Source organism: Streptomyces sp. URMC 127, from assembly GCF_051386535.1.
Taxonomy (GTDB): Bacteria; Actinomycetota; Actinomycetes; order Streptomycetales; family Streptomycetaceae; genus Streptomyces.
In genome coordinates this window covers 1-55,794 of the sequence record NZ_JBPQTW010000022.1, presented here as the reverse complement: position 1 = coordinate 55,794, position 55,794 = coordinate 1, and the positions used below count along the sequence as shown (strand labels likewise).

General features: G+C 72.9%; 53 protein-coding genes and 1 riboswitch (1 of these 54 only partly in view). Of the genes, 22 read left to right on the top strand and 31 right to left on the bottom strand.

Annotation, left to right across the window (positions count from 1 at the left end):
* Window positions 1–350, bottom strand: partial view of a lysophospholipid acyltransferase family protein gene (locus ACSNOH_RS08210; RefSeq protein WP_436720551.1) — the 5' portion only. The gene continues 409 nt to the left of window position 1, outside the view; only the first 350 of its 759 coding nucleotides appear in the window; the start codon lies at window positions 348–350; its stop codon lies beyond the left edge, outside the window.
* 137 nt (window positions 351–487) lie between these two features.
* Between ACSNOH_RS08210 and ACSNOH_RS08205 the strand changes: the two genes are divergently transcribed.
* Window positions 488–1,267, top strand: coding sequence for an alpha/beta hydrolase (locus tag ACSNOH_RS08205; protein ID WP_436720550.1), 780 nt, complete (start codon window positions 488–490; stop codon window positions 1,265–1,267).
* Window positions 1,260–1,820: a hypothetical protein gene (locus ACSNOH_RS08200; RefSeq protein WP_436720549.1), complete on the top strand. Its 561-nt coding sequence runs from the start codon at window positions 1,260–1,262 to the stop codon at window positions 1,818–1,820. The genes ACSNOH_RS08205 and ACSNOH_RS08200 overlap by 8 nt, the downstream gene beginning before the upstream one ends.
* 63 nt (window positions 1,821–1,883) lie before the next feature.
* On the opposite strand, the gene ACSNOH_RS08195 is transcribed toward ACSNOH_RS08200, so the two are convergent.
* The 6 genes from ACSNOH_RS08195 to ACSNOH_RS08170 form a co-directional block, all read right to left on the bottom strand.
* A complete protein-coding gene (locus tag ACSNOH_RS08195; protein WP_436720548.1) occupies window positions 1,884–2,660 on the bottom strand; it encodes an endonuclease/exonuclease/phosphatase family protein in 777 nt (258 codons plus the stop codon).
* Between the two features lie 197 nt (window positions 2,661–2,857).
* The gene (locus tag ACSNOH_RS08190; protein WP_302860117.1) at window positions 2,858–3,799 is read right to left on the bottom strand and encodes an ROK family glucokinase; all 942 of its coding nucleotides are present in this window, start codon (window positions 3,797–3,799) and stop codon (window positions 2,858–2,860) included.
* 57 nt (window positions 3,800–3,856) lie between these two features.
* Window positions 3,857–4,318: a DUF5304 domain-containing protein gene (locus ACSNOH_RS08185; protein ID WP_436720547.1), complete on the bottom strand. Its 462-nt coding sequence runs from the start codon at window positions 4,316–4,318 to the stop codon at window positions 3,857–3,859.
* A 95-nt stretch (window positions 4,319–4,413) separates the two neighbouring features.
* Window positions 4,414–5,742: an ArsA family ATPase gene (locus ACSNOH_RS08180; protein ID WP_436720546.1), complete on the bottom strand. Its 1,329-nt coding sequence runs from the start codon at window positions 5,740–5,742 to the stop codon at window positions 4,414–4,416.
* Between the two features lie 99 nt (window positions 5,743–5,841).
* Window positions 5,842–6,291: an SRPBCC family protein gene (locus tag ACSNOH_RS08175; protein WP_436720545.1), complete on the bottom strand. Its 450-nt coding sequence runs from the start codon at window positions 6,289–6,291 to the stop codon at window positions 5,842–5,844.
* 68 nt (window positions 6,292–6,359) lie between these two features.
* Window positions 6,360–7,121 carry a metallophosphoesterase family protein gene (locus ACSNOH_RS08170; protein ID WP_436720544.1) on the bottom strand — a complete coding sequence of 254 codons (762 nt, stop codon included), beginning with the start codon at window positions 7,119–7,121 and terminating at the stop codon, window positions 6,360–6,362.
* 292 nt (window positions 7,122–7,413) lie between these two features.
* On the opposite strand from ACSNOH_RS08170, the gene ACSNOH_RS08165 reads away from it, so the two are divergent.
* Window positions 7,414–9,210: an AMP-dependent synthetase/ligase gene (locus tag ACSNOH_RS08165; protein ID WP_436720543.1), complete on the top strand. Its 1,797-nt coding sequence runs from the start codon at window positions 7,414–7,416 to the stop codon at window positions 9,208–9,210.
* A gap of 49 nt (window positions 9,211–9,259) precedes the next feature.
* Here ACSNOH_RS08165 and ACSNOH_RS08160 read toward each other — a convergent pair whose 3' ends face one another.
* Window positions 9,260–10,402: a glycosyltransferase family 4 protein gene (locus ACSNOH_RS08160; protein ID WP_436720542.1), complete on the bottom strand. Its 1,143-nt coding sequence runs from the start codon at window positions 10,400–10,402 to the stop codon at window positions 9,260–9,262.
* 145 nt (window positions 10,403–10,547) lie between these two features.
* On the opposite strand from ACSNOH_RS08160, the gene ACSNOH_RS08155 reads away from it, so the two are divergent.
* Window positions 10,548–11,795, top strand: coding sequence for a glycosyltransferase 87 family protein (locus ACSNOH_RS08155; RefSeq protein WP_436720541.1), 1,248 nt, complete (start codon window positions 10,548–10,550; stop codon window positions 11,793–11,795).
* A gap of 114 nt (window positions 11,796–11,909) precedes the next feature.
* On the opposite strand, the gene ACSNOH_RS08150 is transcribed toward ACSNOH_RS08155, so the two are convergent.
* The 5 genes from ACSNOH_RS08150 to ACSNOH_RS08130 form a co-directional block, all read right to left on the bottom strand.
* Window positions 11,910–13,223, bottom strand: a complete 1,314-nt coding sequence (locus ACSNOH_RS08150; RefSeq protein WP_436720540.1) for a hypothetical protein — start codon at window positions 13,221–13,223, stop codon at window positions 11,910–11,912.
* Window positions 13,224–13,273: 50 nt separating this feature from the next.
* Window positions 13,274–14,344 (bottom strand): NlpC/P60 family protein, encoded by a 1,071-nt coding sequence (locus tag ACSNOH_RS08145; RefSeq protein WP_436720539.1) that lies wholly within the window; start codon window positions 14,342–14,344, stop codon window positions 13,274–13,276.
* Between the two features lie 243 nt (window positions 14,345–14,587).
* Window positions 14,588–15,655, bottom strand: coding sequence for an NlpC/P60 family protein (locus tag ACSNOH_RS08140; protein WP_436720538.1), 1,068 nt, complete (start codon window positions 15,653–15,655; stop codon window positions 14,588–14,590).
* A 239-nt stretch (window positions 15,656–15,894) separates the two neighbouring features.
* A complete protein-coding gene (locus ACSNOH_RS08135) occupies window positions 15,895–17,274 on the bottom strand; it encodes an NYN domain-containing protein (RefSeq protein ID WP_436720537.1) in 1,380 nt (459 codons plus the stop codon).
* A 19-nt stretch (window positions 17,275–17,293) separates the two neighbouring features.
* Window positions 17,294–17,533 (bottom strand): hypothetical protein, encoded by a 240-nt coding sequence (locus ACSNOH_RS08130; RefSeq protein ID WP_436720554.1) that lies wholly within the window; start codon window positions 17,531–17,533, stop codon window positions 17,294–17,296.
* 152 nt (window positions 17,534–17,685) lie between these two features.
* Between ACSNOH_RS08130 and ACSNOH_RS08125 the strand changes: the two genes are divergently transcribed.
* Entirely contained in the window at window positions 17,686–18,396 is a 711-nt protein-coding gene (locus ACSNOH_RS08125; protein WP_436720536.1) for a rhomboid family intramembrane serine protease, read from the top strand.
* A complete protein-coding gene (locus ACSNOH_RS08120) occupies window positions 18,393–18,674 on the top strand; it encodes an Lrp/AsnC family transcriptional regulator (RefSeq protein WP_030364653.1) in 282 nt (93 codons plus the stop codon). The genes ACSNOH_RS08125 and ACSNOH_RS08120 overlap by 4 nt, the downstream gene beginning before the upstream one ends.
* A 229-nt stretch (window positions 18,675–18,903) precedes the next feature.
* Here the strand turns inward: ACSNOH_RS08120 and ACSNOH_RS08115 are convergent, their stop codons facing one another.
* The 6 genes from ACSNOH_RS08115 to ctaE form a co-directional block, all read right to left on the bottom strand.
* Window positions 18,904–20,262 (bottom strand): aminotransferase class V-fold PLP-dependent enzyme, encoded by a 1,359-nt coding sequence (locus ACSNOH_RS08115; protein ID WP_436720535.1) that lies wholly within the window; start codon window positions 20,260–20,262, stop codon window positions 18,904–18,906.
* Window positions 20,263–20,411: 149 nt separating this feature from the next.
* Window positions 20,412–20,528, bottom strand: a riboswitch (SAM riboswitch).
* A 107-nt stretch (window positions 20,529–20,635) separates the two neighbouring features.
* On the bottom strand, window positions 20,636–21,700 hold the full coding sequence (gene trpD / locus ACSNOH_RS08110; RefSeq protein WP_436720534.1) for an anthranilate phosphoribosyltransferase: 1,065 nt from the start codon (window positions 21,698–21,700) through the stop codon (window positions 20,636–20,638).
* A gap of 165 nt (window positions 21,701–21,865) precedes the next feature.
* Window positions 21,866–23,509 carry a cytochrome bc1 complex cytochrome b subunit gene (qcrB, locus tag ACSNOH_RS08105; protein WP_436720533.1) on the bottom strand — a complete coding sequence of 548 codons (1,644 nt, stop codon included), beginning with the start codon at window positions 23,507–23,509 and terminating at the stop codon, window positions 21,866–21,868.
* Window positions 23,506–24,561, bottom strand: a complete 1,056-nt coding sequence (gene qcrA / locus ACSNOH_RS08100) for a cytochrome bc1 complex Rieske iron-sulfur subunit (RefSeq protein ID WP_436720532.1) — start codon at window positions 24,559–24,561, stop codon at window positions 23,506–23,508. Before qcrA ends, qcrB begins: the two co-directional genes overlap by 4 nt.
* Window positions 24,558–25,367 (bottom strand): cytochrome bc1 complex diheme cytochrome c subunit, encoded by an 810-nt coding sequence (gene qcrC / locus ACSNOH_RS08095; protein WP_436720531.1) that lies wholly within the window; start codon window positions 25,365–25,367, stop codon window positions 24,558–24,560. The genes qcrA and qcrC overlap by 4 nt, the downstream gene beginning before the upstream one ends.
* A gap of 67 nt (window positions 25,368–25,434) precedes the next feature.
* Window positions 25,435–26,055, bottom strand: a complete 621-nt coding sequence (gene ctaE, locus ACSNOH_RS08090; RefSeq protein ID WP_436720530.1) for an aa3-type cytochrome oxidase subunit III — start codon at window positions 26,053–26,055, stop codon at window positions 25,435–25,437.
* Window positions 26,056–26,292: 237 nt separating this feature from the next.
* Between ctaE and ACSNOH_RS08085 the strand changes: the two genes are divergently transcribed.
* Window positions 26,293–26,694: a hypothetical protein gene (locus ACSNOH_RS08085; RefSeq protein ID WP_436720529.1), complete on the top strand. Its 402-nt coding sequence runs from the start codon at window positions 26,293–26,295 to the stop codon at window positions 26,692–26,694.
* A gap of 10 nt (window positions 26,695–26,704) precedes the next feature.
* Here ACSNOH_RS08085 and ACSNOH_RS08080 read toward each other — a convergent pair whose 3' ends face one another.
* From ACSNOH_RS08080 to ctaC, 4 genes are all read right to left on the bottom strand, one after another.
* Window positions 26,705–27,952: an Ig-like domain-containing protein gene (locus tag ACSNOH_RS08080; protein WP_436720528.1), complete on the bottom strand. Its 1,248-nt coding sequence runs from the start codon at window positions 27,950–27,952 to the stop codon at window positions 26,705–26,707.
* A 147-nt stretch (window positions 27,953–28,099) separates the two neighbouring features.
* On the bottom strand, window positions 28,100–28,498 hold the full coding sequence (locus tag ACSNOH_RS08075; RefSeq protein ID WP_436720527.1) for a cytochrome c oxidase subunit 4: 399 nt from the start codon (window positions 28,496–28,498) through the stop codon (window positions 28,100–28,102).
* A complete protein-coding gene (ctaD, locus tag ACSNOH_RS08070; RefSeq protein WP_436720526.1) occupies window positions 28,495–30,222 on the bottom strand; it encodes an aa3-type cytochrome oxidase subunit I in 1,728 nt (575 codons plus the stop codon). Before ctaD ends, ACSNOH_RS08075 begins: the two co-directional genes overlap by 4 nt.
* Window positions 30,219–31,190 (bottom strand): aa3-type cytochrome oxidase subunit II, encoded by a 972-nt coding sequence (gene ctaC / locus ACSNOH_RS08065; protein ID WP_436720525.1) that lies wholly within the window; start codon window positions 31,188–31,190, stop codon window positions 30,219–30,221. Before ctaC ends, ctaD begins: the two co-directional genes overlap by 4 nt.
* Window positions 31,191–31,469: 279 nt before the next feature.
* Between ctaC and ACSNOH_RS08060 the strand changes: the two genes are divergently transcribed.
* Window positions 31,470–32,861, top strand: coding sequence for a cysteine desulfurase/sulfurtransferase TusA family protein (locus tag ACSNOH_RS08060; protein WP_436720524.1), 1,392 nt, complete (start codon window positions 31,470–31,472; stop codon window positions 32,859–32,861).
* 66 nt (window positions 32,862–32,927) lie between these two features.
* Here ACSNOH_RS08060 and ACSNOH_RS08055 read toward each other — a convergent pair whose 3' ends face one another.
* The gene (locus tag ACSNOH_RS08055; protein WP_436720523.1) at window positions 32,928–33,902 is read right to left on the bottom strand and encodes a carbohydrate kinase family protein; all 975 of its coding nucleotides are present in this window, start codon (window positions 33,900–33,902) and stop codon (window positions 32,928–32,930) included.
* Window positions 33,903–34,065: 163 nt separating this feature from the next.
* Here ACSNOH_RS08055 and ACSNOH_RS08050 point away from each other — a divergent pair, with 163 nt between their 5' ends.
* On the top strand, window positions 34,066–34,290 hold the full coding sequence (locus tag ACSNOH_RS08050; protein WP_436720522.1) for a hypothetical protein: 225 nt from the start codon (window positions 34,066–34,068) through the stop codon (window positions 34,288–34,290).
* Window positions 34,291–34,413: 123 nt separating this feature from the next.
* On the top strand, window positions 34,414–35,940 hold the full coding sequence (locus ACSNOH_RS08045; protein ID WP_436720521.1) for a hypothetical protein: 1,527 nt from the start codon (window positions 34,414–34,416) through the stop codon (window positions 35,938–35,940).
* 80 nt (window positions 35,941–36,020) lie between these two features.
* Here the strand turns inward: ACSNOH_RS08045 and erpA are convergent, their stop codons facing one another.
* Window positions 36,021–36,377, bottom strand: coding sequence for an iron-sulfur cluster insertion protein ErpA (gene erpA, locus ACSNOH_RS08040; RefSeq protein ID WP_004946545.1), 357 nt, complete (start codon window positions 36,375–36,377; stop codon window positions 36,021–36,023).
* A gap of 248 nt (window positions 36,378–36,625) precedes the next feature.
* Here erpA and nadA point away from each other — a divergent pair, with 248 nt between their 5' ends.
* A complete protein-coding gene (nadA, locus tag ACSNOH_RS08035; protein ID WP_436720520.1) occupies window positions 36,626–37,813 on the top strand; it encodes a quinolinate synthase NadA in 1,188 nt (395 codons plus the stop codon).
* Between the two features lie 90 nt (window positions 37,814–37,903).
* On the opposite strand, the gene ACSNOH_RS08030 is transcribed toward nadA, so the two are convergent.
* Window positions 37,904–38,635 carry a response regulator gene (locus tag ACSNOH_RS08030; protein ID WP_436720519.1) on the bottom strand — a complete coding sequence of 244 codons (732 nt, stop codon included), beginning with the start codon at window positions 38,633–38,635 and terminating at the stop codon, window positions 37,904–37,906.
* 22 nt (window positions 38,636–38,657) lie between these two features.
* Window positions 38,658–39,875 carry a bifunctional adenosylcobinamide kinase/adenosylcobinamide-phosphate guanylyltransferase gene (locus ACSNOH_RS08025; protein WP_436720518.1) on the bottom strand — a complete coding sequence of 406 codons (1,218 nt, stop codon included), beginning with the start codon at window positions 39,873–39,875 and terminating at the stop codon, window positions 38,658–38,660.
* 127 nt (window positions 39,876–40,002) lie between these two features.
* On the opposite strand from ACSNOH_RS08025, the gene ACSNOH_RS08020 reads away from it, so the two are divergent.
* Window positions 40,003–40,212: a hypothetical protein gene (locus tag ACSNOH_RS08020; RefSeq protein WP_436720517.1), complete on the top strand. Its 210-nt coding sequence runs from the start codon at window positions 40,003–40,005 to the stop codon at window positions 40,210–40,212.
* A gap of 49 nt (window positions 40,213–40,261) precedes the next feature.
* Here ACSNOH_RS08020 and ACSNOH_RS08015 read toward each other — a convergent pair whose 3' ends face one another.
* The 3 genes from ACSNOH_RS08015 to ACSNOH_RS08005 all read right to left on the bottom strand — a co-directional run bounded on the left by ACSNOH_RS08015 (window position 40,262) and on the right by ACSNOH_RS08005 (window position 43,221).
* Window positions 40,262–41,341: a S1C family serine protease gene (locus ACSNOH_RS08015; protein ID WP_436720516.1), complete on the bottom strand. Its 1,080-nt coding sequence runs from the start codon at window positions 41,339–41,341 to the stop codon at window positions 40,262–40,264.
* Window positions 41,342–41,812: 471 nt separating this feature from the next.
* On the bottom strand, window positions 41,813–42,520 hold the full coding sequence (locus ACSNOH_RS08010; RefSeq protein WP_436720515.1) for a class I SAM-dependent methyltransferase: 708 nt from the start codon (window positions 42,518–42,520) through the stop codon (window positions 41,813–41,815).
* Window positions 42,521–42,606: 86 nt separating this feature from the next.
* Window positions 42,607–43,221: a DUF3043 domain-containing protein gene (locus ACSNOH_RS08005; RefSeq protein ID WP_436720514.1), complete on the bottom strand. Its 615-nt coding sequence runs from the start codon at window positions 43,219–43,221 to the stop codon at window positions 42,607–42,609.
* A gap of 277 nt (window positions 43,222–43,498) precedes the next feature.
* Between ACSNOH_RS08005 and ACSNOH_RS08000 the strand changes: the two genes are divergently transcribed.
* From ACSNOH_RS08000 to ACSNOH_RS07975, 6 genes are all read left to right on the top strand, one after another.
* Entirely contained in the window at window positions 43,499–44,299 is an 801-nt protein-coding gene (locus tag ACSNOH_RS08000; RefSeq protein WP_436720513.1) for a PspA/IM30 family protein, read from the top strand.
* A gap of 41 nt (window positions 44,300–44,340) precedes the next feature.
* On the top strand, window positions 44,341–44,619 hold the full coding sequence (gene pspAA / locus ACSNOH_RS07995) for a PspA-associated protein PspAA (protein ID WP_436720512.1): 279 nt from the start codon (window positions 44,341–44,343) through the stop codon (window positions 44,617–44,619).
* A gap of 108 nt (window positions 44,620–44,727) precedes the next feature.
* Window positions 44,728–45,942: a sensor histidine kinase gene (locus tag ACSNOH_RS07990; protein ID WP_436720511.1), complete on the top strand. Its 1,215-nt coding sequence runs from the start codon at window positions 44,728–44,730 to the stop codon at window positions 45,940–45,942.
* A 167-nt stretch (window positions 45,943–46,109) separates the two neighbouring features.
* Window positions 46,110–47,156 (top strand): nicotinate-nucleotide--dimethylbenzimidazole phosphoribosyltransferase, encoded by a 1,047-nt coding sequence (locus ACSNOH_RS07985; protein ID WP_436720510.1) that lies wholly within the window; start codon window positions 46,110–46,112, stop codon window positions 47,154–47,156.
* 74 nt (window positions 47,157–47,230) lie between these two features.
* Window positions 47,231–48,997: a phosphatidylglycerol lysyltransferase domain-containing protein gene (locus ACSNOH_RS07980; protein WP_436720509.1), complete on the top strand. Its 1,767-nt coding sequence runs from the start codon at window positions 47,231–47,233 to the stop codon at window positions 48,995–48,997.
* The gene (locus ACSNOH_RS07975; RefSeq protein WP_436720508.1) at window positions 48,994–49,749 is read left to right on the top strand and encodes a hypothetical protein; all 756 of its coding nucleotides are present in this window, start codon (window positions 48,994–48,996) and stop codon (window positions 49,747–49,749) included. The genes ACSNOH_RS07980 and ACSNOH_RS07975 overlap by 4 nt, the downstream gene beginning before the upstream one ends.
* On the opposite strand, the gene ACSNOH_RS07970 is transcribed toward ACSNOH_RS07975, so the two are convergent.
* Window positions 49,716–50,453, bottom strand: a complete 738-nt coding sequence (locus ACSNOH_RS07970) for a hypothetical protein (RefSeq protein WP_436720507.1) — start codon at window positions 50,451–50,453, stop codon at window positions 49,716–49,718. The genes ACSNOH_RS07975 and ACSNOH_RS07970 overlap by 34 nt on opposite strands.
* A gap of 85 nt (window positions 50,454–50,538) precedes the next feature.
* Here ACSNOH_RS07970 and ACSNOH_RS07965 point away from each other — a divergent pair, with 85 nt between their 5' ends.
* From ACSNOH_RS07965 to ACSNOH_RS07950, 4 genes are all read left to right on the top strand, one after another.
* On the top strand, window positions 50,539–51,336 hold the full coding sequence (locus tag ACSNOH_RS07965) for an adenosylcobinamide-GDP ribazoletransferase (RefSeq protein ID WP_436720506.1): 798 nt from the start codon (window positions 50,539–50,541) through the stop codon (window positions 51,334–51,336).
* 476 nt (window positions 51,337–51,812) lie between these two features.
* Window positions 51,813–53,342, top strand: a complete 1,530-nt coding sequence (locus ACSNOH_RS07960; RefSeq protein WP_436720505.1) for a leucyl aminopeptidase — start codon at window positions 51,813–51,815, stop codon at window positions 53,340–53,342.
* A 345-nt stretch (window positions 53,343–53,687) separates the two neighbouring features.
* Window positions 53,688–55,076, top strand: coding sequence for a dihydrolipoyl dehydrogenase (lpdA, locus tag ACSNOH_RS07955; RefSeq protein ID WP_436720504.1), 1,389 nt, complete (start codon window positions 53,688–53,690; stop codon window positions 55,074–55,076).
* 48 nt (window positions 55,077–55,124) lie between these two features.
* Window positions 55,125–55,794: biotin/lipoyl-containing protein (locus ACSNOH_RS07950; RefSeq protein ID WP_436720503.1), on the top strand; the 670-nt coding region annotated here is incomplete at its 3' end.

Sequence of the window (55,794 nt, the reverse complement as noted above, 5' to 3'; positions counted from 1 at the left end):
TAGATGCCGAACAGCTCGCCGCGCGCCAGCACCTCCAGGCCGCTCTTGACCGCGGCCTCACCCGCGCCGCGGGCACCCGAACGGTCCACGGGCAGCTGGCCGACGCCCTTGAAGAACGCCGCCGTCAGCTTTCCCTTGACTCCGGGGGAGGTGAAGTACTCCTGCTTCGCGATGAACGTGACCTTGCGGTCCAGGACCGCCGGGAGGAAGAAGGAGTCCGAGAACGACAGGTGGTTGCTCGCGAGGATCGCGGGCCCCTCGGCCGGGATGTTCTCCAGGCCCTCCACCCACGGCCGGAAGGCAAGCTTCAGCGACCCGCCGATGGACACCTTCATAGCGCCGTAGAACAACCGAGAACCTCCTGTGTGTGACGAGGAGACCTTAACCTGCCTACCCGCCGTGCGGCGCTCCGCGTACGCTGAGGACCGGACCACCTGTGTCCTCCTGTGCCCTCCCCCAGCCCCCGCATCCCCGATCGGAGATCCCGGTGCCGCTCCTCCCCGGAGCCGAGCCGTTCCGCCACGAAGGCGGAGAGGTAGGCGTCCTCGTGTGTCACGGCTTCACCGGTTCCCCGCAGTCCGTGCGGCCCTGGGCGGACCATCTGGCGGAGCGGGGCCTGAGCGTCTCGCTGCCGCTGCTGCCGGGGCACGGCACCCGCTGGCAGGACATGCAGCTCACCGGCTGGCAGGACTGGTACGCGGAGGTCGACCACGCGCTGCGGGAGCTGCGCGAGCGCTGCTCGCAGGTCTTCGTGTGCGGCCTGTCGATGGGCGGGGCCCTGGCCCTGCGGCTCGCGGCCCGCCACGGCGACGCGGTCAGCGGCGTCGTCCTCGTCAACCCCGGCAACAAGGTCCACGGCGTCGCCGCGCGGGCGCTGCCCGTCGTGCGCCACTTCGTGCGCTCCACCAAGGGCATCGCCAGCGACATCGCCAAGCCGGGCTGCGAGGAGGTCGGCTACGACCGGGTGCCGCTGCACGCCGCGCACTCGCTGCGCCGCTTCTTCCGGCTGGTCGACGCCGAACTTCCCCAGGTGACCCAGCCGTTGCTGCTCATGCACAGCCCCGAGGACCACATCGTCCCGCCCGCCGACTCGGCCCGCATCCTGGCCCGGGTCTCCTCGCGGGACGTCACCGAGCGGCTGCTGGAGCACAGCTACCACGTGGCCACCCTCGACCACGACGCGGAGCGCATCTTCGCGGACACCTACGCGTTCATCGGCCGGCTCTCCGGCGTCGGCTCCCAGGAGGGGACGGCCGCCCGTGGCTGAGCGTGACGCCGGCCGCGACGAGAGCCGCGACCCGCTCGACGAGGACGCGGCCTGGGCGGAGCTCGTCGCCTCCTACGGGGAACAGCCCGACCCGGAGAAGGGCCGCTGGCCCGCCACGGGCGACGACGCCGCGCCCGCCGAAGGCGGCGAGACCGGGGCGGGGAAGGACGCGCCCCCGGCGCCGTCCCCCTCGCGGGAGGAGCCGCCGGGCAGCTTCATCGTCTACGCCCCGGGCGTCGGCCCCCGCGACTGGAGCACGCCCGAGACGCCCGACGACGAGGCGGTCGAGGCGGACGCGGACGACGAGGGCCACTTCGTCCCGCCCGAGCCGCCGCCGCTGCCCACCGGCGACGTCACGGCCCGCTTCGCCTGGATCGCCGTGCTGGGCGGCCCGCTGCTGCTCCTGGTCATGGTGCTGCTGCAGCAGCCGCTCACGTGGTGGCTCACCACCATCGGGATCGGCGGCTTCCTGGGCGGCTTCGCGACGCTCGTCCTGCGGATGAAGGACGGCGACGACGAGGACGACGACCCGGGCCGCGGAGCGGTCGTTTAGGGCTCAGAAAAAAAATAGAGCCGTCCGGCGATTGAGGACCGGGGTCCGGGGCGGAGCCCCGTGCTACGCGCCCGGCACCCGCAAAGCCGCCAGCACCGGCAGGTGATCCGTGGCCGCCCGGAGGTCCCGCTCCGAGACCCCGGGCAGCCCCATCGGCACCCCGCACCCCAGCACCTCCACCCCCTCCGTCGCGAAGACCGCGTCGATCCGCTGCAGCGGATCACCCAGCCGGGTGGTGTGCTCCCGCCCCCACGGCTTCGTCGCCCAGCCGTCCTGCAGGGCGTCCGCGAGCAGGCCGAAGGTGCGGCCGTCGGGCCGGTCGTTGAGGTCGCCCGCGGCGACGGCGTACGGCACGTCCAGGGCGGCCAGCCGGTCGAGGAGCAGCCGGCCCTGCTCGTAGCGCTCCCAGTCCTTGATGCTCAGGTGACAGCTGAGCACGCCCAGCCGGGCCCGGCCGAACCGCAGCACGGCGGTCGCGAAGCCGCGCTGGTGAAGGCCGGGGGTACGGGGCAGCAGGACGTCCTCGGTGCGCTCCACGTGGGCGCGGAGCGAGGAGAGGATCATGGGGCCGGAGGCGGTGGCGCCGCCGGTGACGTGGACGAGCCCGGAGGTGCGGGCGAGGCGGGCGGCGGCCTTGCGCCAGCGGAAGAACCGGGGCGCCTCCTGAACGCAGACGACGTCGGGCCGGCAGGCCCGGATCACCCGGGCGAGGGCCGCGACGTCGTCGCGCATGGAGCGGATGTTGTAGCTGAGGACGCGGACGACGACGGAGCCGTCGGGCTCCGTCCGGGACGCCGGAAGATCCGGCAGGGTCGCGCCCGTTCCGGCTTGTGAACCCATTCCGCTCCGTCACCTCTCTCCGCCGCGACGGCGGGACGCGGGACGGCGGTGTCCGGCGGTGCCGAATCCACGTGAGCCGGGTTCGGCACCGCCGGCGTGCGCCGTCGTGGTGGATGTCCGCTGCGGCGGAGAAGAACGCCCGGCGGCGGACGGAAACGGGGGCACCCCCGGCAGCGGGGGCACCCCGGACCGCGGGGTTACCCCTGCCGGGCCAGGTCCGCCGCGCCGACCAGGCCCGCCTTGCCGCCCAGCTGGGCGGCCAACACCTGCGCGTGCGGGCGCCACTGGCCGCCGATCAGCCAGCGCTTGAAGGACTTGCGGATGGGGTCGAGGACGAGGTCGCCCTCGTCCGAGACGCCGCCGCCGACGATGAACGCGGAGGGGTCGAAGAGCGAGGCCAGGTCGGCCAGGCCCGCGCCCGCCCAGCGGGCCAGCTCGCGGAAGGAGTCGATGGCGACCGGGTCGCCCTGCCGGGCCGCGGCGCTGATGTGCTTGCCCTCGATGCCCTCGACCGTGCCGTCGCCGAGGCCCAGCAGGATCGCGGCGTTCTCCGGGGTGGCGTTGGCGCGCTGCTTGGCGTAGCGGACGAGCGCGCGCCCGGAGGCGTACTGCTCCCAGCAGCCCTGGCTGCCGCAGCCGCAGAGCAGGCCGTCCGGCACGACCCGGATGTGGCCGAACTCGGCGGCCACGCCGAAGCGCCCGCGCCGCAGCTTGTTGCCGATGATGATGCCGCCGCCGAGGCCGGTGCCCAGCGTGATGCAGATGACGTCGTCGTGGCCCTGGCCGGCGCCGAAGCGGTACTCGCCCCAGGCCGCGGCGTTGGCGTCGTTCTCGACGACGACGGGGAGGCCGACGCGCTGCTCGACCTTGTCCTTGAGCGCCTCGTGGCGCCAGTTGATGTTCGGGGCGAAGAGGACGGTGGCCCGCTTGTCGTCCACGTAGCCCGCGGCGCCGATGCCGACGGCCTCGACCTCGAAGCCCTCGCTGACCGTGCGCACCGCGTCCGCGATGGCGTCGATGACGCCCTCGGGGGTCGGCGGGGTCGGCACCTTGCACGTCGCGAGGATGCTGCCCGCTTCGTCGACCACACCGGCCGCGATCTTCGTGCCGCCGATGTCGACGCCGATGGTGAGTCCCATGTGTCCCTCAGTTTTTCGCTCGAACCCCGCCGCGACCCACCGTACCGGAGCCGGAGATCAGTCGAGGTCGATGCGCTCGCTCCCGCCCTTGCCCCCGTCGTCGTCGCGGGGGCCGGCGGGCCGTCCGGGGCCGCGCGGGGGCTCCTCGCGCGTCCAGCGGGCCTCCTGGCCCTGGACGGCGGCGCGGTAGGCGGCCAGGAGTTCGGAGCCGGCGGAGGCGAGGTGGTCGAAGACGTCGGGGTTGCGCTCGATGACGGGTTCGACGACGGCCTTGGCCTGGGCGATGACCTGCTGGACGACGCCCTGTGCGGTGCCGCCGCCGGGCAGCTGGATGCCGGAGACCTTGCCGGCGACGGCGTCGACGAGCTTGCGCAGCTCCTCGGCGGCGCTGCCGGGCGGCGGGCCCGCCTGCGCGCGGCGGCGGGCGCGCTCCGCCGCGAGGTCCTCGGCGCAGGCCTGCTCCCAGGCATCGGGGTCGGGCGCCGCCTCGGGTGCGGGGCGCTCGGTGTGGTCGCTCATGGCAGCGGCTCCTGGCTCCTGCGACAGGGGTTTCCTCCGACGTTACCCGAACGGCAGGGTGCCGTTCAGGGCAGTGCTGTTCGGGGCAGTGCCGTTCAGGCGGGCCTCGGCCAGAGATCCGGGTCGGGGGTGAAGCGCACGCACAGTGCCCCGTCCCGCAGTCCGGCGCCCGAGACGGTGCAGCGGCGCAGCGCGGAGGGCAGGGGCAGGACGCGGCGGAAGGGGCCGATGCCGACGATGAGTTCGTCGCCGCGGCGCAGGAGGTCGAGCTCGTCGCGGCGCGCGCCGGGCAGGGGGAGGCGCCACAGCAGCACGCCGTCGGTGGCGAGGCGGTCCTCGACGGTCCGGTCGCCGTCGGCGCTGCCGGTGCCCTGCCAGCCGTCGAGCTCGTCGGTGAGGCCGCCGCCGGGTATGACCCCGACGCCGCCGGCGGAACCGTTTCCGCCCCCGATGGTGGTCGAACGGGCGGCGAGGGAGAGCTCGGCGAGGTCGTGCGCGCCGCGCGGGGCCCGCCCGAGGTGCGGCAGCTCGCAGACGGTGACGCCGTCGGTGAGGAACTCCTCGTGCAGGGTCTTGCGGGCGTCGAGCTGCTCGGCGACGAGACCGGCGAGCCAGGGATCGCCGGGGGCGGCGGGAGAGCTGCCGCCGTCGGCTCCGGGCAGGAGCCGGTTGGCGACGAGGGCGTCGACGCGGCAGCCCTGGAGGGCGAGCGCGGCGCGGGCCAGGCGCAGTTCGGCGACGGCGAGGGGGCCGGGTTCGGCGACGAGCCGCACGGTCGTGCCGTCCTCTTCGAGGACGTCCTGGACGGCGGCGAGCTCGGCCTCCCAGCGCTCGGCGGTCTCGTACAGCCGCTGGGCGGGCATGGGCACGCCGGCGAGCTGGGCGAGCATCGGGCGCAGGGCGCGGGCGGCCTGCCGCTCGGCGGGCAGCAGCCGGCGCAGGTAGCGGCGCAGCTGTTCGGGCAGGCCGAGCAGCCGGACCGTGGCGTGCAGGGGCGGCATGTCGGCGACGAGCAGGTCCCAGGCGCGCTCCTCGTGCGCGGCTCGCAGGGCGGTGAGGAGCGCGAGGGGCTCGGCGCCGGGCAGCTCGGTGAGCTCCTCGGGGTCGAGCGGGGTCGCGCCGAGCAGGTCGAAGAGGGAGGCGCCGCGCTCCTGCAGGTCGCGGGCGCGGTCCTGGAAGTGCTCGCCGGTGGCGATGCGGGCGGCGTGCAGCCCGGGCGCGGCCTCGGCCGGCGGTCCCCAGAGCGCGGCGTCACCCGGCTTGGGCGCGGGCAGAGCGGTGCCGAGCACGGCTTCCGGGGCGGGGCCGCGGTCGGCCGTCAGGAGCAGGACGCGCCGCCCCTCGCGCGCCGCGGCCAGAGCCGTGGCCGCCGCGGCGGTGGTGCGGCCCGCGCCGCCGGGACCGGTGACGAGGACCGTGCGCAAGGGGGGAGCCTCCAGCGGTGACGTAGCGCGTACGGGAGCGGCCGGTGCGCACCCGGGGCCGGGAACGCTCCCGGCGCCGGGAACGGGAATGCCCCGGGGTCAGGAAGCGGCGCCGCTCTCGACGCGCTTCTTGAGGCCGTCGAGGGCGCGGTCGATGATGACCTTCTCCGCCTTGCGCTTGATCATCCCGAGCATGGGGATCTTGACGTCGACGGTGAGCCGGTAGGTGACCTCGGTGTGCTTGCCGCCGGCGACCGGGGCGAGGCTGTAGGAGCCGTCGATCTGGCGCAGCATCTGCGACTTGACCAGCGACCACTTGACCACGTTCGGCTCGGGCCACTCGTAGGCGAGGACGTGGTCGTCCTTGATGGCGCCCGCGTCCAGCACGAGGCGCACCTGCGTGGCGCGGCCCTGCTCGTCCGTCTCCAGCACCTCGGCCTGCTTGACCTCGCCGGTCCACTCGGCATAGCGGCCGAAGTCGGCGATCACGGCCATCACCTCGGCAGGGGTCGCCTCGATCGTGATGCTCGAGCTCGTGTGTTCCGCCATCTCCGTGGCTCCTCCGTACCGGTCCGCCGCCTGGGTGTCTGCCGCTGAAGGCTACCTCGCGCTGCCCGTCACCACTCCAGCACCCAGGGTGTGCCCGTGGAGGCGAAGTGGCCGACGTTGACGCATTCCGTCGCCCCGATCCGCATCCGTCGGGCCAGCGGCTGGTGGACGTGGCCGAAGAGCGCGTAGCGGGGCGAGGTGGCGCGGATGGCGTTAAGGAGGGCCGCGCTGCCGCGCTCGAAGCGCCGGGCGACGGTGTCGTAGCAGAGTTCGGGCACGTCGGGAGGGATGTGCGAGCAGAGCACGTCGACGTGGCCGAGGGCCGCGACCTTGGCCGCGTACTCCTCCTCGGAGACCTCGTACGGCGTGCGCATGGGCGAGGGGAGGCCGCCGCCGACGAAGCCGAAGACGAGACCGCCGATCTCGACGCGCTCGCCGTCGAGGACGGTCGTGCCGTCCTGCGCGAATTCCGGCCACAGCCGGGGAATGTCGACGTTTCCGTAGGTGGCGTACGTGGGGGCGGGGAAGGCGGCGAAGAGCTCGGCGTACTGCTTGCGGACGGCGCCCTCGATCGCGGCGTCCCGGTCCATGCCGTGCCACAGGCTGCGGGCGAGCTCGCGGGCCTCGGCGAAGCGGCGGGCGGTGCGCAGCTCGACGATCCGGTCGGCGTTCTCCACGCCGAAGAGCTCGGGGAAGATGCCGCGCGAGTGGTCCGCGTAGTCGAGGAAGAGGACCAGGTCGCCCAGGCAGACCAGGGCGTCGGCGCCCTCGCCCGCCCGTGCGAGAGCCGTGCTGTTGCCGTGCACGTCGCTGACCACGTGAACCCTCATAGCGCCTCCATACGGATCACCCTAGGCGCTGCGGCCGGGCCTCCGGTAGGGCTGCGACCTGCGGTTACGCCGGTGGTTACTTCCGGGTCACCGAACGGAGGGGCTAGGGTGCGTCGGAGCAGTCCCGCGGCATGTGACGCAGAGAACATCTGGGCGCAGCCCCCTATTCGAAAGCCGTACTGGTGGGTAACGTCCGGGCAGTCCACTACCCCCCTTGCCTGATCATGGACCGCAGCCGAGCAGCGCCCCTCGAAGACGCGGCGGCGCCGGCGCCCGACGAGGAGCAGCAGTCTTGCGCGAGTTCAGCCTTCCGGCCCTCTATGAGGTCCCTGCGGACGGAAACCTGACGGATCTGATCCGCCGCAACGCCGCGCAGCGCCCCGATGTCGTCGTCATAGGCCGCAAGGCCGGCAACCGCTGGGAGGACGTCACCGCCGCCGCCTTCCTCGCCGAGGTCCGCACGGCCGCCAAGGGCCTGATCGCCTCCGGTGTGCGGCCGGGCGACCGGGTCGCGCTGATGTCCCGCACCCGCTACGAGTGGACGCTGCTGGACTTCGCGATCTGGAGCGCCGGCGGCGTGACCGTGCCGGTGTACGAGACCAGCTCGGCCGAGCAGATCCAGTGGATCCTCAGCGACTCCGGCGCGGTCGGCTGCATCGTCGAGAGCGCCGCCCACGAGGCGGCCGTCGAGTCCGTGAAGGACCGGCTGCCCGAGCTCGCCCACGTCTGGCAGATCGAGGCCGGCGCCGTCGAGCGGCTGCGCGAGGCCGGCGCCGGCGTCACCGACGAGGAGGTCGACGAGCGCAGCGCCCTCGCGAACGCCGACTCGCCCGCGACCATCGTCTACACCTCCGGCACCACGGGCCGCCCCAAGGGCTGCGTCCTGACCCACCGCGCGTTCTTCGCCGAGTGCGGCAACGCCGTGGAGCGGCTCAAGCCGCTGTTCAACACGGGCGACTCGTCCGTCCTGCTCTTCCTCCCCACCGCCCACGTCTTCGGGCGCCTGGTGGAGATCTCCGCGATGCTCGCGCCGATCCGCCTGGGCTGCGTGCCCGACATCCGCAACCTGACGGACGAGCTCGCCTCCTTCCGCCCGACCCTGATCCTGGGCGTGCCCCGCGTCTTCGAGAAGGTCTACAACGGCGCCCGCGCCAAGGCCCAGGCCGACGGCAAGGGCAAGATCTTCGACAAGGCCGCGGACACCGCCATCGCCTACAGCCGCGCCCTGGACGCCCCCTCCGGGCCGGGCCTCGGCCTGCGCCTGAAGCACGCCGTCTTCGACAAGCTCGTCTACGGCAAGCTGCGGGCGGTCCTCGGCGGCCGGGCGACCCACGCCATCTCCGGCGGCGGGCCGCTGGGCGAGCGCCTGGGCCACTTCTACCGCGGCATCGGCTTCACCGTCCTGGAGGGCTACGGCCTGACCGAGTCCTGCGCCGCGACCGCGTTCAACCCCTGGGACCGGCCGAAGATCGGCACGGTCGGGCAGCCGCTGCCCGGCTCGGTGGTGCGCATCGCCGACGACGGCGAGGTGCTGCTGCACGGCGAGCACCTCTTCCAGGGCTACTGGAACAACGAGGCGGCCACCGAGGAGGCGATGTCCGACGCCTGGTTCCACACCGGCGACCTCGGCACGCTCGACGAGGACGGCTACCTCACGATCACCGGCCGCAAGAAGGAGATCATCGTCACCGCGGGCGGCAAGAACGTCGCCCCGGCCGTGATCGAGGACCGCATCCGGGCCCACGCCCTGATCGCCGAGTGCATGGTCGTCGGTGACGCCCGCCCCTTCGTCGGCGCGCTCATCACCCTCGACGAGGACTTCCTGCCGCGCTGGCTCGCCGACCACGGCAAGCCGGCCGGGACGACGCCGGCCGAGCTGGCCGAGGACCCCGACCTGCTGGCGGACGTGCAGAAGGCCGTCGACGACGGCAACGCGGCGGTGTCGAAGGCGGAGTCGGTGCGCAAGTTCCGCATCCTGCCCGCGCAGTTCACGGAGGCGTCGGGACACGTGACGCCGTCGCTGAAGCTGAAGCGGAACGTGGTGGCGAAGGACTTCGCGGACGAGATCGAGGCGATCTACCGCGCGTAGCGCGGGGCGGCCACCGGGCTTCCGGTGGCCGCGGTCGCCCGTACAGCGGCTACAGCAGTTCCTTCAGGCGCTCGGCCAGGAGGTCCCAGCGCCACTTCTCCTCCACCCACTGCCGGCCCCGCGCGCCCATGCGCGCGCGCAGCTCCGGGTCGCGCAGCAGCGTCACGATGCGGTCCGCGGCCTGGGCCGGCGAGCCGCCCTTCACCACATAGCCCGTCTCGCCCTCCAGGACCGCGTCCGGCGCGCCGCCCGAGTCGCCGGCGACGACCGGCAGGCCCGTCGCCGACGCCTCCAGGTAGACGATGCCGAGCCCTTCGACGTCGAGGCCGCCGCGGCGCGTGCGGCAGGGCATGGCGAAGACGTCGCCCGCCCCGTAGTGCGCGGGCAGCTCCTCCCACGGCACGGCGCCCGTGAAGCGCACGGCGCGGGCGACGCCCGTCTCCTCGGCCAGCTTCCGCAGGTCGTCCTCGTACGGGCCGCCGCCGACGACGAGCAGCACCGCGTCGGGTACGGCCGCCAGGATCCGGGGCATGGCGAGGATCAGCGTGTCCTGGCCCTTGCGCGGCACGAGCCGCGAGACGCACACCACCACGGGCCGGTCCGCGAGACCGAGCCGGGCCCGGACCTCGTCGCCGCCGGAGCCCGGGTGGAAGGTCTTCTCGTCCACGCCCGGCGGCAGTTGCACCATGCGGGACGCCGCCTCGTCCGTCAGCGCGGAGGCGATCCGCGAGCGGGTGTACTCGCCCAGATAGGTGAGGGTGTCGGTGCCCTCGCCGATCCGCCGCAGCAGTTGCCGTGACGCGGGCAGCTGCGCCCAGCCGGCCTCGTGCCCGTGCGTCGTTGCGACCAGGCGGCGCGCGCCCGCCTTGCGCAGGGCCGGGGCCATGAGCCCGAGCGGGGCCGCGGCCCCGAACCACACCGAGGTGCAGCCGTGTTCGCGCAGCAGGCCGGTGACGCGCCGCGTTATCCGGGGCGTCGGCAGCAGCATGGTGGTGCGGTCGCGGACGACCGTGAACGGCTGCTCGGCGTCGAAGCGCGCGGTGGCCTCCGCGCCCTCCTGGCCGCGCTTCCAGGTGGAGGCGTAGACGACGATGCCCGACGGGTCCAGGCGCAGCGCCATGTTGTGCAGGAACGCCTGGATGCCGCCGGGGCGGGGCGGGAAGTCGTTGGTGACGACGAGGGTCTTGTCCATCGCCGTCCGACAGTACCGGGTGCGATCGGGGGCAGTCGGGGGCCCGTCCCGCCACGTCACCGCACATGGACCCGCCGGGGCGGCATCATGCCTTGCAGTAGCGGCGCGTGTACGGCGTGTAGTCACCGTGAAGGGCGAGGTGGATATGGCGGGCAGGGGTTTGCGGCTCTCGGTCGCGGTGTGGGCCGTCACCCGGGCCGTGCTGCTGATGTGCGTGCTGCGGATGTGGGTGATGCCCGGGTCGGACGTCTCCGTCGACATCGAGGTGATCTACCAGGGCTGGTACGGGGTGCTGCGCACCGGCACCTTCCCGTACGACGACGTCACCTGGCAGTACCCGCCGGCCGCCGCCCTCGCCGTGCTCGCCCCCGGCCTGCTGCCGTTCCTCGACTACGCCCCCGCCTTCTTCGTCGTGTGCTTCCTCGCGGACGCCGCGGTCTACGCGCTGCTGCTGTACGCGGTGCGGGGCGGGCGGCGCCCGGCCGCCGGGGTGTGGGCGTGGGTGGCCGGCGTCCCGCTGCTCGGCCCCATCGTCTACGCCCGCTACGACGTGATGGTCACGGCCGTCGCGGTGGCCGCCCTGCTCGCGGCGGGCCGCCGGGCCCGGCTCTCCGGCGCCCTCACGGCCTTCGGGGCGCTGCTGAAGGTGTGGCCGGTGCTGCTGCTCGTCGGCACGGAGCGGGGGCCGCGCACGCGCTCGGCGTGGAGCGCGGCGGCGGTGACGGCCGCGGTGCTCGGGCTGCTGTTCGCCGCGGCGATGCCGGGGGCGCTGGCCTTCCTGACCTTCCAGCGGGACCGGGGCACGGAGGTGGAGTCCCTGGGCTCGCTCGTCTTCCACCTGGGGCGGCACGCCGGCTGGCACGGGCACGCGCGGCTGCACTACGGCTCTGTCGAGTTCCTCGGCCCGTACGTCCACACCGTGAGCCGGCTCGCGCTCGCGCTGAGCGTGCTGGCGTTCGCCTGGCTGCTGCTGTGGCGCGTGCGCGCGCGGCGGTTCACGGCGTGCACGCCGTACGAGGCGGCGTTCGCGGCGGTGCTGCTGTTCACCACGACCAGCCGGGTGATCAGCCCGCAGTACGTGGTGTGGCTGCTCGGGCTGGCGGCGGTGTGCCTGACGATGGGTACGACGCGGCAGCGGCTGCCGATCGCTCTCGTGCTGCTGGCCGCGCCGCTGACGCAGCTGGAGTTCCCGATCTGGTTCTCCCACGTCGTCGCCAGCGACAAGCTGGGCGTGGCCACGCTGACCCTGCGGAACGGGTTGCTGGTCGTGGCGACGTGGATCGCGTGCGCGCGGCTGTGGCGCGAAACGGTGTCCGTACCGGGGACGCGGGACGCCCCCGACGACCCCCCTTCGGAACAGGAACGGGTACCGGTCCCGGTCGGAGGCGGCTGATCCGCCGCCGGGCGTGCACCTTGCCGCAGGCAAGAAAAATCCGCCGCGACGGCGCGCAACCCCCACCGGAGGTGTCCGGCGGTGCCGGGCCCCGCTCAAGCCGGACGTACCGGATCAACCCGCCCGCAGCTGCTCCGCCATGAAGCCGCGCCAGCGGGCCGTGAACTCGGACGGTGAGACGCCGAGGACGGCGCGCAGCGCATCCTCGACCGCGCCGTCGCGGCGGCCGTGCTCCCCCACCGCGCGGTAGAACGCGACGAGTTTCTCCTCGCTCCACCGCTCGGCGATCAGACGGCAGGCCAGCCACCCCTCCTCGTACGCGCGGGCGAGCTTCCCCGCCTCCCCGGCGAAGCCGAAGTCGGGGTCGCCGGGGAGCTCCCCGGGGAGCCGGCCCGCCGCGGCCGCGCGGGCGAGCTCGGGCGCGGCCTGGCGCGCGGTGCGGCCCGTGCCGCGGTAGGCGGCCCAGTCGGCGAAGCCCTCGGACAGCCACAGCGGCGTGGCCTTCGTCGTCTTGGCGCGCGTGGCGACGTGCGCGGTCTCGTGGGTGAGGACGATGCGCCGCCCGAACTCGCCGAGGACGCCGTACGCCTCGGGGTTGACGATGATGCGGTCCGCCGGCGCGGCGGCGCCCGTGCCGCCCGCCTCGCCGGTGGTGACGGCGGCGATGCCCCGGTAGTTGGAGACGGGCGAGTCCAGGAGCGCGGCCATCCGCTCCAGCGAGGCCGGCATCTCGACGACGACCCGCCCCGGCCACTCGCGCGGCCCGGCGTGCCAGGCGGCGCCCACGGCGGGCACGGCCTTGTCGGCGAGGCCGGCGAGGGCGCGCAGCCGCTCGCGGTCCTGGCCGACGCCGAGGACGAGGCTGCGCTCGCCGCGGACGACGGTGACGGGGCCCTGCTGCCACAGCTGCCGGCCGCCCCGCTGGGCGGCCTCCGCGGCCACGTACCACTGCCCGCCCCGTTCGACGAGGGTGAGCCGGGTGCGGGTCGTGACGGGGACGCCGTCGTAGCCGGCCAGCCGGTACCGCAGCTCGGCGTCGACCGCGACCCGCCGCCCGCCGCCGTCGCCGCGCTCCGGGGTGAAGCCGCCCGTGCGCAGGAGCCGGTAGTCCCAGGAGGCGAGCGGCACGGCGGCGAGGTTGGCGAAGACGCGGCGCTGCTCGGCGCGGTAGCCCTCGGCGTCCGGGTCGACGGCGGCCAGGAAGGCGCTCTCGTCGCGGTTGCGGACGCCGGCGGCCCACCGGTCGAGGGCGCCCTGCAGGGCCCGGTCCCGGGCGCCGGATCCGCCGGTGAGGCCGGAGCAGCCGGTCAGGCAGCCGAGGACGGCCTGGAGGGCCAGCAGGGCGCACACCACGCGGCGGCGGGCCGGCCCGCGGCCGCCGCCCGCCCGCGCGCTCCCGCGTCCGCTCCTCCGCCACCGGCCCGTCACGTCCCGCATCGTACGAGCCGCGCGGCCCCCGGCGTGTGTTCAGGGCCGGGTCACGGCCGGGTCACGGAGGAAATCGGCATCATGTTGGCCGGGTCGTAGCGCACGCGGGCGCCGGGGTAGGGCGCGTGCACGACCTGTCCGTTGCCCACGTACATGCCCACGTGGCTGGCGTCGTCGCGGTAGATGACCAGGTCGCCGGGGCGGGCCTCGGACAGCGGGACGTGCCGCCCGGCGTTGCGCTGGGCCTGGGAGGTGCGCGGCAGGCCGACCCCGGCCCGGCCGTACGCCCACTGCATGAGCCCGGAGCAGTCGAAGGCGCCGGGCCCGTTCGCGCCCCAGGCGTAGGGCGAGCCGACGGCGGAGCGGGCGGCCATGGCGGCCGCGGCGCCGCGGCCGGAGAAGGCGGTGAGGTCCTGCGGCCCGCCGCCGGGCTCCCCGCCGGGGTGGTCCAGGGTGCGGGCGCCGCCGGAGCGGGAGGCGCGCGCGTAGGCCCGGCGGTCGGCCTCGGGCAGGGCGTTCAGCAGCCGGCGGGCCGTGGCGAGCTTGCTCTCGACCTCGCGCTTGTGGTGCTCGACGGCCTTGCGGGTCTCCTCCAGCTCGCCCAGCATCCGGGCGGCTTCGGTGCGCTCCTGGCGGAGCGCCCGCTGGGCGCCCAGGAGGGCCTTGAGCTGTTCGCCCTGGCGGTCGGAGACCCGGTCGAGGGTGGCGGCGCGCTCCAGGTAGCCGTCGGGGTCGGAGGAGAGGAGCAGCTGGAGGGCGGGGTCGACGGCGCCGCTGCGGTACTGCGCGGCGGCGAGCATGCCGAGGGCGGTGCGCATGTGGTTGACGCGCTCCTGGCCGCGGGCCACGCGGTCGGTGGCCTCGGCGACCTTGCGGCGGAGCTCGCCGGCGCGCTCGCCCGCTTCGTTGAACTTCTCGGTGGCCCGTTCGGCCTGTTCGTAGAGCCGGTCGACCTGCGACTTGACGGTGCCTCGCGACCGGTCGCCGGGGGCGGTGTCGCTCGGCCGCGCTCCGGCCGGGGGTGCCATGGCGGCCGCCGCCGTGGCCACGGCGGCGGACAGGACGGTGACCCGGACGGTCTGGGTGAGACCGGACTGCGAAGAACGGCGGTGGGACGCCACGGGTTGCCGCACTCCCTTCGTTGCTGCGCTGCGGGCGCGGTCGGGACGTGCCGCCGCAGCGCCAGACAGTAGCGGCGCGCTCACCCCGCGTTCAAAGACCGCCGGGGGTGGGAATGGGACGGGAATGCGGACGCCCCGCCGGAGACGCAGGTCACCGGCGGGGCGTGGAGTCAGCGCGGGCCCCCGCGTTTCGCCCGAACGGGCGGCGCGGTCAGCCGTTCGGCCCAGTGGCGGGCCGGTCCGTCAGCCTATGCGGACGCCGAACTGGAAGGGCATGTTGCCCATCGACTCGTAGCGCACGTTGGCGCCCGGCTTGGGGGCGTGCAGGGTCATGCCGTTGCCCGCGTAGAGGCCGATGTGGTGCAGGTCGCCGTAGAAGAGCACCAGGTCGCCGGGCTTGAGCTGGCTCTGGTCGTAGATGCGGGTGCCGGCGTTGGCCTGGTCCTGGGAGATCCGCGGGAGGGTGACGCCGGCCTGGGCGTAGGCCCAGCCGGTCAGCCCGGAGCAGTCGAAGGAGCCCGGCCCGGTCGCGCCCCACACGTACGGGGCGCCGATCTTGCCCTGGGCGGCGGCGAGCGCCGCGGCGGCGCGGCCCGAGGTGGGCACGTCCTTGCCGAGGTCGGGGCGGGAGCTGTCGCGGCCGGCGCGGGCGCCGTCGCCGCCCTTGCCGCCGCCCTCGGCAGCCTTCTCCTTCTCCCCCATGACCTCGGCGCGCTCGGCGGCGGTGAGGGTGTTGAGCTGCTCCTTGGCGGCGGCGAGCTTCTCCTGGACGGCCTCCTTCTGCTCGCCGAGCACCTTGCGGGTCTCCGCGAGGTCCTTGAGCTTGCCGGAGGCCTCCTGGCGCTGCTGCTTGAGCACGCGCTGCTTCTCGGAGATCTGCTTGAGGGTGCCGGCCTGCTTGGCGCTCACCTGGCTGAGCGTCGAGGCCTTGTCGAGGTAGCCGTCCGGGTCGGAGGAGAGGAGCAGCTGCAGCGAGGGGTCGACGGCGCCGCTGCGGTACTGCGCGGTGGCGAGCGAACCGAGGCTGTTGCGCAGCTTGTTGATCTCCTCCTGGCCGCGGGCGACCTTGTCCTGGAGATCGGTGACCTGCTTGTCGAGCTTGTCCTGCTTCTCCTTGGCCCCGTTGTACTTCTCCGTGGCCTGCTCGGCCTCTTCGTAGTACTTGTCGACCTTCTCCTTGACCTCCGCCTTGGAGGCCTTCGGGTCGGCGTGTGCGGCCTGCGAGGTGAGGGCGACGGCGGCGGCTGCGGTCGCCGTCAGGACGGTCACCCGGGCGCGGCCCGGCTGCTTGGGTCGACGGTGGGACGCCACGGAGACGAGCTCCTTCTTCCTCGGCCGCCACCCCACGCCGAAGTAGGCGGTTCGGGCGGGACCTTCACCGTCACCCCTATTGGATGATCAACCGGGCGAAGGTTCGAGGCCCGACCTTAGTGACACCGGAGTGATCCGTTCAAATCCTCATCAGAAAAATCTCGCGCCCCAAGCGAAGCTTTACCAACATGACACATCCGGTGACGGCCGCTTGACCGTCGGACACCGGCGCGTGACCGTCAGGTACGGGCAAGTCGCTTGAGGAGCAGGGCCGATGCCACCGGGCGGGCGCCCGCCTTCGCGACGCCGTCGGCGACCTCGCGGTCGGTGGAGACCACCACGACCGGCCGGCCCGGCGGCTCGGCCCGCACCAGCTGGCGGATCAGCTCGTCGGCGGTGACCCCGGGCTTGCTGAAGAGCACGCGCACGCCGCGCGGCGGCGCGAGCAGGACGGGCGCGGCCAGCTCGGCCCCGTCGAAGACGCACGTGACCTCGGCGCCCGTCTGCGCGGCCAGCATGGCGAGCCCGCCCAGCAGCCGGAGCCGCTGCTTGTCCAGCGGCATCGTCGGATAGCCGGTCTTGGTGACGTTGTAGCCGTCGACCACGAGATGGGCCTGAGGCAGCGCCAGCAGCTGGTCCAGGAGGGCCGGGTCGGTCTCGGACAGAGCGCGCGTGGCGATGTCCTTCGGCGTCATCCGGCCGGGCTCCACGGCGTCGACCGTGTCCGCCGGGTGGACGGAGACGGGCGGCAGCGCCAGCTCGCGCCGCAGCCCCTGGGCCGCGTCCAACACGGTGTCGAGCAGGAGGCGCAGGCGCATGTCCTCCACGCTGCGGCCCTCGCGCACCGCGCGGCGGCTGGCCTCCAGCGCGGCCTCGGCCTCCGACAGCCGCGTCTTCAGCCGCCGCGCCTCGCCCAGCGCCGCCGCCTTCTCGGCCGCGCCGGCCGCGCGCGCGGCCTCCAGCTCGGTCTCCGCCTTGCGCAGCGCGGCCTCGCCGCGCCGCACGTCGGCCAGGGCGCTGCGCAGCTTGCGCTGCAGCGCGTCCGTCTCCCTGCGGACGGCCTCCAGCTCGGCGCGGATCCGCTCGGTCTCGGCGCGGGCCGCTGCCCGCGCCTCCGCCAGCTCCTCGCGCAGCCGCCGCAGTTCGCGCTGGGCCTCCTCGCCGGCGCGCTCCGCGGTCGCCCGCTGCGCCTCCTCGCCGGCCGCCGTGACGAGCTTGACCCAGCCGGCGGGCCGCAGCACGTAGGCCATGGCCGCGACGTCCTCCGGGTCGGCGGCCGCCGGCGGCGAACCCGCGTCCAGCGCCTCGGCGAGCTCCGAGCCCGTCTCGCGCAGCCGGGCCGAGACGCGCTGGCGGAAGGCGGGGTCGTTCTCCACCGCCGCCGCCATCGCGTTGCCCGCGAACTTGGCCCGCCGGCTCGGCGTGAACCGGGAGTACTGCCGCAGCGCCGCCGGGAGTTCGGCCACGGTCAGGCCGCCGAACGCCTCCGCCACCAGGCCGATGACCCGGCGCCGCACGCCCTCCGGCAACGGTCGGTCGAGCACCTCGGCAGCGCCGTCGGTCCCACCGGTGTCACCAGGCCCACCGGCCGCCTCCGCGCCACCCGTGTGCTCCACCACCGCTCACCGCTCCCGTTCTTCAGGCCTTCGCGCCCGGCCGGTCCACCAGCTCGACCTGGTCGACCGCGTTGCACCAGCGGCAACGCACGGACTCGATGGTCTCACTGACCACCTCGCGTTCCTCCACGCGCGGCTCGCCGGCGAGATCGAGGTGCACGAATTCCACGGCTTTGGTCGTACGCGTCACATCGAACCGGGTGAGATTGCCGCACAGCGCGCAGCGCCACCGGGTCCCGGCTGTCGGCTGGGGAACGCCCATCGTGTCGTCCGTCCTCGTCAAGTCCATCGAACTGCGGGTGTGCTTCCCGTAACCCTACGGCCTGATGGTCATGCGGCGCGGAGCGCGGGCCCGCTTCGGCGGCCCGGCGAGGCACTCTGTGGGCTTTGCTGCCCGTACGTCATGATCTGGTCATGTTCGGAAAGGCGGGCAAGGCTCCCCTCGTCACCTACGGCCTCATCGGCGCCTGCTCGGTGGTGTTCGCGCTCGGCCCCGCGTCGGGGCTCACGGCCCCGCTGACCGGCGGCAGCGGCAGCGGCCTCCTGGCCGCGCAGGCCGCCTACTTCGAGCGGTGGGGCGTGGTGCCGGAGGAGCTCTGGAACGGGCCCGCGGCGGAGCTGATCACCCCGCTCACCGCGCTCTTCGTGCACGGCAACTGGCTGCATCTGCTCGGGAACATGCTCTTCCTCTACGTCTTCGGCGCGATGGCCGAGGACCGCATGGGCCGGGGGGCCTTCGCCCTCTTCTACCTCGCCGCCGGGGTGCTGGCACTGCTCGGCTACGCCGTCGTGCACGCCGGCTCCGACCGGACGCTCGTCGGCGCCTCCGGGGCGATCTCCGGCGTGCTCGGGGCCTTCCTCTACCTCTTCCCCCGGGCCCGCGTCACCAGTCTCTTCCCGTTCCTCTTCTTCCTGCCGCTGCGCTTCCCGGCCTGGGCCGTGCTGCTCTTCTGGTTCGCCCTGCAGTGGGCCGCCGCCCGCTCGGCGGGCGACCGGCCCGGCGTCGCCTACCTCGCCCACGTCGTGGGCTTCGCCCTCGGCTTCCTGTACGCGTGGGCGAGGTACGGGCGTACGACTAGAGTGAAGCGGGGCTGCCCCCCGACCCCCGATAGGAGCCCGCCGTGATCACTTCGATCGTCCTGATCAAGACCGACGTCGACCGGATCCCCGAGATCGCCGAGCAGATCGCGGCGATCGAGGGCGTGAGCGAGGTGTACTCGGTCACCGGGGCGCACGACCTGATCGCCATGGTCCGGGTGGCCCGCCACGACGATCTGGCCGACGTCATCCCCGGGCGCATCAGCAAGGTGCCGGGGGTTGCGTCGACGGAGACGCACATTGCGTTCCGCACGTATTCGCAGCACGACCTGGAGGCGGCGTTCGCCATCGGCCTCGAAGCGTAGGCCGGGGCCAGGGTTTGTCCGGCACCGCCGGTCAGCCCGGTGGGGGTTGCCCGCCGCTGCGGCGGAGGAGAAGGCCCCGGTCCCACCCTTTCGCCGTTTCCCCCTGCGGGGGGCCGGGGGGCTTGCCCCCCCGTTTCGGGAAGGGGCGGGTCAGGGGAATCACCCCCGCCGCAGCGGCGATCAGCCACAGCGATCGTGACCGGCGGTGCCGGACCGGCGCGGCCCGCCGTCAGGCGACCGGCACACACCGCCCACCCTCCGTCCGGTAGGACCACTTCGCTCCGTCGCGGACGAGCTCACCGACCGCCGTCACGAAGCGCTCGACGTGCTCGTCGGGCGTGCCCGCACCGAAGCTGACCCGGATCGCGTTGAGGGGCGCCCCCTCGTCGGAGCCGCACCCGCCGTCCGCCGAGGACGCACCGCCCACCAGCGTCCGCACCAGCGGATGCGCGCAGAAGAGGCCGTCCCGGACGCCGATCCCGTACTCCGCGGAGAGCGCCGCCGCGAAGTGCGAGCTGTTCCAGCCGTCGACGGTGAACGAGAGCACGCCCACGCTCGGGGCGTCCGGCCCGAACAGCGACAGCACCCGCACCCCCGGCACCGCCGCGAGCCCCTCCCGCACCCGGGCGATGAGCTCCCGCTCCCGCTCGGCGAGCCGGTCGAAGCCCGCCTCGGTGAGCGCCTTGCAGGCGGAGGCGATGGCGTAGGCGCCGATGACGTTGGGCGAGCCGGCCTCGTGCCGGGCGACGCCCTCGTGCCAGTCGACCTCCACCTCGCCGGCGGCGCCCCGGGCGACGCGCCGGCTCGCGCCGCCGCCCGCCAGGTAGGGCTCGGCGTCCCGGAGCCAGTCGGCGCGCCCGGCGAGCACGCCCGCGCCGAAGGGGGCGTACAGCTTGTGCCCGGAGAAGGCGACCCAGTCCGTGTCCAGCTCGGCGATGTCCACCCGCTGGTGGGGCACGAGCTGGGCCGCGTCGACCACGATCCGCGCGCCGTGGGCGTGCGCCGCGGCCGCCAGCTCCCGCACGGGCCACAGTTCGCCGGTCACGTTGGACGCGCCGGTCACGCACACGAGCGCCGTCCCGTAGGGCTCGCGGGCCGCAAGCGCCCGCTCCAGCGTCTCGACCGCCTGCGCCGGGGTGCGCGGGGCGGCCAGGTAGGTCACGGCGACGTCCGCGCGCCGCTCCCAGGGCAGCAGTGCCGCGTGGTGCTCGGTCTCGAAGACGAACACGCGGGTGCCGGCGGGCAGTACGGCGGCGAGCAGGTTGAGGGAGTCGGTGGTCGAGCGGGTGAAGACGACCTGGTCGTCGTCCCGGCAGCCGAGGAACTCCGCGACGTCCGCCCGGCTGTTCTCGAACAGCTCGGTCGACAGCTGCGAGAGGTATCCCGCGCCGCGGTGCACGCTGCCGTAGTAGGGCGCGTACGCCGCCACGTCGTCCCAGACGCGCTGCAGGGCGGGCGCGCTGGCCGCGTAGTCCAGGGCCGCGTAGGTCACCTCTCCCCCGGTGACCAGCGGGACGCGGACATCACACCCCAGAACCGGCAGAGGGGTGCAAACGGGGCGGTCGGTGGCAAGGGTGGGGACGGACATGGCGAACTCCCGTAAGAAGGCAGGCGAATTCCACCGCGCGACGGCGCGGGAAGGGGAAGGAAGGTATGCGGAAAAGGGGCTCTTCGAGCCCTATCGCATTCGCTGAACCACGGAAGGAACTCCCTCGGCAACCAGGATCCCTGGCGAGGGATCCGCGCTTGCCGCAGACCTCGCTGCCTGCGACCTGGTCATCACCCGGGGCACCCCGCCACGGAAGGAGGGTTGCCGGACAGCGGGCCGGGGCCGTGTCGCTGTCACTCGTGACCTTGGCCAGGAGTATGGCACAGCTGATCGCCGTGCGAAAAGGGCGTCCGCATCACGGACGCCCCCTTCCCGCACGGCCTCAGGCGTTACGACCTCAGGCGTTACGACCTCACGCGTTGCTGGCCGCGACCCAGCGTTCGAGCGCCCGCCGCGCCGCACCCGAGTCGACGGACTCGGCGGCCCGCTCCAGGCCCGCGGCGATCTGCTCCGTCAGCGGCGCCTCCGTGGGCGCCAACGCCACCAGCGCCGCCGCGGAGTTGAGGAGCACCGCGTCCCGTACGGGACCGGTCTCGCCGGCCAGCACCCGCCGCGCCACGTCCGCGTTGTACGACGCGTCGGCCCCCCGCAGCGCCTCCACGGGCACCAGGCCGATGCCCACGTCCCGCGGGTCGAAGGCCTCCTCGCGGACCGTGCCGCCGGAGACCACCCACACCCGGGAGGTCGCGGTCGTGGTGAGCTCGTCCAGGCCGTCGTCGCCGCGGAAGACCAGCGCCGAGGAGCCGCGCTCGGCGAGCACCCCGGCGAGGATCGGCGCCATCCGCGGGTCGGCGACGCCGGTCGCCTGCGCCCGCACCTTGGCGGGGTTGGTGAGCGGGCCCAGCACGTTGAAGGTGGTCCGGATGCCCAGCTCGCGCCGCGCCGCGGCCACGTGCCGCAGCGAGGGGTGGAACTTCACGGCGAAGCAGAAGGTGATCCCGGCCTCCTCGGCCACCTCCACGACCCGCCGCGGGGTGAGGTCGAGGTTGACGCCCAGCTTCTCCAGGACGTCCGAGGCCCCGCTGGCGGAGGACGCCGCGCGGTTGCCGTGCTTGACGACCTTCGCGCCGGTGCCGGCCACGACGATCGAGGACATGGTGGAGATGTTGACGGTCTTGGCGCCGTCGCCGCCGGTGCCGACGATGTCCACGCTCGGGCCCGGCACCTCGATCAGCCGGGCGTGCTCGTACATCGCGCGCACCAGGCCGGAGATCTCGGCGACCGTCTCGCCCTTGGCGCGCAGGGAGACCAGGAAGCCCGCGATCTGCGCGTCGGTGGCCTCGCCGCGCATGATCCGGTCCATGGCCCAGGCGGTGTCGTCGGCGGTGAGGTCGCGGCCGGTGAGGAGGGCGTCCAGCAGACCCGGCCAGGAGGGGGCCACCGCGCTGTCGCCGCCTGCCGGGGTCACAACGTTCATGGTCCACGCTCCTGGTGGTCGGTCCGGAGGGCCGGGGTCCTCCCGGGGGCCCTGCCCGCCCAGCCTATCCACCCCGCAGGACAGCGAAGAGCCCCGTCCAGGGCCTGGACGGGGCTCTCGCTGTGGCGATCAGCGATCAGGGTGGATCAGCGGGTGATCCGGAGATCAGTGGTGGCCGTGGCCGCTCGTGATCTCCTCGTACTCCTCGCGGGTGGCCTTGGGGATCTGGGTCCCCTCGCCGTAGAAGCCCTTGGAGAGCTTCACCCGCAGGCGCTGGCCGGCGCCGGCCTTGCGGGCCACGCCGTTCTCGTCGTACTCCGGCTCCAGCTCGAGCGGCCTGGGCTGCTCGTGCGCCGTGAGGGTGTGCAGCTGCTCCTGCGAGAGCGGCTCGTGGACCTCGACGAACTCACCGTGCGGCAGCCGCTTGATGATGCCGGACTCGCGCCCGTGCAGCACCTTGTCGCGGTCGCGGCGCTGCAGGCCCATGCAGATCCGGCGGGTGGCGATGAACGTCAGGACCGGGATCACGAAGAAGCCGATGCGGACGAACCAGGTGATGGCGTTGATCGACAGGTGGAAGTGGGTGGCCCACAGGTCGTTTCCACCACCGACCAGCATCACGAAGTACGCGGCGATCCAGGCGGCACCGAAGGCGGTGCGCGTCGGGGCGTTGCGCGGGCGGTCCAGCAGGTGGTGCTCGCGCTTGTCACCGGTGACCCAGGACTCGATGAACGGCCAGACGGCGATCGCACCGAGCACCAGCGGGAAGATGACCAGCGGGATGAACACGCCCAGGACGAGCGTGTGGCCCCACAGGTTGATCTCCCAGCCCGGCATGACACGGATCAGACCCTCGGCGAAGCCCATGTACCAGTCGGGCTGGGCGCCGGTGGACACCTGGTCCGGGCGGTACGGGCCGATGGCCCAGATCGGGTTGATCGAGGCGATCGCCGCGATGGCCGCGATGATGCCGAAGACCAGGAAGAAGAAGCCACCGGCCTTGGCCATGTAGACCGGCATCAGCGGGAGGCCGACGACGTTCTTGTTGGTCCGGCCCGGGCCGGGGAACTGCGTGTGCTTGTGGTAGATCACGAGGATCAGGTGGGCCACGAGCAGGCCGAGCATGATGCCCGGCAGCAGCAGGACGTGGATGGAGAAGAACCGCGGCACGAAGTCCGAGCCGGGGAACTCGCCGCCGAAGAGGAACATCGAGATGTACGTGCCGACGATCGGCACGGACAGGATCGCGCCCTCCATGAAGCGGACACCGGTGCCGGAGAGCAGGTCGTCCGGGAGCGAGTAACCGGTGAAGCCGGTGAACATGCCGAGGACGAACAGCAGGAAGCCGAACAGCCAGTTGACCTCACGCGGCTTGCGGAACGCGCCGGTGAAGAACACGCGCATCATGTGCACGAACATGCCCGCGAGGAAGATCAGGGCAGCCCAGTGGTGGATCTGCCGGATGAGCAGACCGCCGCGCACGTCGAAGCTGATGTTCAGGGTGGAGGCGAAGGCCTCCGACATCCGCATGCCCTGCATCGGGACGTACGGACCGTGGTAGACGACCTCTTCCATGCTGGGGTGGAAGAACAGCGTCAGGTACACACCCGTGAGGATGATGATGACGAAGCTGTAGAGGCAGACCTCGCCCAGCATGAAGGACCAGTGGTCCGGGAAGATCTTCCGCATGTTGGCCTTGGCCAGGGAGTAGATCCCGAGGCGGCCGTCGGCCCAGTCGGCTACCCGCTCGCCTGCGGGCGCCTTGCGGCGGCCCGGCGCACCGGGCTGGTTGGTGGTCGTAGTGCTCATCCGCGCTCCCAGTAGGCAGGACCGACGGGCTCGGCGAAGTCGCCCATGGCCTCAAGGTAGCCCTTGTCGTTGACCTTGATCCGCAGCTGCGGAAGGGCGTGGCCGGCCGGGCCGAAGATCACGCGTCCGCCGTCGGAAAGGTCGAAGGTGGACTGGTGGCAGGGGCACAGCACGTGGTGCGTCTGCTGCTCGTAGAGGCTGATCGGGCAGCCGACGTGGGTGCAGATCTTGGAGAACGCGACGATGCCGTCGGCCGACCAGTCGAGCTCGCGCTTGTCCTTGATGTTCTCCGGGCGGAGCCGGACGATCATCAGGGCTGCCTTGGCGATCTCCTTCTGGAAGTCGTGGTCCTCCTCCTTCATGCCCTCGGGCATGGCGAAGGTGAGGGAGCCGACCTGGATGTCCTCGGGACGCAGCGGCTGCAGCGTGTTCTGGTTGATCAGCATCTTGCCCTCGGACCAGGCGGTCTTGCGGAGCTTGGTGCCCGGCAGCGGTCCGAGGTCGCGCAGCAGCATCACGCCGGAGAGCGGCACCAGGGCCAGCGCACCGAACATGGTGTTGCGGATCAGCTTGCGGCGGCCGAAGGCCGACTCCTCCGCGCCCTGCTTGAAGTCCGCCAGGACCTTGGCCTTGACGTCGGGCTCGGCGGAGATGGCGTGGCGCTCGTCGGCGACCTCCACGTCGGACATCAGGGTGCGGGCCCAGTGGACCGCGCCCGCGCCGATGCAGAACAGCGCCACCGCCAGGGTGAGCCCCAGCGAGAAGTTCAGGGCGCTGATGTGGCCGATCGGGAACACGTAGATGTTCTTGTCGACCGGCACGCTCACGTAGGAGGCGATGAAGCCGACGGTGGCCAGCATCGAGAGCAGGAACAGGAAGGCGACCACGCGCTCGGAGCGCTTGGCGGCCCGCTCGTCGATGTCCTGGATGCGGGGCTCGTGCGGCGGCAGGCCGGGGTCGGCGAACGGGTCGCCGGCCGTCTTCGTCACGGCACCGCCGTGCGCGTCCTGCGTGCTCGGCAGGTTCTCTTCTGGAATGTCTTGGCTACTCATGACTTCTTGGCCTTAGCGGTGTGGGCCGCGACCCAGATGGCTACTGCGATCAGCGCGCCCAGGCCGAAGATCCAGGCGAACAGACCCTCGCTGACCGGGCCGAGCCCGCCCAGCTCCAGGCCGCCCGGGCTCTCCGACTTGCTGCTGTTGACCGTGTCGAGGTACGCGATGATGTCCTTCTTGTTCTTCTCCGACATCGTCGTGTCGGGGAAGGAAGGCATGTTCTGCGGGCCGGTCTGCATGGCCTCGTAGATGTGCTTGGGGTTGACGTCCTCAAGCGTGGGGGCGAACTTGCCGTTGGAGAGCGCGCCGCCCTTACCGGTGAAGTTGTGGCACTGGGCGCAGTTGGTGCGGAAGAGCTCCCCGCCCTTGGCGATGTCCGCGCCGTCCGGGCTGTACTGATCCTTGGTCGGGACCGAGGGGCCGGCGCCCAGCGAGGCGATGTACGCGGCGAGCTGGTCGATCTCGGCCTGCGAGTAGATCGCCTTCTTGCGGGGGGCCTGGGCACCCTGCTGCTGGAGCGGCATGCGGCCGGTGGCGACCTGGAAGTCGACGGCCGCGGCGCCCACGCCGACGAGGCTCGGGCCGTCGGTGGTGCCCTGACCGCCGGTGCCGTGGCAGCTTGCGCAGCCCACGGAATAGAGCTTCTTGCCCTCCTCGATGGCGAGGGACTGGGCGGTTTCATCGGCCTTGGCCGTGTCCGCCGGCGCGAACGCGGCGTACAGCCCCCCAGTGACCGCCAGCGCGAAGAGTAGGACGACGACCGCCGCCAGCGGATGGCGTCGTCGTGCGGAGAGCTTTTTCACGGATTACCCCGGTGTCAGGATCTTCTGCGTCGATCTGGACTGTTGGTCCGGTGCGGGACGGGACCGATTACTTGATCAAGTAGATCGTGGCGAAGAGGCCGATCCACACCACGTCGACGAAGTGCCAGTAGTAGGACACGACGATGGCCGCCGTCGCCTGGTGGTGGGTGAACCTCTTGGCCGCGTACGTCCTGCCCAGAACCAGCAGGAAGGCGATCAGACCGCCCGTCACGTGCAGGCCGTGGAAGCCGGTCGTCAGGTAGAACACCGAGCCGTACGGGTCGGAGGAGAGCGAGAGCCCGTCCTTCTTCACGAGGTCGGTGTACTCGAAGACCTGGCCGCCGATGAAGATGGCACCCATCACGAAGGTGATCACGAACCACGTGCGCAGCTTCTTCACGTCGCCGCGCTCGGCGGCGAAGACGCCGAGCTGGCAGGTGAGGGAGGAGAGCACCAGGATCGTGGTGTTCGTCGCCGAGAACGGAAGGTTCAGCGCGGACGCCTTTTCCGACCAGAACTCGGTGCCGCTCACCGATCGCAGGGTGAAGTACATCGCGAAGAGGGCCGCGAAGAACATCAGCTCGGAACTCAACCAGATGATGGTTCCGACGCTGGTGAGGTTCGGTCGATTGACCGACGGGTGTGCGTGCCCGGTATCTGTTGCTGTTGCAGTCGCCACGACCGACATTATGTCGGTCGCTTATCTCGTGCTCACTCCGGGGGGTGCCGTTCGGTGTGTCAAGAGCATGTGCGCTGCTCGTACGGCCCAGTGCGGGGGTCCCCCAAAGGGGGGAACCGGACGTTCCGGGGTGCCCGGCGGCCCTGACGGGCCCTCCTCCGGAAGGGTGTTCGCGGAGTAGAGTCCGGCCATCGATCAGCTCCACGTCAGATCCACAGCTGTGCCGAACACAAGCCTGGAGGAACGATGCAGCCGACGGCCACCGTGCTGGTCTACAGCGACAACGCGGACACCCGCGAGCAGGTCCGGCTGGCCGCCGGACGCAGGCCCGCCGCCGACGTGCCGCCGGTCGTGTACGTGGAGTGCGCGACGCTCCCGGGCGTGCTCACGGCCCTGGAGGAGCACCACGTGGACGTGTGCGTGCTGGACGGCGAGACGGCGCCCGCGGGCGGCATGGGGGTGTGCCGGCAGCTGAAGGACGAGGTGTTCCGCTGCCCGCCCGTGCTGCTGCTGATGGGCCGCCCGCAGGACGCCTGGCTGGCCACCTGGAGCCGGGCGGACGCGGCCGTGACGCATCCGCTGGACCCGGGCGTGTTCGCCGAGGCGCTGGCGGGCCTGCTGCGCAGCCGGAAGGCCGTGGACGCCTGAGGGGCGGCCGCTAGAGCTCGGGGCGCAGGCGGGCGGCGTCGGCGGGGCCGCTCCCCTGCTTCTTGCCCCCGACGAGTGCACTGCCCTTGCGCCATTCGTCCCAGTCCATGTTCCAGTCGCCGAAGCCGTTGTCGAAGGGCGTCATGGTGGCGCCCGCGCTGCCCACGACCTTGACGATGTCGCCGACGTGGACGGTGTCGAAGAACCACTTGGCGTTGGCGGTGCTCATGCCCGTGCAGCCGTGGCTGACGTTCTCCCAGCCCTGGGAGCCCTCGGACCAGGGGGCGGCGTGCACGTACTCGCCGCTCCAGGTGACCCGGGTGGCCCAGTAGACGGGCAGGTCGTAGGAGTCCGCGCTGCCCTCGGCGATGCCGATGCTGGTGCCGCGCATGCGTACGAAGGATTCCCGGCCCAGGATCACCTTGACCCCGTTGCGGGTGGCGTAGCCGGGTTTGCCGGTGGTCACCGGGATGGAGCGGATCTCCTTGCCGTTGCGCAGCACGGTCATGCTGTGGGCGCCGGCGTCGGTGACGGCCTCGATGCGGTCGCCGGTGGTGATCCGGACAGGCTTGGAGGGCCCTCCGTAGAGGCCTCCGCCGACCTTGATCCCGTCGAGGGTCGCGTGCACCTCGACGGTTGCGTTGGCCGGCCAGTACTCCTTGGGCCGGTAGTGCAGGGTGCGGTTGTCCACCCAGTGCCAGGCGCCCTCGACGGTGGGCTGCGACTCGACCCTGAGCGTGCGTTCGACGACGGCGCGGGCGGCCGGGTCCTGGACGGGGGTGCTCAGCTCGGCGGTGATGGGCTGTCCCACCCCGTAGGTGCCGCTCTGCGGGCCGAAGCTGACGCGCAGGAGGCGGTCCGCCGGGTTGGTGTCGAAGCCGATCGTGCGGCGCCCCTGGGCGCCGTTCTCGTCCTCGGTGGTGACGCGGACGGTGTAGTGGGCGCCGGCGGCCAGGGCGCCGGTGCTGTGCCAGCGGGAGCCGTCGGCGGAGAGCTCGCCCTTGACGTAGCGGCCGGCGGCGTCCGTGGCGGTGACGTCGGTGATCCGGTCGTCGCCCCTGGCCGTCACCTCCAGCGGCTTGCTGGGGTCCGCCTTCTGCCCGTCGCGTGCGCCGGCGATCTCCACCTGGCCACTGGCGTCGTAGGGCTTGTCGGCCAGCGGGTTGGACGAGCCGCCGCAGGCGGTGACCCCCACCGCCAGCGCGGTCAGCAGCACGGCGCCGCAGAGCGCCAAGCGGTGTCGAGGTGACTGGGTCATGCTCAACACCGTAGGGACGTCCGGGGGATACGGCCTGCCGGGTGACTGCAAACGGGTGGTTGTGCGCCCGGGCGGCCCCGGACACGCGCCGGGCCCCGCACACCGGTGAGGTGTGCGGGGCCCGTACGTACGGCCTGCTGCGGGCCGTTACTGGTTCTGGTTCTCGCCGCGGTAGAACTCGAACACCCAGCCGAAGAGACCGACCATGATGATCGGGGCCGAGAAGTACATCAGCCACCAGCCGAAGCAAATGCTCATGAAGGCGAGGGCGCCACCGACCGCCAGGGAGAGCGGCTGCCAGCTGTGCGGGGCGAAGAAGCCCAGCTCGCCGGCGTCGTCGGCGACGTCCGCCTCCTTGTTGTCACCGGCACCGGTGTCCACCCGGCGCGCGGTGAACGCCAGGTAGTAGCCGACCATGATGCACAGGCCGAAGGCCAGGAAGAGCGCCGTCGTGCCGGCCGGCTCCTTCGACCACACGCCATAGACGCACGCCATGGCGAGGATGAAGACGGAGAGCCAGATGAACATCTTGCCCTGGATCTTCACTTGCCGGCCTCCTTGCCACCCGCGAGGGCCTTCTCAGCCGCGAGGTTCTCTTCGAGCTCCAGGGCCGCGATCTCCGGGTGGTGCAGGTCGAACGCCGGGGATTCGGAGCGGATGCGCGGCAGCGTGAGGAAGTTGTGCCGCGGCGGCGGGCAGGACGTGGCCCACTCCAGCGAGCGGCCGTAGCCCCACGGGTCGTCGACCTCGACCTTCTTGCCGTACTTGGCGGTCTTCCAGACGTTGTACATGAACGGCAGGATCGACAGGCCCAGCAGGAAGGAGCTGATGGTCGAGATGGTGTTCAGCGTGGTGAAGCCGTCGGCGGCCAGGTAGTCGGCGTAGCGGCGGGGCATGCCCTCGGCGCCGAGCCAGTGCTGCACCAGGAACGTGCCGTGGAAGCCCACGAACAGCGTCCAGAAGGTGATCTTGCCGAGCTTCTCGTCCAGCATCTTGCCCGTGAACTTCGGCCACCAGAAGTGGAAGCCGGAGAACATCGCGAACACCACGGTGCCGAAGATGACGTAGTGGAAGTGCGCGACCACGAAGTACGAGTCGGAGACGTGGAAGTCCATCGGCGGCGAGGCCAGGATGACGCCGGTCAGACCACCGAAGGTGAAGGTGATCAGGAAGCCGACGGCCCACAGCATCGGGGTCTCGAAGGACAGCGAGCCCTTCCACATGGTGCCGATCCAGTTGAAGAACTTCACACCGGTCGGGACCGCGATCAGGAAGGTCATGAAGGAGAAGAACGGCAGCAGCACGCCACCGGTGACGTACATGTGGTGCGCCCACACGGTCACCGACAGACCCGCGATCGAGATCGTGGCCGCGATCAGACCCCAGTAACCGAACATCGGCTTGCGGGAGAAGACCGGGATGACCTCGGAGATGATGCCGAAGAACGGCAGCGCGATGATGTACACCTCGGGGTGGCCGAAGAACCAGAAGAGGTGCTGCCACAGCAGGGCACCGCCGTTGGCCGCGTCGAAGACGTGGGCCCCGAACTTGCGGTCCGCCTCCAGGGCGAACAGCGCGGCCGCCAGCACCGGGAAGGCCAGCAGGACCAGCACACCGGTCAGCAGCACGTTCCAGGTGAAGATCGGCATGCGGAACATCGTCATGCCGGGCGCGCGCATGCAGATGATCGTGGTGATGAAGTTGACCGAACCGAGGATCGTGCCGAAGCCGGAGAAGGCCAGACCCATGATCCACATGTCGGCGCCGACGCCCGGCGAGCGGACGGCGTCCGACAGCGGGGAGTAGGCGAACCAGCCGAAGTCGGCCGCACCCTGCGGGGTGAGGAAGCCGGCCACGGCGATGAGCGAGCCGAAGAGGTAGAGCCAGTAGGCGAACATGTTCAGCCGCGGGAACGCCACGTCGGGCGCGCCGATCTGCAGCGGCATGATCCAGTTCGCGAAACCGGCGAACAGCGGCGTCGCGAACATCAGCAGCATGATCGTGCCGTGCATCGTGAACGCCTGGTTGAACTGCTCGTTCGACATGATCTGCGTGCCGGGACGGGCGAGTTCGGCGCGCATCAGCAGCGCCATCAGACCGCCGATGCAGAAGAACGCGAACGACGTGACCAGGTAGAGCGTGCCGATGGTCTTGTGGTCGGTGGTGGTGAGCCACTTGACCGCGTTGATACCGGGCTGCTTCTGGCGGACTGGCGGTGCTGCCGTGGCTGTCGCGGCGGCGGCACCCTGGGGTTCGTTGAGGATGCTCACTTGTTCTTGGTCTCCGCGTTCTTCGCGTGATCCGTCTGCGCGATGCCCGCCGGCTGGTAGCCGGTCTGGCCCTTGGCGGCCAGCTCCTTCAGGTGCTGCTTGTAACGCTCAGGAGAGACGACCTTGACGTTGAAGAGCATCCGGGAGTGGTCCTGGCCGCAGAGCTCGGCGCACTTGCCCAGGAAGGTGCCCTCCTTGTTGGGGGTCACCGTGAAGCTGTTGGTGTGCCCCGGGATGACGTCCTGCTTCATCAGGAACGGCACCACCCAGAAGGAGTGGATGACGTCCCGCGAAGTGAGCACGAACTCGACCGTCTCACCCTTGGGCAGCCACAGCGTGGGGCCGGGGTTGCCGGTCTGCTCGTTGCGCGTGCCGGGGATGCCGATGTCGTAGACACCCTCCGCGCCCTTCGGTGCCTTGGTCAGGAACCGGTCCGGGATCGCGTCGAGCTCCTTGTTCTCCCGGAGCGGCTTCGCCGGGGTCGCGGCGTTGCCGTCGACGTCCTCCATGTAGTTGAAGGCCCAGCTCCACTGGAAGCCCACCACGTTGATGACGTGCTTGGGCTTGTCCGGGTTGGTCAGCAGCTTGTTCTCGTCACGCGCGGTGAAGTAGAAGAGCACCGACACGATGATGATCGGGACCGCCGTGTAGAGCGCCTCGATCGGCATGTTGTACCGGGTCTGCTGGGGCACCTCCACCTTCGTCCGGCTGCGCCGGTGGAAGATGACGCTCCAGATGATCAGGCCCCACACCAGGACACCGACCACGAGGGCGGCGGCCCAGGAGCCCTGCCACAGGGAGAGGATCCGCGGCGCCTCTTCCGTGACGGGAGTGGGCATTCCGAGGCGGGGGAAGTCCTTATATGTGCAACCGGAGGCGGTCGCCAGGACAGCGCCCGCGGCCAGCGCCTGCAGCAGCTTCCGCCGCACCGGGCGCCGCGACGAGCGGTCGGAGCCGTTGGGACTCACGTAGCGCCTTCCCGAGAGTCTCGCCCGTGCGGCCGGCTGCGGCCGTCTCGCTGGTCGGTCGCCGGCCCGCTGCGGGCAGGGGTTTGGATGTTTATGCGGACCAAACCCTACTGGACGCTATTTGGGGCCGCGCGGGGAGGGTGCCCAACGCGCCGCGTCACTCCCCGAAGGGATGGAATCGACGGGTCCGGCCGCCGTCTGGGGGACCGTCAGACGGCTGCGCCGCAGGTCGGGAGGTACGCCCTGAGCGTCCTTGGGCCGACGCGTTAGTTTCTGGGTGTGCCCTACTTCGACGCCGCCTCCGCCGCCCCCCTGCACCCCGTCGCCCGCCAGGCGCTGCTGGCCGCCCTCGACGAGGGCTGGGCCGATCCCGCCCGCCTCTACCGCGAGGGCAGGCGGGCCCGGCTGCTGCTGGACGCCGCCCGCGAGGCCGCGGCGGAGGCCGTGGGCTGCCGCCCCGACGAGCTCGTCTTCACCCCTTCGGGTACCCGCGCGGTGCACGACGGCCTTGCCGGCGCCCTGGCCGGGCGCCGCCGCACCGGCCGCCACCTGGTGGTCTCGGCCGTCGAGCACTCCTGCGTCCTCGCCTCCGCCGCGGCCCTGGAGGCGGCCGGCGGCAGCTTCACCGAGGTGCCCGTCGACCGGGCGGGCCGCGTCGCGCCCGGCGCGTTCGCCGCGGCGCTGCGGCCCGACACGGCGCTGGCCGCCCTGCAGTCCGCCAACCACGAGGTGGGCACCGAGCAGCCGGTGGCCGAGGTGGCCGAGGAGTGCCGGGCCGCGGGGGTTCCGTTGCTGGTGGACGCGGCGCAGTCGCTCGCGTGGGGGCCGGTGGCGAGCGGCTGGTCGCTGCTCACGGCCAGCGCGCACAAGTGGGGCGGCCCCGCGGGCGTGGGCCTGCTGGCCGTCCGCAAGGGGACGCGGTTCGCCTTCCAGGGCCCCGCGGACGAGCGGGAGTCGGGCCGGGCGCCGGGCTTCCCCGACCTGCCCGCGGTCGTGGCGGCGGCCGCGTCGCTGCGGGCCGTGCGGCAGGAGGCGGCGGAGGAGGGCGCCCGGCTGCGGGCGCTGGTCGAGCGGATCCGCGAGCGGGTGCCCGCGCTCGTGCCGGACGTGGAGGTGGTGGGCGACCCGGTACGGCGGCTGCCGCACCTGGTCACCTTCTCGTGCCTGTACGTCGACGGCGAGACGCTGCTGCACGCCCTCGACCGGGCGGGCTTCTCCGTCTCCTCCGGCTCCTCGTGCACGTCGAGCACGCTGGCCCCGAGCCATGTGCTGCGGGCGATGGGCGTGCTGTCGGAGGGCAACGTGCGGGTGTCGCTGCCCGCGGGCACGGCGGAGGAGGACGTGGAGCGCTTCCTCGACGTGCTGCCGGGGGTGGTGGCGTCCGTGCGGCGGGAACTGGGCGCCCCTGCCGCGCCGGCCGCGCCGGAGCCGGTGTCCCGGACGGCGTCGGAGCTGGTGATCGACTCGCTGGGCAAGCGCTGCCCGGTCCCGGTGATCGAGCTGGCCCGGTCCATCGGCGACGTGCCGGTGGGCGGTCTGGTGACGGTGCTGTCCGACGACGAGGCCGCGCGCCTGGACATTCCCGCCTGGTGCGACATGCGGGAGCAGGAGTACGTGGGCGAGCGCCCGGCGGAGCGGGGGACGGCGTACGTGGTGCGGCGACGCGCGTGACCCCCGCCCCGGGCGGGGGCAGGGGTCAGCAGGCCCTGAACGGGCGGGCGGGGCCGGCGGCCGGGGTCAGGACAGGTGGACCTTGACCTCGGCGGCGGCCTCGTCGCCGTAGGCCTTGGTGAAGCGCTCCATGAAGTGGCCGCGGCGCAGCTCGTACTCCTGGGTGCCCAGGGTCTCGATGACCAGGGTGGCGAGCATGCAGCCCAGCTGGGCGGCGCGCTCCAGGGACAGCTCCCAGGTCAGGCCGGCGAGGAAGCCCGCGCGGAAGGCGTCGCCGACGCCCGTCGGGTCGACCTTGGCCTCCTCCTGGGCGCAGCCGACCTCGATGGCGGGCTCGCCGGCCCGCTCGATGCGCACGCCCTGCGCGCCGAGGGTGGTGATGCGGGTGCCGACCTTGGCCAGGATCTCGTCCCCGGACCAGCCGGTCTTGGACTCGATGAGGGCCTTCTCGTACTCGTTGGTGAAGAGGTACGTGGCGCCTTCGACGAGGACGCGGATGTCGTCGCCGTCCATGCGCGCCAGCTGCTGGGAGGGGTCGGCGGCGAAGGGGATGCCCCGGGAGCGGCACTCCTCGGTGTGGCGGATCATCGCCTCGGGGTCGTCGGCGCCGATGAGGACCAGGTCGAGGCCGCCGACGCGGTCGGCGACGGGCTGCAGCTCGATCTGGCGGGCCTCGCTCATCGCGCCGGTGTAGAAGGACGCGATCTGGTTGTGGTCGGTGTCCGTGGTGCAGACGAAGCGGGCGGTGTGCAGGACCTCGGAGATGCGGACCGAGTCGGTGTCCACGCCGTGCCGTTCCAGCCAGGCCCGGTACTCGGCGAAGTCCGCGCCGGCGGCGCCGACCAGGATGGGGCGCAGGCCGAGCAGGCCCATGCCGAAGCAGATGTTGGGGGCGACACCGCCGCGGCGGACGTCGAGTTCGTCGACGAGGAAGGAGAGCGAGACGGTGTGCAGCTGGTCCGCCACGAGCTGATCGGCGAAACGGCCGGGGAACGTCATCAGATGGTCAGTGGCGATGGAGCCGGTGACTGCGATACGCACGGCGGTTCTGCTCCTGCGGGGGCGAGGTGACGGGGATCAGGACGAGCCACACCACGCTACCGGGTCCGGAATTCGCACCTGCGTACAGTTTCGGCCATCGTCCAGGCAAAATTACCAAATAGTAGCCCTTTCCTCGTGCGTTGCGGGTGCATACGGTGCCGCTATGCCGAACTCTGTGAAGGACGTCACTTCTGCCGAGTACGAGCCCGAGTCGCTGGCGGAGCTGCGCGGGCTGTGCGCGCGGATGTCGCCGCACTGGACGGGGGCGCCGGGGCAGGGCCGGCCGGCCGCGGCCGTGCCGCCTTCGCTGATCAGGGGCGTTTCGGTCCCGGCGGGGTCGGCGCGGCTGATCGACGGAATGGACGGGATGGCGCCGTACGGCGACTGACGCACCGCTGCGGGCCCGGCCGCAGCCGGGTGGAACCGCTCGCTCCTCCGCTCCGTCCAAGCCGCGTCCCCTTCCCGGGGGATGCAGCGCTACGGACATCGGGCGGAGTGAAGGAGCAATGTGGTGAGCACCGAGGGCGGCAGCTCCGAAGGCAAGCGGCAGCGGAAGCGTTCACGGCTCGCGGTCGCCTCGGTGGCGGCGGCGGTGCTGCTGGCCGGTGGCGGCGGCGCGTACTGGGCCGCCACGTCATCGGGGGGCGACGGCGGCAAGGGCGGCGGCGCGCCGGGCGGCGAGGGCTCGCCGCCTCCGCTCGCGCTGGACGCCCCGGCCGCCGGGCCCACCGGGCCCTCGCAGGGCATCGCCGTGGGCGAGCCGGACCCGAACGGCGTGCGCTACCGCGCCGAGGGGAAGCTGCCCGAGGGGCCGCGCACGGCCGCGGTCCGGCTGCCGGAGGCCGAGGTGAGCCGCGAGCGGGTGGCCTCCCTCGCCGCGGCCCTGCACGTGTCCGGCACGCCGCAGCTGGAGGGCGACACCTGGCGCGTCGGCGGCCCGCCCGGGGCGGACGAGCCGGTGCTGCGGGTGGCCCGCAAGGGCCCCGGCAACTGGTCCTTCGCGCGCTTCGGCAACGCCGGCAAGGGGTGCGTGCACCCACCGGGCTCAGGGCCGCGCACGGACCCGGCCGCGGACTCGGCTCCGGCCGCGCCGCTCAGCTGCCCGCCGCAGGAGGGCCCGGCCCCGGACGGGCAGCCGCCCGTGCCGGAGGAGAAGGCGAAGAGCGCCGCCGCGCCCGTCCTGAAGGCGCTCGGCCAGGACGACTCCAAGATCGACGCCTCGGGCCTCTTCGGCGCGGTGCGGACGGTCAACGCCGATCCCGTCCTGGACGGCCTGCCGGTCTTCGGCTGGCGCACGACGCTGGAGGTCGGCTCGGACGCCCAGCTCGTCCGGGGCAGCGGCCAGCTGCAGGTGCCGCCGAAGGGCGCGGCGTATCCGCTCGTGACGGCCGAGGAGGCGCTGAAGGAGCTCAACAAGGGCAGCGGCACGGGCCGTCCCGCACTCGGCGGCTGCGCCTCTCCCGTCCCGCACGGCGGTGCGCAGGCCGACGGGGACGTGACGCGCGGCTTCGCGGTGCCCTGCCCGCCCAAGGCCCCGCCGCGTGAGCCCGCGGCCGTGACCGGCGCCGCACTGGGCCTGTCGGCGCAGTCGGTGGCCGGGCGGCAGGCACTGGTGCCGTCGTGGCTGTTCCAGGTGCGCCTGCCGGGCGCGGAGAAGGGCGCGACGGTGACCGTGGCGCAGACCGCGGTGGACCCCAGGTTCCTGGTGCGGCGCTCCCCCGCCCCGGACCGCTCCGAGGGCCCGGGCAAGGGCACGCCGAAGTCGTCGCCGGTGCACGTGGAGTCGTACAGCGTGGACGGGAAGAAGCTCGTCCTGCACTTCTGGGGCGGGGTGTGCCAGAGCTACGCGGCGTCCGCCGAGGAGTCGGCCGCGGCGGTGACGGTCAAGGTCACCGGGACGGAGAAGCAGCCGGGCCGGCAGTGCGTGCTGATGGCGAAGAAGCTCGACGAGACGGTGACGCTGGACGAGCCGCTGGGCGACCGGAAGGTCGTGGACGCGTCGACGGGCGAGCCCGTGGCCCAGCGGCAGGAGAAGTGATCGGGAGCGGTCCCGGACACCGCGAAGGCGGTGGCTCCCCGGCCGGGGAGCCACCGCCTTCGCGGTGCAGAAGCAGCGGCTTAGCTGAAGGAGTCACCGCAGGCGCAGGAACCCGTGGCGTTCGGGTTGTCGATCGTGAAGCCCTGCTTCTCGATGGTGTCGACGAAGTCGATGGAGGCGCCGCCCAGGTACGGGGCGCTCATGCGGTCCGTGACGACCTTGACGCCGTCGAAGTCCTTGACGACGTCACCGTCGAGCGAGCGCTCGTCGAAGAAGAGCTGGTACCGCAGACCGGAGCAGCCGCCGGGCTGGACGGCGACGCGCAGCGCGAGGTCGTCACGGCCTTCCTGCTCCAGCAGGCTCTTGACCTTGGCGGCGGCGGCGTCGGACAGGAGGATGCCGTCGCTCACAGTGGTCTTCTCGTCCTGAACGGACATCTGCTTCACTCCCGGGTTTGGTGCGGACTGCTTGCCCTCGGCTGCAACCGCCGGTCTCCCGGATTCATTCCGGGCCTGCTGCGGTGTTTTCCGCCTTTCATGCTCGCACACCCGGCGCCGGATCGGGAATGTGTCACATCGACGCGATCACCATCGTCAAACTGACGCGAAGCGGTTATGATAGATAGCGTCATTTTGACGACAAGGCCCTTCCCGGCCGTCCCGCAGAAACAGAAAGGGTGCGTGACGTGACCACCGCCCAGCCCCTGGACTTCCAGGCTCCCGCTCCTTCGCCGCTCGCGCTCCTGCTGCTGGGCCGCGAGGCCGACCCGAAGAGCGAGCGGGGCGTGGAGTGCCCCGGCGACCTGCCGGCGCCCTCCGACCCGGACCTGGTGGAGCGTGCCCGAGCGGCCAAGGCGAAGCTCGGGGACAAGGTCTTCGTGCTCGGCCACCACTACCAGCGCGACGAGGTCATCGAGTTCGCGGACGTGACCGGGGACTCCTTCAAGCTCGCGCGCGACGCGGCCGCCCGGCCGGACGCCGAGTACATCGTCTTCTGCGGCGTGCACTTCATGGCCGAGTCCGCGGACATCCTCACCACCGACGACCAGCAGGTCGTCCTGCCGGACCTCGCGGCCGGCTGCTCGATGGCCGACATGGCCACCGCCGAGCAGGTCGCCGAGTGCTGGGACGTGCTGACCGAGGCGGGCGTCGCCGAGGTGACCGTCCCCGTCTCGTACATGAACTCCTCGGCCGACATCAAGGCCTTCACCGGCAAGCACGGCGGCACGATCTGCACCTCCTCCAACGCCCAGCGCGCCCTGACCTGGGCCTTCGAGCAGGGCGAGAAGGTGCTCTTCCTGCCGGACCAGCACCTGGGCCGCAACACCGCCGTCCGCGACCTCGGCATGTCGCTGGAGGACTGCGTCGTCTACAACCCGCACAAGCCGAACGGCGGCCTGACCGCCGAGGAGCTGCGCGGCGCGAAGATGATCCTGTGGCGCGGGCACTGCTCCGTGCACGGCCGCTTCTCGCTCGACTCGGTCAACGACGTGCGCGAGCGCATCCCGGGCGTCAACGTCCTGGTGCACCCCGAGTGCAAGCACGAGGTCGTGGCCGCGGCCGACTACGTCGGCTCGACGGAGTACATCATCAAGACCCTGGAGGCCGCCCCGGCCGGCTCCAAGTGGGCCATCGGCACGGAGCTCAACCTCGTCCGGCGCCTGGCGAATCGATTCGCCGGTGAGGGCAAGGAGATCGTCTTCCTCGACAAGACGGTGTGCTTCTGCTCGACCATGAACCGGATCGACCTGCCGCACCTGGTGTGGGCGCTGGAGTCCCTCGCGGACGGCAAGGTCGTCAACCGGATCGAGGTCGACCCGGAGGTGGCGGCGTTCTCGAAGCTGGCGCTGGAGCGGATGCTGGCGCTGCCGTAGCAGTAGCCGTAGCCGTGCCGGGGCCCCGCGGGGCCCCGCCGGCGGCCGGCCCGTCCTCGGCCGGCCCGTCCTCGGCCAGCCGGTTTCCGGCTAGTCCGTTTTCGGCCGGACCAGGCCCGACTCGTACGCGATGACGACGAGCTGGGCCCGGTCCCGCGCCCCCAGCTTCGCCATCGCACGGTTGACGTGCGTCTTGACGGTCAGCGGGCTGACCTCCAGCCGCTCGCCGATCTCGTCGTTGGACAGCCCGCCCGCGACGTGCACGAGCACCTCCCGCTCCCGCCCCGTGAGCGCGTCCAGCCGGGCCGGCCGGCCGCCCTCCTGGCGCGCGGGCCCGTCCGGCTGCGCGAGGAACCGCGCGATGAGCCCCTTCGTCGCCGCGGGCGACAGCAGCGCCTCCCCCGCCCGCGCCACCCTGATCGCGGCCAGCAGCTCCTCGGGCTCCGCGCCCTTGCCGAGGAAGCCCGAGGCGCCCGCCCGCAGCGACTGCACCACGTACTCGTCGACCTCGAAGGTCGTCAGCATCACCACGCGCACGTCCGCGAGGGCCGGGTCCGAGCAGATGGCCCGGGTCGCGGCCAGGCCGTCCGTGCCGGGCATGCGGATGTCCATCAGGACCACGTCCGGGGCGTGCCGCCGGGCGAGCTCCACGGCCTCCGCGCCGTCGGCGGCCTCCCCCACGACGGTCATGTCCGGCTCCGAGTTCACCAGGACGCGGAACGCGCTGCGCAGCAGGGCCTGGTCGTCGGCGAGGAGGACCCGGATGACGGGGGCGGAGTGATCGGGGCTGTCGGGGCGATCGGGGCGATCAGGAACGGCCATGGGCCACAAGGGTACGGAGCGCTCAGCGCAGCGTGAGCGCCTGCCCCGCGACCACCAGCAGGACGTGCTCGCACTCCGCCGCGACCACCGTGTTCAGCCGGCCCAGCTCGTCGCGGAAGCGGCGGCCCGACGCCGTCGCGGGCACCACGCCCGAGCCCACCTCGTTGCTCACCAGCACCACCGTGCGCGGCGTGGCCCGGACGGCCGCGACCAGCTCCGCGACGCGCACGGCCAGGGCGTCCTTGCCGCCGTCGGCCCACGACTCGTCGTCCCACGCCCCGACGGAGTCCATCGCGTCGGTGAGCCACAGCGACAGGCAGTCCAGCAGCAGCGGCGGCCCGTCGGCGGTCAGCAGGGGTACGAGGTCGGTGGTCTCCGCCGTGCGCCACGTGCCCGGCCGGCGCTCGCGGTGCAGGGCCACCCGCGCCGCCCAGTCGGCGTCGCCCGGCCGGGTCCCGCCCGTGGCCACGTAGAGCACCTCGGGAAAGGACTCCAGCCGCCGCTCGGCCTCCACGGACTTGCCCGAGCGGGCGCCGCCCAGCACCAGGGTGCGCCGGGGCAGGTCCGGCACCGCGTGGTAGTCGCCGACGACGAGCGTGGTGCCGTCGGGCACGGCGCGGGCGCCCGCGGCCGCGAGCTGCCGGTGCAGTTCGCGGCCGGGCGGCACGTCGTGGTCGAGGTGGACGGCGATCACGTCCGTCGTGGCCGTGACGGCGCCCGCGGCGCGCAGCCGGGCGAGGGCGTCCGGCCGGCCGGTGACGTCGAGCAGCACCATGTTGTAGGGCGCCGCGGGGGCGGTGCCCTGGGCCGGGCCGTTGTTCAGGCCGGCGGGGGCCGCGCCCGGCGGGAGGTAGAGCAGGCGCTCGCCGTCCGCCGCCGTCACCTCGTACCCCGTGCCCGGGGCGTCCAGGGCGACCGCGCGGATCCGGTGGCCGCTGATCACGGCCAGCTCGCGGCCGTCCGGCACCCGGCCGGGCGCGGGCAGGCCCGCCGGGAACTCCACGGCGGGGCCGTCGTGCGGGTGCGAGAGCAGGACCTGCCGGACGCCGGCGATGGACCGGCCCGCGCGGGCGGCGGCGAACGCCGGCCCCGGGGTGAGGTCCAGCAGCAGCGCCCCGTCGACGAGGACCGCGGTCGCGGCCCGCGCCTCGTCGCCGACGGCGGTGGCACAGGAGGCGCAGGGGCAGTCGGGGCGCGGCAGCCCCTCGGGGGCTCCGGTGCCGAGCAGTGTCAGTTCCACGCACTGATCGTCTCGCGTCCCGGGGCCGCGGGCGCGCGGGGCTCACCCTTTCTCGCCTCCGGCGGCCCGTTAGGCTGCGCTGCGCAGGACGTATCCAGGACGTGGCACACGACTGACGGAGGCGGACATGGCGTGGATGTGGCGGTTCGAGAAGGCCGACGGGACGGAGACCTCCCCCGCGGTCGAGCCCGAGGAGTTCAGCACGCAGGGGGACGCCGAGTCGTGGGTCGGCGAGGTCTGGAAGGAGCTCCTGGACGGCGGCGCGGAGCGGGTGACGCTGTTCGAGGACGGCACGGAGATCTACACGATGAGCCTGCGCGCGGCGGCCGAGAGCTGAGTCCGCGGCGTCCCCGCCTGCCGTCCCCCGCGGGGGACGGCAGGCGGTGTCACATCTCGCCGAGCGTGACGGTCGTGCTGCGGGCGTCCCCGTTGCGGTTGTAGGACACGTCGGTTCTGTCGCCGGGCTTGAGGCCGGCGAGCGCCTCGGACAGCGACTGCATCGTGGTGATGTCGCTCTTGCCGACGCGGGTGATGACGTCCCCCGCCCGCAGCCCGGCCCGGTCCGCGGGCCCGTTCTGGTTGACCGCGACGACCTCGACGCCCGCCGGGGTGAAGTCGGGACCGATGATGGTGCGCGCGGTGATGCCCAGCGCGGCGCGGCCCGAGTCGGTGACGCGGCCGTTCTTGACGATCTGCCCGGCGATCGTGCGGACGGTCGCGGCGGGGATCGCGAAGCCGATGCCGGGCGCCGCGCCCTGGCCGAGCTCGGGGTCGGTGGCCGCCAGCGTGGGAATGCCGATGACCTGGCCCGCGAGGTTCACGAGCGCGCCGCCGCTGTTGCCCGGATTGATCGCGGCGGACGTCTGCACCATGTTCGCGATGGTGGCGCCCGTACCGCCGCCGCTGCGGCCCTCGCTGACCGTGCGGCCGACGGCCGAGACGATGCCCTGTGTGACGCTGCTGGACAGGCCGAGGGGATTGCCCATGGCCAGCACGATCTGGCCGACCTCGACCTTCGTGGAGTCTCCGAAGGTGGCGGGCTTGAGGGTCTTGGGAACGTCGTCCAGCCGGACGACGGCGAGGTCCTGCTCGGGGTAGCTGGAGACGAGCCGGGCGCCGACGGCTCCGCCGCCGGTGGCCAGGGTGACCTTGAAGGCCTGCGCGGAGCCGACGACGTGGGCGTTGGTGACGATGTCCCCCTTGTCGTCGTAGACGACGCCGGAGCCGAGGCTGTCGCCCGCGGTGATCTGGACGACGGAGGGCAGGACGTCCTTGACGACCTTCTCGTAGGCGGCCTGAAGGTCTCCGGCCGAACCGGGAACGGTGGGCGCGCCGGAAGCGGCGGACGCCTCCTTCTGCGCGGGGCGTGGGGAGGTGGGCGAGGTGGTGGAACAGCCGGCGGTCAGGGCCGCGGCACAGACGACGGCGGTCACGAGGAGCGCGACGCGGGCGCGTGAGCCATCCATGCTCGGAGTATTGCCGCTACGGCCCGGCCTGTCCCGGCCGTGCCTACGAATGGGTGGTACGGACCGGGTCCGCGCCGTCACGGGTGCGGTGACCGCAGGCCCGGCGGCCGGCTCGGCACCGCCGGTCACCTCCGGTGGGGGTGGCTCGCCGTGGCGGTGGAGGGATTGCCGCGGGCATCGCCCCGGCGGCGCCTGGCCGGCCGGCCGCAGGCCCGGCCTGCTCCGCACACGGCCGGCCAGGCCGAGGACGCCCGCGCCCCCACATCCGCCGCATCGGCGATCAACCCCTACGGCGAAGCCCGGCGGTGCCGGGCCGGCCCGTGCGGTGGCCACGGCCTGCGCGCGGACGCTCAGGTGGTTCGAAGGCCCCGGCCCTCGAACCCGCCGCCGCGGCGGCCCGCCCCCGCCGGAGGGGGCCGGCGGTGCCGGGCCGGCCGCACTCCGTACGTGCCGGAAGACCGGCGGCGGCGTTCAGCCGCGGACACCGCACAGGTGCAGCAACGCCGCCACCCCCCGGTACGGATCCGTCCGCCCCGCCCGTTCCTCCGCGCGGAGCAGGCGCTCCAGTTCCGCGCCGGCCGGGACGGGCCGGCCGTCCGTCGCCTGGTCGGTGAAGACCCGCACGCCGTACCAGCTGTGCAGCGGCGCGCCGATGCCGGCGAGCGTGGCGGTCAGCGTCTCCAGGCGGTCGGCGCGGACCTCCAGGCCGATCCGGTTCGTGTACGCGGGCGAGTCGAACGCGGCGAGCGCGGTGTCCCAGTCGCCGGCGAGGCCCGGCCGCATGGCCAGGGCGTCGGCGTTGCGCACCAGGAGGGAGAGCAGGCCGCCGGGGGCGAGCACCCGGGCGAGCCCGGCGAGCATCGGATCCGGCTCGGGCACGTACATCAGGACGCCGTGGCAGAGCACGATGTCGAAGGAGCCCGGGGTGAAGTGGACGCCGGTGTCCCGGCCGTCGCCCTCGATGAGCCGCACCCGCTCGCGGATGCCCTCCGGCTCGGCGGCCAGCGCCTCGCGCAGGACGCCGAGCATCACGGGGTCGGACTCCAGGCCCGTCACCTCGTGGCCGGCGCGGGCCAGCCGCAGCGCCTGCGTGCCCTGGCCGGGGCCGACGTCGAGGATGCGCAGCCGCCGGCCGACGGGATAGCGGGCGCTTATCTGTTCGTCGAGCTGGCGGCCCACCAGCTCCTGACGGACGGTGTTCCTTAAGCCTCCCAGCCCGCCCAGCCACCCCTCCGCGCCGGCGCCGAAGCCGGGCGCGAAGGCGCTCAGGGCTTCTCCCGCGGCTTCTCCCCGCGCTTGACCTGGGGCTTGGGCAGCCTCAGGCGGCGCATCTGCAGCGTGCGCATCAGGGCGTAGGCCACGGCGCCGCGGGTGTTCTCGTCCGGGAAGCGCTGCTTGAGGGCGCGCTTGAGGGAGATCCCGGTGACCAGGGAGTTGATCACGATCAGGGCGATCACGATCATCCACGCGAGCAGCACGTACGTCTGGAACCCGCCGCGGTTGACCATGCTCAGGATCAGGATGAGGACGGCGAGCGGCAGGAAGAACTCGGCGACCGAGTACCGCGCGTCCACGAAGTCGCGGGCGAAGCGCCGGACGGGGCCCTTGTCGCGGACGGGCAGGTAGCGCTCGTCGCCGTTGGCGAGGGCCTCGCGCTGCTTGGCGAGGTCGGCGCGGCGGGCCTCGCGGGCGCGCTTGGCCGCCTCCTTGCGGTTGGCCGGCGTGTGCGCCAGGGCGCGACGCTGCGAATTGGCCTCGCTGCGCTTGGGGGTCGGGCGGCCCTTGGGGGCCTGCGGGTGACGGGGCTGCTGGGGCTCGGCCGGGGTCGCCTTCGCGGCGGCGGCCTGCTCATCCTTGGAAGTGGAACGGCTTCGGAACACGAAACCCAAGGGTACGGGGTACGGGCAGGGGGGCGCGGTCCGTACGGGGGAACGATCCGGCAACGGCGGCCGTTCCCCTGGATGTTCCCCGGTTCTCCCCGGGAAGATCCCCGGGTGGGCGTCTACTCCCTGCGCCGGAGGGCGGCGGCCTCGTGATCGTCCTGGAGGAGGAGCGCATCCGCGCCCGAACAGTGCGGTAATGGAAGCAGGGCCCGTACTGTGGGGTCTGCAAGGTGTGCTGGAGCCGAAGTCCGTCAGAAGGGGGCGCGCGAGGCCCATGAGCGGTGTCATGAAGCGTATGGGAATGATTTTCCGCGCGAAGGCCAACAAGGCCCTGGACCGGGCCGAGGATCCGCGCGAGACCCTCGACTACTCCTACCAGAAGCAGCTGGAGCTGCTCCAGAAGGTGCGGCGCGGCGTCGCCGACGTGGCCACCTCCCGCAAGCGCCTGGAGCTGCAGCTCAACCAGCTCCAGGGCCAGTCCGCCAAGCTGGAGGACCAGGGCCGCAAGGCGCTCGCGCTCGGCCGCGAGGACCTGGCGCGCGAGGCGCTCTCCCGCCGCGCGGCGCTCCAGCAGCAGGTCAGCGACCTGGAGACGCAGCACCAGACCCTGCAGGGCGAGGAGGAGAAGCTCACCCTCGCGGCACAGCGCCTGCAGGCCAAGGTCGACGCCTTCCGTACGAAGAAGGAGACGATCAAGGCCACCTACACCGCCGCCCAGGCCCAGACGCGGATCGGCGAGGCCTTCTCCGGCATCTCCGAGGAGATGGGCGACGTCGGCATGGCCATCCAGCGCGCCGAGGACAAGACGGCGCAGCTGCAGGCCCGTGCCGGTGCGATCGACGAGCTGCTCGCCTCCGGCGCGCTCGACGACCCCACGGGCATGGCCAAGGACGACATCACCGCCGAGCTGGACCGTCTCTCCGGCGGCTCGGACGTGGAGCTGGAGCTGCAGCGGATGAAGGCCGAGCTGGCCGGCGGCAGCGCCCCCAAGCAGGCCATCGAGGGCGGCGCCGCCGGCAGCGGCCGGGCCGCCTCGCACGCCGAGCAGGAGCGGCCCCGCTTCGACAAGCAGTAAGTTCACCGCGTACCCGGGCACCGACCGAGGGAGAGACCGTCATGATCGTGCGGATCATGGGGGAAGGGCAGTGGAAGCTCGCCGACAGCCACTTCGTGGAGCTCAACAAGCTCGACGACGAGCTGCTCGAAGAGATGGAGGGCGGTGACGAGCCCGGCTTCCGGCGCACCCTTGAGGCGCTTCTCGAAGCCGTGCGCCGCATGGGCAGCCCGCTGCCCGACGACGCGCTCGAACCCTCCGAGCTGATCCTGCCCGCTCCCGACGCCACGCTCGACGAGGTCCGGCAGATGCTCAGCGACGACGGCCTCATCCCCGGCTGACCGGCTGACCGGCCGGGCCCGCTCCGCCCGGTTCCGGCACTCCAGCACCCGCCGCGCCCCCGTCCCCGTCCGGGACGGGGGCGCGGCCACGAGACGGGATCCCTCCCGATGAGCTCCCTCGCCGTCCCCGGCTTCGCCCGCCCGCACCGGTGGCTGCGGGCGCATCCGCTCGCCGCCGACGCCCTGCTGGCCGTCTTCGCCTACGCGGTCGTCGTGATCGGCTCGTACGCGGGCCGCGGCCGCGTCGCGCACGCCCCCGGGCCGGGTTTCCTGCTGCTCTGCGCGGTGGCCTGCGGGGCGCTGGCCGCGCGGCGGTCCTTCCCGCGCACGGTCCTCGGCGTGACGGCCGCGCTGACCCTGGCCGAGATCGTCGCGGACCGGGGCGGCCCGCCGCGCACGCAGATCGCGATGTCCGTGGTCGTGGCGCTCTACACGATCGCCTCGCGTACGGAGCGGTCGGCGGCGTGGCGCTTCGCCGTGGTCACGGTCGCGGTCCTCACCTGCGCCGTCATGGTCTTCGGGGTGCCGCCCTGGTACTCCCCCGAGAACCTCGGGCTCTTCACCTGGACCGCGCTGGCCGGGGCGCTGGGCGACGCCGTCCGCAGCCGGCGGGCCTACGTCGCGGCCATCGAGGAGCGGGCGGTGCGGGCGGAGCGGACGCGGGAGGAGGAGGCGCGGCGGCGGGTGGCGGAGGAGCGGCTGCGGATCGCGCGCGAGCTCCACGACGTGGTCGCGCACCACATCGCGCTGGTCAACGTCCAGGCCGGGGTCGCCTCGCACATCATGGACAGCCGCCCCGACCAGGCCAAGGAGGCGCTCGCGCACGTGCGGGAGGCCAGCCGCTCGGCGCTGTCGGAGCTGCGCGCGACGGTGGGGCTGCTGCGGCAGTACGGCGACCCCGAGGCGCCGACGGAGCCGGCGCCGGGGCTGGGCTCGCTCGGCCGGCTCGTCGACGGGTTCGCCCGGGCGGGGCTCACGGTCTCGGTCACCGGCGGGCCCGGCGGCGCGCTGCCGGCCGCGGTCGATCTGGCGGCCTACCGCGTGGTGCAGGAGGCCCTGACGAACGTGCACAAGCACGCGGGGCCGGTGGCGCGGGCGGAGGTCACCCTGGACCGGGGGCCCGACGCCCTGGTGGTGACCGTCCTGGACGACGGCGGAGGCTCCCCGCCGGCCGCGCCCCCGCCGGAGTCGGGCGGCCACGGACTCCTCGGCATGCGCGAACGCGTCACGGCCCTGGGCGGCGCCTGCGAGGCGGCTCCCCGCCGGGACGGCGCCCCGGGCTTCCGCGTCCACGCGGTACTTCCGCTAGGGGGCCGCCCATAGCAGGGCGGCACCCAGCGGCCCCCTCCGCCCGGACATGACCGGCGGTGCCGTACAACCACCGCCGAACGCCGCACGGCACCGCCGGGCACCCCGGCCGGCCGTGGCCGAACGGCCGTAACCCGTACGAGGCCGTTCCAGCCGCCCGCAGGGCGGGTAGGCTCCCGCGGATGAGCGGTCTGAATCTTGATGACTTCGCGACGCTGATCGAGCGCCCCGACCCGGGCGTGCGGCGGGACGCGGAGGAGCGGCGGGAGCGCCTCGGGCTGCGGCCCGGCGCGCTGGGGCGGCTGGACGAGCTGGCCGAGTGGCTCGCGGCCGCGCAGGGGGCGGTGCCCGTCCGCCCGGTGGAGCAGGTCACGGCCCTGGTGTTCGCGGGCGATCACGGCGTCGCGAAGCTGGAGGTGTCCGGCGGCCCGCAGGAGGGCGCCGCGGCGCTGGTGAAGAGGGCCCTCGCGGGTGAGAGCGCGGGCGCCGTCCTGGCCCGCCGCGCCGGCGCGCGCCTGCGCGTCGTCGACATGTCGGTCGACTGCGACCCGGCCGAGCTGCCCGAGGAGGTGACCCGGCACCGCGTCCGGCGCGGTTCCGGCCGCCTGGACATCGAGGACGCGCTGACGCCCGAGGAGGCGGAGGCGGCGTTCCGTACGGGGATGGCGATCGCCGACCAGGAGGCGGACTCGGGCACCGACCTGGTGGTCCTGGGCGACCTGAGCGTGGGCGGCACCACGGCGGCGGGCACGCTGATCGGCGCGCTGTGCGGCACGGACGCCTCGGTGGTGACCGGCCGCGGCGGCTTCGGCATCGACGACCTGGCGTGGATGCGCAAGTGCGCGGCGATCCGGGACGGCCTGCGCCGGGCCCGCCCGGTGCTGGGCGACCAGCTGGAGCTGCTGGCGGCGACGGGCGGCGCGGACCTGGCCGCGGCCACGGGCTTCCTGCTGCAGAGCGCGGTCCGCCGCACCCCGGTGATCCTCGACGGAGTCGTCTCCGCGGCGTGTGCCCTGGTCGCGCAGCGCGTGGCGTTCCGGGCGCCGGACTGGTGGCTGGCGGGCCAGGCCAGCGGCGACCCGGCGCAGGCGAAGGCGCTCGACCGGATGGCGCTCAACCCTTTGCTCGATCATGGCGTCACTGTGGGCGAAGGGACGGGGGCGCTGCTCGCCCTGCCACTGGTGCAGGCGGCCGCGGCCCTGGCGGCGGAACTTCCCGAGCGCGGCTGACCTCCGGGACGGCCGGGTACGGAAAGTGCGGAACATACGAAACCCGTCGCAGACAGTGCCCTGAACCGTCTTTCATGGGAGAAGTCCGCTTGACTCCGGATGAGGGCGCGCCGGGTGGCCGCAGGTCACGGCGCGCCGCCGCTTTCGCCGTGTGGTACCTGCGCGTCGTCACGTTCGTCAATCTGCTCAGTGCGGTGTGGGTGTCGTTCGGCGCGGACATCCGGCGTCACAACGACGACGAGTTCTTCACGCCGTACCTGCTGACGGCGGGCTTCGCGTCGGCGCTGTGGTCGTTCGTGATGGCCGTGACGCTGCGCCGGCGCAAGCGCGCTTCGTGGATTCTGAACCTGGTGCTGTCGGGGCTGTTCCTGCTGTTCATGGCGACGCTCATGTTCACCCCGGAGTTCAGCCGGCACGCGCCGAACTGGTTCTCGCTGGTGGCCACGGGCCTGTTCGTGGCCGCGCTGCTGGCGGGCCGCAAGGAGTTCTACGCCAAGGGCGACCGGTCGAACCCGAAGCTGGCGGCGATCGTCGCGGTGGGCGGCCTGCTGGTCGCCTCGCTGACGGCGGCGCTGCTGGTGCGGGCGGCGAACGACGCGCCGGACGAGTACCGGGCGACGTTCTTCGACCGCTGGCACTACGGCTTCATGCGGCTGATCTCGCTGCAGGTCGACGAGAGCGCCTATCCGGGCCTCAGCGTGCCCGGCTGGGTCGACGTCACGATCAACGTGATGAGCACGGCCCTGCTGCTGCTCGTGGTGTACGCGGCCTTCCGGGCCCGGCGCGCCACCGACCCGCTCACCGCCGGTGACGAGGAGCGGCTGCGCGCCCTGCTCGACCGGCACGGGGACCGCGACTCGCTGGGCTACTTCGCGCTGCGCCGCGAGAAGAGCGTGATCTGGTCGCCCAGCGGCAAGGCGGCGGTCACGTACCGCGTGGTGGGCGGTGTCTCGCTGGCCTCGGGCGATCCGATCGGCGACCCCGAGGCCTGGCCGGGGGCGATCGAGCCGTGGCTGGCGGAGGCCCGCGAGCACGGCTGGATCCCGGCGGTGATGGGCGCAAGCGAGGAGGGCGGCACGATCTACGCGCGCCACGGCCTGGACGCCTTGGAGCTCGGCGACGAGGCCATCGTGGACACCGCGGAGTTCACCCTCGAAGGCCGCGCCATGCGCACGGTCCGGCAGGCGTACAACCGCGTCAAGCGGGCCGGCTACACCGTACGGATCCGCCGCCACGAGGACATCCCGGACGAGGAGATGGCGCAGCTGCTGCGGCGCGCCGACGACTGGCGCGACGGGGCGACCGAGCGCGGCTTCTCGATGGCGCTGGGCCGGCTGGGCGACGCGCTCGACGGGCGCTGCGTGATGCTGGAGTGCCACGACGGCGAGGGCGAGCTGCGGGCGCTGCTGAGCTTCGTGCCGTGGGGCCCGAAGGGCCTGTCGCTGGATCTGATGCGGCGCGACCGGGACTCCGAGAACGGCCTGATGGAGTTCATGGTCATCGAGCTGCTGCAGCAGGCGCCGGGCCTGGGCATCACCCAGGTGTCGCTGAACTTCGCGATGTTCCGGTCGGTCTTCGAGCGCGGTTCCCGGCTGGGCGCGGGCCCGGTGCTGCGGGCGTGGCGCTCGCTGCTGAGCTTCTTCTCCCGGTGGTGGCAGATCGAGTCGCTCTACCGAGCAAATGCGAAGTACCGCCCCATCTGGGAACCTCGGTTCATGCTGTTCGAGAAGAGCAGCGATCTGCTGCGGATCGGCATCGCGAGCGCACGCGCCGAGGGCTTCCTGGAGGCCCCCGGCCTGCCCAAGTGGCTCAACCGCAAGCACCTGGAGAGCAGGCGATGAACTGCGCGGCGCTGCGTCGCGCCGCGCACACCGAGTGGGGACCGCTCTTCGGGACCGTCCGGACGGCACTCGCGCGCAAGAAGCTCCGGGCGATCCCGATGACGCTGGCCGCCGTCGTCCTCACGGCCGTCTTCCAGATCGTGCAGAACCAGTCGTGGGGCTTCCAGCCGGTGCAGCGGGTCGGCTCCGTGCAGGCGCAGCTGCCCTGGTGGATCGCCCTGCTGCGGACGCCGCTGTCGCTGTTCGTCCCCGCGCTGGACCTGCCCGTGTGGGGCGCGCTGGCGCAGGTCCTGCTCGTCTTCGGCATCGCGGAGATCTGCCTGGGCAAGTGGCGCACGCTGGCCATCTCGTACGTGGCCACGCTCGCCGGGACGATGTACGCGCGGCTGGCGATCCACATCGGGCCGGACTCGGTGTTCGGGTTGCCGGCCGAGGCCGCGAAGGTCGTCGACACCGGCCCGTCGGCGGCCGTCGTGGGGCTGGCGGTCTTCGTCTCCTGGCGCTACCGGGCCTGGTTCACCTGCGCGGCGGCCGTCCTGGCGATGGTGGTGGAAGTGCTGGTCAAGCCGAATCTGGCGGGCAAGGAGCACATCGCGGCCGTGGCCGCGGTGCTGGCGCTGTGCGCGGTGGACGAGGCGCGGCGAAGACGCCGCGAGGACCGCGCGGACGGGGGCGTTCCGCCGTGTGCCCGCGGCCACGGGCGCGGCCGGGGCAGGGGTCAGCGGTCCGGGGCGCCCGCCAGCAGGTCGTGAACCCTGTTGCGGACGGCCTCCCAGCGCGCGTCGTGCCGGTAGGCGCGCACACGGGCCCGGCGGCGGGCCCGGGGGCGCTTGCGGTAGAAGCGGCGCGCCCACGGTGAGCCGGGGCGGGCCAGGCGGACCGCGCCGACGAGGGCCACGAAGGGAACCACCGCGCCGATCAGGGCGATCCGCGGTTTTCCCTTGGCCAGGGCGAACAGCGCGATGAGGAAGTTGACGAGGACGTTGACGACGACGAGGCCGCGGTCGTGCAGCTCCTGCGGGGTCAGCTCGTTCACCCCGAACGGCAGGAAACCGGCCAGCACGAGGCCCACGAGGGCCGCCGTCAGCACGACGATCTCGACGCTCTTGCGGCCCTGCTCGGTCCAGTAGACGTCGTCCAGGTGCAGGACGAGCGCGAACTCGTCGAGGACGAGGCCCGCGCCCGTGCCGAACAGGACGGCCGCCACCATCGCCCCGAAGCCGTGCCGCCCCGAGGCGACGGCGCCGAAGCCGCCGATCACCGTGAGCACGACGCCCGGCACGACGTGGTGGACGTGCAGCCCGCCCGGGCTGATGTTGCGGAAGGGGCCGCGGCCCGCGCGGATCAGGCGGGTGATGACCCGGGTGACGAGGAAGGTCAGGACGAACGCGGCCAGGGCGAGCAGCAGGGGCAGCTTGCCCGGTTCGACGATGTTGCGGCTCAACCACTGGCCCATGACGCTCCACGACGCTCGCACTCGCTCCGGATCGGCCCCTCACCGGCAACCTACTGCCCGTGACCGGCCGGATAGTGTGCCCGCGATGACCGACACGACACCCGCGCCCGCCACCGCCGGCGACGCCCTGCGCTTCGCCTTCGGCACGCTCACCGTGCTGCCCGTCCGCCTCACCCGCTGGGACCGCGCGGCGGCGCGCGGCGGCATGCTCGCGGCGCCGCTGGCCGGCCTGGCGGTGGGCGCGGCCTCCGCCGCGGCGGGAGCGGTCCTGCTCGCCCTGGGCTCGGGCCCCCTGCTGGCGGCGGTGGCGGCGGTCGCCGTCCCGGCGGTCCTCACGCGCGGCCTGCACCTGGACGGGCTTGCGGACGTCGCGGACGGGCTGGGCAGCGGGAAGCCGGCGGACGACGCCCTGCGCGTCATGAAGCAGTCCGACATCGGGCCGTTCGGCGTCGTCACGCTCCTGCTCGTGCTGCTGGCGCAGGTCGCGGCGCTCTCCGGGGCGTACGGGGCGTCGCCGCTGCGGGGGGCGCTCGCCGCGCTCACGGCGGCCGTGACGGCCCGCTGCGCGCTGACGCTCGCCTGCCGCCCGTCCGTCCCGGCGGCCCGGCCGGAGGGGCTGGGGGCGGCCGTGGCGGGCGCGGTGACGCCTCGCGGCGCGCTGGCGACCACGGTGGCGGTGCTGGCGTGCTGCGCGGCGTGGGGCGCGTTCCTGGGCCCGTACGGCCCGCTGCGCACGGCCGCGGCGGCGCTGGCGGCCCTGCTGTGCGCGGAGCTCCTCCTGCGGCGGTGCGTACGTCGTTTCGGCGGCGTAACGGGCGACGTCTTCGGCGCTCTCGCGGAAACGACGACGACGGCGGCCCTGATAACCCTGACGCTGAGCTGACGCGGGCACGGCACCGCCGAGCAACCCGGCGGGGGCCGAGCGCGGTTGCGGCGGGGCCGATGGATGCGGCTATTGCCGCCTCCCCACCGGCGCGGTGGAACACATTCGGGGGACCGCAACCTCCCCACCGCCGCAACGGCGAGAACCCGCCACGACCGTACCGGCGGTGCCGGACCCGCCTGAGGCAGCAACGGCACCGCCGAAATCCACCACGGTGGCTGATCACCGCCACGGCGGAGGCAATGCGCCGGCACCGCACCCGGGCCCGGAACCGCCGCCGCGGCGGACGGGCAGGCCGGGCCCACCCCGGGCGGAGCCCGGACCGGCGGGCCGCCCCGCCCCGGGCGGCGAAAGTCGGTGCATCGTGAACGACACCGCCAAAGCCACCCGGCAAGGTCACCGCATACGATGCCCGGGGTGCGGCCGGCCCACCCGCTCGGCCGAGGAAACTCAACGGAAGTAGGGACCCCACCACCGTGTCTGCTCTGACTCTCAGCACTTCCAGTGCGGCGACGCTGCGCGCGGACGCCATCGTCGTCGGCGTGGCCAAGGGCCCGAAGGGCCCCGTCGTCGCCCCCGGCGCCGAAGCCGTGGACAAGGCGTTCGACGGCAAGCTGGCCGGCATCCTGGAGACCCTCGGCGCCACCGGCGGCGAGGGGGAGACGACCAAGCTCCCCGCCCCCTCCGGGCTGAAGGCCCCGGTCGTGCTGGCGGTCGGCCTGGGCGACGCCCCGGCGAAGGACGACGCCTTCGGCCACGAGGCCCTGCGCCGCGCCGCGGGCACCGCGGCCCGTGCCCTGACCGGCACCAAGAAGGCCGGGTTCGCCCTGCCCGTCGAGGACGCCGAGGCGGCCGCCGCCGTGGCGGAGGGCGCCCTGCTCGGCGCGTACTCCTTCCGCCCGGAGGGCAACGGCTCCGCCAAGAAGGACGACAAGGCCGCGAAGAGCGCCCCGCTCGCCGAGGTCGCCCTGCTCGGCGCCAAGCCGCGCGACAAGGCGTTCAAGGCCGCCGCCGACCGCGCCGTCGCCGTGGCGGCGGAGGTCAACCGCGCCCGCGACCTGGTCAACATGCCGCCGAACGAGCTCGACCCGAAGACGTTCGCCGCCGCGGCCCAGACCGCCGCCAAGGAGTTCGGCCTGAAGGTCGAGGTGCTGGACGAGAAGGCGCTGCTCAAGGGCGGCTACGGCGGCATCATGGGCGTCGGCCGCGGCTCGGACGCCCCGCCGCGCCTGGTGCGGATCGCCTACACCCACCCGAAGGCGGAGAAGACCCTCGCGTTCGTCGGCAAGGGCATCACGTACGACTCGGGCGGCATCTCCCTGAAGCCGGCCGGCCACAACGAGACCATGAAGTGCGACATGGCCGGCGCCGCCGCCGTGTTCGCCGCGGTCGTGGCCGCCTCCCGGCTGGGCCTGCGGGTCAACGTGACGGGCTGGCTGGCCCTCGCGGAGAACATGCCGTCCGGCTCGGCCACCCGCCCGGGCGACGTCCTGAAGATGTACGGCGGCAAGACCGTCGAGGTGCTGAACACGGACGCCGAGGGCCGCCTGGTCCTGGGCGACGCCCTGGCCCGCGCCTCGGAGGAGAACCCGGACGCGATCGTCGACGTCGCCACCCTGACGGGCGCCATGGTGCTCGCGCTGGGCAACCGCACCTTCGGGATCATGGCCAACGACGACGCGTTCCGCACCTCGCTGTACGAGATCGCCGAGGAGACCGGCGAGCAGGCGTGGCCGATGCCGCTCCCCGCCGAGCTGCGCAAGGCCATGGACTCCCCGGTCGCCGACTTCGCCAACATGGGCGAGCGGATGGGCGGCGGCCTGCTCGCGGGCATCTTCCTGAAGGAGTTCGTGGGCGAGGGCATCACGTGGGCCCACCTGGACATCGCGGGCCCGGCCTACCACGAGAGCGCCCCGTTCGGCTACACCCCCAAGGGCGGCACCGGCTCCGCGGTCCGCACGCTGGTCCGGCTGGCGGAGCGCACCGCCGACGGCGACCTCGGCTGAGCCTCGCGCGAAGCGCGCACGCGCTCCGGGGTCGCGCCGGGCTCGCACGGCACGCACGACGGCCTGCCCGGCCGCCCGGCTCCGCGGCTTTTGCCCGGGGCCGGGCGGATTCCGTTCGCCCGTAACGAAAACCCCGGCCCGTACGCACGAGTAACCCCCGAAGGTGACGCAACAGTCGCCTCTGAGACCGGCCCGGCGTCCCGCCGTCCGTCAACAAATGCGAAGATGTTGTCTCGGCAGGACAGGGCCCCCTTAATCACAGGGCCGAAGAAACGCGGCCGAACGACAGCCGCCGCCCGGTCATCGGTGACCGGATCCGGCGTATCCATGCATGGAGGACGTGACGTGGCGAACGACGCCAGCACCGTTTTCGACCTAGTGATCCTCGGAGGCGGTAGCGGCGGTTACGCCGCTGCCCTGCGCGGAGCGCAGCTGGGTCTCGACGTCGCCCTGATCGAGAAGGACAAGCTCGGCGGCACCTGCCTGCACCGCGGCTGCATCCCCACCAAGGCTCTGCTGCACGCCGGCGAGGTCGCCGACCAGGCTCGCGAGAGCGAGCAGTTCGGTGTCAAGGCCACCTTCGAGGGCATCGACATCGCGGGCGTCCACAAGTACAAGGACGACGTGATCTCGGGCCTGTACAAGGGCCTGCAGGGCCTGGTCGCCTCGCGCAAGGTCACCTACATCACCGGTGAGGGCCGCCTGTCCTCCCCCACGTCCGTCGATGTGGGCGGCCAGCGCGTCACCGGCCGCCACGTCCTCCTGGCGACCGGCTCCGTGCCGAAGTCGCTGCCGGGCCTGGAGATCGACGGCAACCGCATCATCTCCTCGGACCACGCCCTGACCCTGGACCGCGTGCCGAAGTCCGCGATCATCCTGGGCGGCGGCGTCATCGGCGTCGAGTTCGCCTCCGCGTGGAAGTCCTTCGGCACCGACGTCACCATCGTCGAGGGCCTGAAGCACCTCGTCCCGGTCGAGGACGAGAACAGCTCCAAGCTGCTGGAGCGCGCCTTCCGCAAGCGCGGCATCAAGTTCAACCTCGGCACCTTCTTCCAGAAGGCGGAGTACACCGCCGACGGCGTCAAGGTCACCCTTGCGGACGGCAAGGAGTTCGAGGCCGAGGTGCTGCTGGTCGCCATCGGCCGCGGCCCGGTCTCCCAGGGCCTGGGCTACGAGGAGCAGGGCGTCGCGATGGACCGCGGCTACGTCCTGGTCGACGAGTACATGCGCACCAACGTGCCGACCATCTCGGCCGTCGGTGACCTCGTCCCGACCCTCCAGCTCGCGCACGTCGGCTTCGCAGAGGGCATCCTGGTTGCGGAGCGGCTGGCCGGTCTCAACCCCGTGCCGGTCGACTACGACGGCGTGCCGCGCGTCACGTACTGCCACCCCGAGGTCGCTTCGGTCGGCATCACCGAGGCGAAGGCCAAGGAGCTGTACGGCGCCGACAAGGTCGTCGCTCTGAAGTACAACCTCGCGGGCAACGGCAAGAGCAAGATCCTGAAGACCGCGGGCGAGATCAAGCTCGTCCAGGTCAAGGACGGTGCCGTGGTCGGCGTCCACATGGTCGGCGACCGCATGGGTGAGCAGGTCGGCGAAGCCCAGCTGATCTACAACTGGGAGGCGCTGCCGGCCGAGGTCGCGCAGCTCATCCACGCGCACCCGACGCAGAACGAGGCTCTGGGCGAGGCTCACCTGGCCCTGGCCGGCAAGCCGCTGCACTCGCACGACTAAGTCCCGAGCGCACCACATCCGCACTATTCGTAAGGAGCAACCGCAACCATGGCGGTTTCCGTAACCCTGCCGGCGCTCGGCGAGAGCGTGTCCGAGGGCACCGTCACCCGCTGGCTCAAGGCCGAGGGTGAGCGAGTGGAGGCCGACGAGCCGCTGCTCGAGGTCTCCACCGACAAGGTCGACACCGAGATCCCGGCCCCCGCGTCCGGCATCCTCGCCTCCATCAAGGTGGCCGAGGACGAGACGGTCGAGGTCGGCGCCGAGCTCGCGATCATCGACGACGGCACCGGCGCCCCCGCTGCCGCCCCGGCTCCGGCCGCTGCCGAGGCTCCGGCCCCGGCCGCCGAGGCCCCCGCCGCTCCGGCCGCCGCCGAGGCTCCGGCCGAGGCCGCTCCGGCCGCCGAGGCCGCCCCCGCCGCCGCTCCGGCCGGTGACGCCCAGGGCACCGACGTCGTCCTGCCCGCGCTGGGCGAGTCGGTCACCGAGGGCACCGTCACCCGCTGGCTGAAGGAGGTCGGCGAGACGGTCGAGGCCGACGAGCCGCTGCTCGAGGTCTCCACCGACAAGGTCGACACCGAGATCCCGGCCCCGGCCTCCGGCGTGCTGCTGCAGATCGTGGTCGGCGAGGACGAGGTCGCCGAGGTCGGCGCCAAGCTGGCCGTGATCGGCGCCGCGGGTGCGGCTCCGGCCGCTGCCGCTCCGGCCGCCCCGGCTGCCC

Bases quoted from the DNA above. Each gene is read 5' to 3' on its own strand.
- ACSNOH_RS08050 (WP_436720522.1), top strand. From the start codon at position 34,066: ATGCCGAACTCTGTGAAGGACGTCACTTCTGCCGAGTACGAGCCCGAG.
- ACSNOH_RS08160 (WP_436720542.1), bottom strand. From the start codon at position 10,402: ATGGACAAGACCCTCGTCGTCACCAACGACTTCCCGCCCCGCCCCGGC.
- pspAA (WP_436720512.1), top strand. From the start codon at position 44,341: ATGATCGTGCGGATCATGGGGGAAGGGCAGTGGAAGCTCGCCGACAGC.
- ACSNOH_RS08175 (WP_436720545.1), bottom strand. From the start codon at position 6,291: ATGGCGGAACACACGAGCTCGAGCATCACGATCGAGGCGACCCCTGCC.
- ACSNOH_RS07985 (WP_436720510.1), top strand. From the start codon at position 46,110: ATGAGCGGTCTGAATCTTGATGACTTCGCGACGCTGATCGAGCGCCCC.
- ACSNOH_RS07990 (WP_436720511.1), top strand. From the start codon at position 44,728: ATGAGCTCCCTCGCCGTCCCCGGCTTCGCCCGCCCGCACCGGTGGCTG.
- ACSNOH_RS07970 (WP_436720507.1), bottom strand. From the start codon at position 50,453: ATGGGCCAGTGGTTGAGCCGCAACATCGTCGAACCGGGCAAGCTGCCC.
- erpA (WP_004946545.1), bottom strand. From the start codon at position 36,377: ATGTCCGTTCAGGACGAGAAGACCACTGTGAGCGACGGCATCCTCCTG.
- ACSNOH_RS08125 (WP_436720536.1), top strand. From the start codon at position 17,686: ATGTTCGGAAAGGCGGGCAAGGCTCCCCTCGTCACCTACGGCCTCATC.
- ACSNOH_RS08115 (WP_436720535.1), bottom strand. From the start codon at position 20,262: ATGTCCGTCCCCACCCTTGCCACCGACCGCCCCGTTTGCACCCCTCTG.
- ACSNOH_RS07980 (WP_436720509.1), top strand. From the start codon at position 47,231: ATGGGAGAAGTCCGCTTGACTCCGGATGAGGGCGCGCCGGGTGGCCGC.
- ACSNOH_RS07965 (WP_436720506.1), top strand. From the start codon at position 50,539: ATGACCGACACGACACCCGCGCCCGCCACCGCCGGCGACGCCCTGCGC.
- ACSNOH_RS08020 (WP_436720517.1), top strand. From the start codon at position 40,003: ATGGCGTGGATGTGGCGGTTCGAGAAGGCCGACGGGACGGAGACCTCC.
- ACSNOH_RS08015 (WP_436720516.1), bottom strand. From the start codon at position 41,341: ATGGATGGCTCACGCGCCCGCGTCGCGCTCCTCGTGACCGCCGTCGTC.
- ACSNOH_RS08030 (WP_436720519.1), bottom strand. From the start codon at position 38,635: ATGGCCGTTCCTGATCGCCCCGATCGCCCCGACAGCCCCGATCACTCC.
- trpD (WP_436720534.1), bottom strand. From the start codon at position 21,700: ATGAACGTTGTGACCCCGGCAGGCGGCGACAGCGCGGTGGCCCCCTCC.
- ACSNOH_RS08190 (WP_302860117.1), bottom strand. From the start codon at position 3,799: ATGGGACTCACCATCGGCGTCGACATCGGCGGCACGAAGATCGCGGCC.
- ctaE (WP_436720530.1), bottom strand. From the start codon at position 26,055: ATGTCGGTCGTGGCGACTGCAACAGCAACAGATACCGGGCACGCACAC.
- ACSNOH_RS07975 (WP_436720508.1), top strand. From the start codon at position 48,994: ATGAACTGCGCGGCGCTGCGTCGCGCCGCGCACACCGAGTGGGGACCG.
- qcrB (WP_436720533.1), bottom strand. From the start codon at position 23,509: ATGAGCACTACGACCACCAACCAGCCCGGTGCGCCGGGCCGCCGCAAG.
- ACSNOH_RS08155 (WP_436720541.1), top strand. From the start codon at position 10,548: ATGGCGGGCAGGGGTTTGCGGCTCTCGGTCGCGGTGTGGGCCGTCACC.
- ACSNOH_RS08195 (WP_436720548.1), bottom strand. From the start codon at position 2,660: ATGGGTTCACAAGCCGGAACGGGCGCGACCCTGCCGGATCTTCCGGCG.
- ACSNOH_RS08000 (WP_436720513.1), top strand. From the start codon at position 43,499: ATGAGCGGTGTCATGAAGCGTATGGGAATGATTTTCCGCGCGAAGGCC.
- ACSNOH_RS08170 (WP_436720544.1), bottom strand. From the start codon at position 7,121: ATGAGGGTTCACGTGGTCAGCGACGTGCACGGCAACAGCACGGCTCTC.
- ACSNOH_RS08085 (WP_436720529.1), top strand. From the start codon at position 26,293: ATGCAGCCGACGGCCACCGTGCTGGTCTACAGCGACAACGCGGACACC.
- ACSNOH_RS08080 (WP_436720528.1), bottom strand. From the start codon at position 27,952: ATGACCCAGTCACCTCGACACCGCTTGGCGCTCTGCGGCGCCGTGCTG.
- ACSNOH_RS08130 (WP_436720554.1), bottom strand. From the start codon at position 17,533: ATGGGCGTTCCCCAGCCGACAGCCGGGACCCGGTGGCGCTGCGCGCTG.
- ACSNOH_RS08185 (WP_436720547.1), bottom strand. From the start codon at position 4,318: ATGAGCGACCACACCGAGCGCCCCGCACCCGAGGCGGCGCCCGACCCC.
- qcrA (WP_436720532.1), bottom strand. From the start codon at position 24,561: ATGAGTAGCCAAGACATTCCAGAAGAGAACCTGCCGAGCACGCAGGAC.